General features: G+C 56.0%; 53 protein-coding genes and 5 pseudogenes (1 of these 58 cut by a window edge). 18 read left to right on the top strand and 40 right to left on the bottom strand.

What is annotated here, in order from left to right; all coding sequences use genetic code 11:
• The 9 genes from ACK8OE_RS18130 to ACK8OE_RS18090 all read right to left on the bottom strand — a co-directional run.
• Positions 1–298: the 5' end (the start) of a glycosyl hydrolase gene (locus ACK8OE_RS18130; RefSeq protein WP_410273733.1), read on the bottom strand. The gene continues 2,312 nt to the left of window position 1, outside the view; only the first 298 of its 2,610 coding nucleotides appear in the window; its start codon is at positions 296–298; its stop codon lies off the left edge, out of view.
• Positions 299–458: 160 nt separating this feature from the next.
• Positions 459–1,013 carry an IS6 family transposase gene (locus ACK8OE_RS18125; RefSeq protein ID WP_410273732.1) on the bottom strand — a complete coding sequence of 185 codons (555 nt, stop codon included), beginning with the start codon at positions 1,011–1,013 and terminating at the stop codon, positions 459–461.
• Positions 1,014–1,123: 110 nt separating this feature from the next.
• Positions 1,124–2,767 (bottom strand): IS1634 family transposase, encoded by a 1,644-nt coding sequence (locus tag ACK8OE_RS18120; protein WP_410271822.1) that lies wholly within the window; start codon positions 2,765–2,767, stop codon positions 1,124–1,126.
• Positions 2,768–3,152: 385 nt separating this feature from the next.
• Positions 3,153–4,433 carry a glycoside hydrolase family 28 protein gene (locus ACK8OE_RS18115; protein ID WP_410273731.1) on the bottom strand — a complete coding sequence of 427 codons (1,281 nt, stop codon included), beginning with the start codon at positions 4,431–4,433 and terminating at the stop codon, positions 3,153–3,155.
• 161 nt (positions 4,434–4,594) lie between these two features.
• Entirely contained in the window at positions 4,595–5,539 is a 945-nt protein-coding gene (locus ACK8OE_RS18110) for a polysaccharide deacetylase family protein (RefSeq protein ID WP_410273730.1), read from the bottom strand.
• Complete coding sequence (locus ACK8OE_RS18105; protein WP_410273729.1) at positions 5,536–6,444, bottom strand: rhamnogalacturonan acetylesterase; 909 nt, start codon at positions 6,442–6,444, stop codon at positions 5,536–5,538. The genes ACK8OE_RS18110 and ACK8OE_RS18105 overlap by 4 nt, the downstream gene beginning before the upstream one ends.
• 158 nt (positions 6,445–6,602) lie before the next feature.
• Entirely contained in the window at positions 6,603–10,484 is a 3,882-nt protein-coding gene (locus ACK8OE_RS18100) for a TonB-dependent receptor (RefSeq protein ID WP_410273728.1), read from the bottom strand.
• A 98-nt stretch (positions 10,485–10,582) separates the two neighbouring features.
• The gene (locus tag ACK8OE_RS18095; RefSeq protein ID WP_410273727.1) at positions 10,583–11,590 is read right to left on the bottom strand and encodes a FecR family protein; all 1,008 of its coding nucleotides are present in this window, start codon (positions 11,588–11,590) and stop codon (positions 10,583–10,585) included.
• On the bottom strand, positions 11,550–12,158 hold the full coding sequence (locus ACK8OE_RS18090; RefSeq protein ID WP_410273726.1) for an RNA polymerase sigma factor: 609 nt from the start codon (positions 12,156–12,158) through the stop codon (positions 11,550–11,552). Before ACK8OE_RS18090 ends, ACK8OE_RS18095 begins: the two co-directional genes overlap by 41 nt.
• Before the next feature lie 181 nt (positions 12,159–12,339).
• Here ACK8OE_RS18090 and ACK8OE_RS18085 point away from each other — a divergent pair, with 181 nt between their 5' ends.
• Positions 12,340–12,468, top strand: coding sequence for a hypothetical protein (locus ACK8OE_RS18085; protein WP_410273725.1), 129 nt, complete (start codon positions 12,340–12,342; stop codon positions 12,466–12,468).
• A 176-nt stretch (positions 12,469–12,644) separates the two neighbouring features.
• On the opposite strand, the gene ACK8OE_RS18080 is transcribed toward ACK8OE_RS18085, so the two are convergent.
• Positions 12,645–14,012 (bottom strand): hypothetical protein, encoded by a 1,368-nt coding sequence (locus ACK8OE_RS18080; protein ID WP_410273724.1) that lies wholly within the window; start codon positions 14,010–14,012, stop codon positions 12,645–12,647.
• Positions 14,013–14,105: 93 nt separating this feature from the next.
• Positions 14,106–14,198 carry a helix-turn-helix domain-containing protein gene (locus ACK8OE_RS18075; RefSeq protein ID WP_410273723.1) on the bottom strand — a complete coding sequence of 31 codons (93 nt, stop codon included), beginning with the start codon at positions 14,196–14,198 and terminating at the stop codon, positions 14,106–14,108.
• Here ACK8OE_RS18075 and ACK8OE_RS18070 point away from each other — a divergent pair.
• Positions 14,193–14,336: pseudogene (locus ACK8OE_RS18070) on the top strand (Tn3 family transposase); the annotation flags it as partial. The gene ACK8OE_RS18075 and the pseudogene ACK8OE_RS18070 overlap by 6 nt on opposite strands.
• A 277-nt stretch (positions 14,337–14,613) precedes the next feature.
• Here ACK8OE_RS18070 and ACK8OE_RS18065 read toward each other — a convergent pair.
• Together ACK8OE_RS18065 and ACK8OE_RS18060 are read right to left on the bottom strand one after the other, a co-directional pair.
• On the bottom strand, positions 14,614–15,750 hold the full coding sequence (locus ACK8OE_RS18065; protein ID WP_410273722.1) for a PepSY-associated TM helix domain-containing protein: 1,137 nt from the start codon (positions 15,748–15,750) through the stop codon (positions 14,614–14,616).
• Between the two features lie 47 nt (positions 15,751–15,797).
• Entirely contained in the window at positions 15,798–17,894 is a 2,097-nt protein-coding gene (locus ACK8OE_RS18060) for a TonB-dependent siderophore receptor (protein WP_410273721.1), read from the bottom strand.
• Between the two features lie 180 nt (positions 17,895–18,074).
• Between ACK8OE_RS18060 and ACK8OE_RS18055 the strand changes: the two genes are divergently transcribed.
• Together ACK8OE_RS18055 and ACK8OE_RS18050 are read left to right on the top strand one after the other, a co-directional pair.
• Positions 18,075–18,746: a group II intron maturase-specific domain-containing protein gene (locus ACK8OE_RS18055; protein ID WP_410273744.1), complete on the top strand. Its 672-nt coding sequence runs from the start codon at positions 18,075–18,077 to the stop codon at positions 18,744–18,746.
• Positions 18,747–18,841: 95 nt separating this feature from the next.
• Complete coding sequence (locus tag ACK8OE_RS18050; protein ID WP_410273746.1) at positions 18,842–19,150, top strand: hypothetical protein; 309 nt, start codon at positions 18,842–18,844, stop codon at positions 19,148–19,150.
• Here the strand turns inward: ACK8OE_RS18050 and ACK8OE_RS18045 are convergent.
• Positions 19,118–19,318: pseudogene (locus ACK8OE_RS18045) on the bottom strand (IS5/IS1182 family transposase); the annotation flags it as partial. The gene ACK8OE_RS18050 and the pseudogene ACK8OE_RS18045 overlap by 33 nt on opposite strands.
• On the opposite strand from ACK8OE_RS18045, the gene ACK8OE_RS18040 reads away from it, so the two are divergent.
• On the top strand, positions 19,314–20,597 hold the full coding sequence (locus tag ACK8OE_RS18040; protein ID WP_410273720.1) for an ISNCY family transposase: 1,284 nt from the start codon (positions 19,314–19,316) through the stop codon (positions 20,595–20,597). The pseudogene ACK8OE_RS18045 and the gene ACK8OE_RS18040 overlap by 5 nt on opposite strands.
• Positions 20,598–21,063: 466 nt before the next feature.
• Here the strand turns inward: ACK8OE_RS18040 and ACK8OE_RS18035 are convergent.
• The 4 genes and pseudogenes from ACK8OE_RS18035 to ACK8OE_RS18020 form a co-directional block, all read right to left on the bottom strand.
• A pseudogene (locus ACK8OE_RS18035) lies at positions 21,064–21,681 on the bottom strand (Tn3 family transposase); the annotation flags it as partial.
• On the bottom strand, positions 21,569–21,973 hold the full coding sequence (locus ACK8OE_RS18030) for a DUF4158 domain-containing protein (RefSeq protein WP_410273719.1): 405 nt from the start codon (positions 21,971–21,973) through the stop codon (positions 21,569–21,571). The pseudogene ACK8OE_RS18035 and the gene ACK8OE_RS18030, both read right to left, overlap by 113 nt.
• Positions 21,974–22,121: 148 nt before the next feature.
• On the bottom strand, positions 22,122–24,281 hold the full coding sequence (locus ACK8OE_RS18025; protein WP_410273718.1) for a TonB-dependent receptor domain-containing protein: 2,160 nt from the start codon (positions 24,279–24,281) through the stop codon (positions 22,122–22,124).
• Between the two features lie 182 nt (positions 24,282–24,463).
• The gene (locus tag ACK8OE_RS18020) at positions 24,464–25,051 is read right to left on the bottom strand and encodes a recombinase family protein (RefSeq protein ID WP_410273717.1); all 588 of its coding nucleotides are present in this window, start codon (positions 25,049–25,051) and stop codon (positions 24,464–24,466) included.
• A gap of 230 nt (positions 25,052–25,281) precedes the next feature.
• Here ACK8OE_RS18020 and ACK8OE_RS18015 point away from each other — a divergent pair, with 230 nt between their 5' ends.
• The 6 genes from ACK8OE_RS18015 to ACK8OE_RS17990 all read left to right on the top strand — a co-directional run bounded on the left by ACK8OE_RS18015 (position 25,282) and on the right by ACK8OE_RS17990 (position 28,501).
• Entirely contained in the window at positions 25,282–25,527 is a 246-nt protein-coding gene (locus tag ACK8OE_RS18015; protein WP_410273716.1) for a FitA-like ribbon-helix-helix domain-containing protein, read from the top strand.
• Complete coding sequence (locus tag ACK8OE_RS18010; RefSeq protein ID WP_410273715.1) at positions 25,524–25,943, top strand: type II toxin-antitoxin system VapC family toxin; 420 nt, start codon at positions 25,524–25,526, stop codon at positions 25,941–25,943. Before ACK8OE_RS18015 ends, ACK8OE_RS18010 begins: the two co-directional genes overlap by 4 nt.
• 130 nt (positions 25,944–26,073) lie before the next feature.
• Positions 26,074–26,352, top strand: coding sequence for a DUF1778 domain-containing protein (locus tag ACK8OE_RS18005; protein WP_409648420.1), 279 nt, complete (start codon positions 26,074–26,076; stop codon positions 26,350–26,352).
• 966 nt (positions 26,353–27,318) lie between these two features.
• Positions 27,319–27,462, top strand: coding sequence for a hypothetical protein (locus ACK8OE_RS18000; RefSeq protein WP_410273714.1), 144 nt, complete (start codon positions 27,319–27,321; stop codon positions 27,460–27,462).
• Positions 27,404–27,832, top strand: coding sequence for a recombinase family protein (locus ACK8OE_RS17995; RefSeq protein ID WP_410273743.1), 429 nt, complete (start codon positions 27,404–27,406; stop codon positions 27,830–27,832). Before ACK8OE_RS18000 ends, ACK8OE_RS17995 begins: the two co-directional genes overlap by 59 nt.
• A gap of 3 nt (positions 27,833–27,835) precedes the next feature.
• Positions 27,836–28,501 (top strand): hypothetical protein, encoded by a 666-nt coding sequence (locus ACK8OE_RS17990; RefSeq protein WP_410273713.1) that lies wholly within the window; start codon positions 27,836–27,838, stop codon positions 28,499–28,501.
• A gap of 204 nt (positions 28,502–28,705) precedes the next feature.
• Here ACK8OE_RS17990 and ACK8OE_RS17985 read toward each other — a convergent pair whose 3' ends face one another.
• On the bottom strand, positions 28,706–29,407 hold the full coding sequence (locus tag ACK8OE_RS17985) for an IS6 family transposase (protein ID WP_410273712.1): 702 nt from the start codon (positions 29,405–29,407) through the stop codon (positions 28,706–28,708).
• A 534-nt stretch (positions 29,408–29,941) separates the two neighbouring features.
• On the opposite strand from ACK8OE_RS17985, the gene ACK8OE_RS17980 reads away from it, so the two are divergent.
• From ACK8OE_RS17980 to ACK8OE_RS17970, 3 genes are read left to right on the top strand one after another with little or no spacing between them, the layout of a single operon-like run.
• Entirely contained in the window at positions 29,942–30,442 is a 501-nt protein-coding gene (locus ACK8OE_RS17980) for a carboxymuconolactone decarboxylase family protein (protein WP_410273711.1), read from the top strand.
• A 1-nt stretch (position 30,443) separates the two neighbouring features.
• Positions 30,444–31,334, top strand: coding sequence for a sigma-70 family RNA polymerase sigma factor (locus ACK8OE_RS17975; RefSeq protein WP_410273710.1), 891 nt, complete (start codon positions 30,444–30,446; stop codon positions 31,332–31,334).
• Positions 31,331–32,770: an MFS transporter gene (locus ACK8OE_RS17970; RefSeq protein WP_410273709.1), complete on the top strand. Its 1,440-nt coding sequence runs from the start codon at positions 31,331–31,333 to the stop codon at positions 32,768–32,770. Before ACK8OE_RS17975 ends, ACK8OE_RS17970 begins: the two co-directional genes overlap by 4 nt.
• 54 nt (positions 32,771–32,824) lie before the next feature.
• Here the strand turns inward: ACK8OE_RS17970 and ACK8OE_RS17965 are convergent, their stop codons facing one another.
• Entirely contained in the window at positions 32,825–33,019 is a 195-nt protein-coding gene (locus ACK8OE_RS17965) for a WGR domain-containing protein (RefSeq protein ID WP_410273708.1), read from the bottom strand.
• Between the two features lie 448 nt (positions 33,020–33,467).
• On the opposite strand from ACK8OE_RS17965, the gene ACK8OE_RS17960 reads away from it, so the two are divergent.
• Complete coding sequence (locus tag ACK8OE_RS17960) at positions 33,468–34,037, top strand: YecA family protein (protein ID WP_410273707.1); 570 nt, start codon at positions 33,468–33,470, stop codon at positions 34,035–34,037.
• An 8-nt stretch (positions 34,038–34,045) separates the two neighbouring features.
• On the opposite strand, the gene ACK8OE_RS17955 is transcribed toward ACK8OE_RS17960, so the two are convergent.
• From ACK8OE_RS17955 to ACK8OE_RS17870, 18 genes are all read right to left on the bottom strand, one after another.
• Positions 34,046–34,201, bottom strand: a complete 156-nt coding sequence (locus ACK8OE_RS17955; RefSeq protein WP_410273745.1) for a hypothetical protein — start codon at positions 34,199–34,201, stop codon at positions 34,046–34,048.
• A 303-nt stretch (positions 34,202–34,504) separates the two neighbouring features.
• Positions 34,505–34,975, bottom strand: coding sequence for a hypothetical protein (locus ACK8OE_RS17950; protein ID WP_410273706.1), 471 nt, complete (start codon positions 34,973–34,975; stop codon positions 34,505–34,507).
• Entirely contained in the window at positions 34,969–37,323 is a 2,355-nt protein-coding gene (locus ACK8OE_RS17945) for an RHS repeat domain-containing protein (protein ID WP_410273705.1), read from the bottom strand. Before ACK8OE_RS17945 ends, ACK8OE_RS17950 begins: the two co-directional genes overlap by 7 nt.
• A gap of 9 nt (positions 37,324–37,332) precedes the next feature.
• Positions 37,333–39,441, bottom strand: coding sequence for a hypothetical protein (locus ACK8OE_RS17940; protein ID WP_410273704.1), 2,109 nt, complete (start codon positions 39,439–39,441; stop codon positions 37,333–37,335).
• A gap of 138 nt (positions 39,442–39,579) precedes the next feature.
• Positions 39,580–39,876, bottom strand: coding sequence for a hypothetical protein (locus ACK8OE_RS17935; protein WP_410273703.1), 297 nt, complete (start codon positions 39,874–39,876; stop codon positions 39,580–39,582).
• A gap of 968 nt (positions 39,877–40,844) precedes the next feature.
• A complete protein-coding gene (locus ACK8OE_RS17930; protein ID WP_410273702.1) occupies positions 40,845–41,141 on the bottom strand; it encodes a hypothetical protein in 297 nt (98 codons plus the stop codon).
• A 303-nt stretch (positions 41,142–41,444) separates the two neighbouring features.
• The gene (locus ACK8OE_RS17925) at positions 41,445–42,617 is read right to left on the bottom strand and encodes a type II secretion system F family protein (RefSeq protein ID WP_410273701.1); all 1,173 of its coding nucleotides are present in this window, start codon (positions 42,615–42,617) and stop codon (positions 41,445–41,447) included.
• Positions 42,618–42,636: 19 nt separating this feature from the next.
• On the bottom strand, positions 42,637–44,325 hold the full coding sequence (locus ACK8OE_RS17920; RefSeq protein ID WP_410273700.1) for a GspE/PulE family protein: 1,689 nt from the start codon (positions 44,323–44,325) through the stop codon (positions 42,637–42,639).
• A 4-nt stretch (positions 44,326–44,329) separates the two neighbouring features.
• The gene (locus ACK8OE_RS17915; RefSeq protein ID WP_410273699.1) at positions 44,330–45,391 is read right to left on the bottom strand and encodes an RHS repeat domain-containing protein; all 1,062 of its coding nucleotides are present in this window, start codon (positions 45,389–45,391) and stop codon (positions 44,330–44,332) included.
• Positions 45,392–45,428: 37 nt separating this feature from the next.
• Positions 45,429–46,226, bottom strand: a complete 798-nt coding sequence (locus tag ACK8OE_RS17910; protein WP_410273698.1) for a prepilin peptidase — start codon at positions 46,224–46,226, stop codon at positions 45,429–45,431.
• 18 nt (positions 46,227–46,244) lie between these two features.
• Entirely contained in the window at positions 46,245–46,673 is a 429-nt protein-coding gene (gene gspG / locus ACK8OE_RS17905; protein WP_410273697.1) for a type II secretion system major pseudopilin GspG, read from the bottom strand.
• A complete protein-coding gene (locus ACK8OE_RS17900; protein WP_410273696.1) occupies positions 46,661–47,275 on the bottom strand; it encodes a hypothetical protein in 615 nt (204 codons plus the stop codon). The genes gspG and ACK8OE_RS17900 overlap by 13 nt, the downstream gene beginning before the upstream one ends.
• 16 nt (positions 47,276–47,291) lie before the next feature.
• Positions 47,292–49,172, bottom strand: a complete 1,881-nt coding sequence (gspD, locus tag ACK8OE_RS17895) for a type II secretion system secretin GspD (protein ID WP_410273695.1) — start codon at positions 49,170–49,172, stop codon at positions 47,292–47,294.
• Positions 49,172–49,630, bottom strand: coding sequence for a hypothetical protein (locus ACK8OE_RS17890; RefSeq protein ID WP_410273694.1), 459 nt, complete (start codon positions 49,628–49,630; stop codon positions 49,172–49,174). The genes gspD and ACK8OE_RS17890 overlap by 1 nt, the downstream gene beginning before the upstream one ends.
• On the bottom strand, positions 49,621–50,139 hold the full coding sequence (locus tag ACK8OE_RS17885; protein WP_410273693.1) for a GspMb/PilO family protein: 519 nt from the start codon (positions 50,137–50,139) through the stop codon (positions 49,621–49,623). Before ACK8OE_RS17885 ends, ACK8OE_RS17890 begins: the two co-directional genes overlap by 10 nt.
• Positions 50,136–50,912, bottom strand: coding sequence for a hypothetical protein (locus ACK8OE_RS17880; protein WP_410273692.1), 777 nt, complete (start codon positions 50,910–50,912; stop codon positions 50,136–50,138). Before ACK8OE_RS17880 ends, ACK8OE_RS17885 begins: the two co-directional genes overlap by 4 nt.
• Complete coding sequence (locus ACK8OE_RS17875) at positions 50,909–51,463, bottom strand: type II secretion system protein (protein ID WP_410273691.1); 555 nt, start codon at positions 51,461–51,463, stop codon at positions 50,909–50,911. The genes ACK8OE_RS17880 and ACK8OE_RS17875 overlap by 4 nt, the downstream gene beginning before the upstream one ends.
• The gene (locus tag ACK8OE_RS17870) at positions 51,460–51,786 is read right to left on the bottom strand and encodes a hypothetical protein (protein ID WP_410273690.1); all 327 of its coding nucleotides are present in this window, start codon (positions 51,784–51,786) and stop codon (positions 51,460–51,462) included. Before ACK8OE_RS17870 ends, ACK8OE_RS17875 begins: the two co-directional genes overlap by 4 nt.
• A 108-nt stretch (positions 51,787–51,894) precedes the next feature.
• Here ACK8OE_RS17870 and ACK8OE_RS17865 point away from each other — a divergent pair, with 108 nt between their 5' ends.
• From ACK8OE_RS17865 to ACK8OE_RS17855, 3 genes and pseudogenes are all read left to right on the top strand, one after another.
• Positions 51,895–52,602, top strand: a complete 708-nt coding sequence (locus ACK8OE_RS17865; protein WP_410273689.1) for a hypothetical protein — start codon at positions 51,895–51,897, stop codon at positions 52,600–52,602.
• 41 nt (positions 52,603–52,643) lie between these two features.
• Positions 52,644–52,916 (top strand): annotated as a pseudogene (locus tag ACK8OE_RS17860) (nucleotidyltransferase); the annotation flags it as partial.
• Positions 52,917–53,071: 155 nt separating this feature from the next.
• The gene (locus ACK8OE_RS17855) at positions 53,072–54,151 is read left to right on the top strand and encodes an IS5 family transposase (protein WP_410273688.1); all 1,080 of its coding nucleotides are present in this window, start codon (positions 53,072–53,074) and stop codon (positions 54,149–54,151) included.
• Between the two features lie 628 nt (positions 54,152–54,779).
• Here ACK8OE_RS17855 and ACK8OE_RS17850 read toward each other — a convergent pair.
• Both ACK8OE_RS17850 and ACK8OE_RS17845 read right to left on the bottom strand, forming a co-directional pair.
• Positions 54,780–55,868: an IS110 family transposase gene (locus ACK8OE_RS17850; protein ID WP_410273687.1), complete on the bottom strand. Its 1,089-nt coding sequence runs from the start codon at positions 55,866–55,868 to the stop codon at positions 54,780–54,782.
• Between the two features lie 488 nt (positions 55,869–56,356).
• Positions 56,357–56,974: pseudogene (locus ACK8OE_RS17845) on the bottom strand (hypothetical protein); the annotation flags it as partial.

Below are 56,974 nucleotides of genomic sequence, written 5' to 3'. Positions count from 1 at the left end.
CTTCGGCACGGCCCGTCTCATTGGCCAGTTTCAGCGCGCCCAAATGCGCGTCGGAGAGATAGGGCTGATTGCCATCGACCACCAGCGGATAGAGCGCCGCCAGCTCGAACCCGCCGAAGCCGCCCTGCTTCATCGCCTTGATTTCGCGCACGATCTCCGCGTCGCTGACCCTGGGGCCGAACCACCACCAGCGCACCATTGGCCGCGCTTCGGCCGGCGGCGCGGCAAACCCCTCGGCTATTGTCTCGGCCTGAGCTGGCCCCCACAGGGCCGCGACGACCAGAGATGTGGTCAGCAAAGACCTCATTAAAAATGGGCGCAAAGCTCTCGCGGCAGGTCGTGGCATCTGGGATTCCTCTTTTTATATTGGCGTATCGCTAACTTGATGTCGCTCTCATTGGGTATTGTTTTGTCGCAAACCCTGGCGTGTGTTAGCTTTGGTGAATTCACATCGTGAACTAGGCTGCGAGACTATCGAACTGACCGGCGAAAGAGAGAGTCCCGCTGTCGATTGGCTCCAATTGCCGCTTTCGGATCAGATGCACAAGCTTGATCCCGCTTAGGATAAAACCGGCACCGTTTTCCGATTTGAAACCAAGCATCGGACCCACAAGACGCTTGATCCTGCGATGATCCTGCTCGATGCTGTTGTTTAGGTATTTGCTGGTGCGGATCTGGATTGGTTCGCAGGCGATGTCCGTCTCTGATGTTTTCAACTTTGCTACAAGGTCGGCTTCGAAGATAGCTGTCCGGTTGGGTTGAGAACCGTCGATGGAGAACTGGACCCGTCTCTGGTACCGACCCAAGGCCTTACGAATAAACCGTTTCGCTGCGGCAACATCTCGGGTTCTACGGAAGAAAAATTCCACCGTGGCGCCCGGGTTGTCGATAGCTTGGTAGCGATATGGCCATTCGGCGCAAATTTTGATGTAGGTTTCGCCAAGATGCCACTTAGCGAGAAGGCCGCGCTTTCGGCGATTGAACACCTCAATAGGTTGGGGCGTGAAGTGCACCACCCATCCCCTACTTAAACACCGTTTTTGGGAAAGATTTGTATAAACAATGGGATATTGGCACTGATTTCGGTGTTTGCACTACATTTTAAGGGTTTGCGGAGGCTGTGTCAGGCGGCCTCAGATTTCAGGTTCGGGGGCAGTGCAATGCCGGCCGCCTGGAAGATGGTTCCGACCTGGCCCCGAACGCTGGTGCGGCCGGTGATACGCTTGCCATCCTTTTCGATGGTGGCCTCCTGAAGGCGATCAAGATCGCGTAGCAGGTCCTGCCATTCGAGCTTCACGCCCTTTGCGGCGCAGAGGTCCGCCAGTTCCTTCTGCAGCAGCAGAGCCAGGAAGGAACAGAAGATGTGCCCGCGGATAGCTTCGTCGGATGAGTGATAGATCGGCCGGGTTTTCATGACCGCCTTGGCGCGGCGGAACAGTTCCTCGACCTTCAGAAGGTCACGATAGCGCAGGACGGCCAGCAGCGGATTAATCTTGGTATTGGTGCGCAGGACGAAGATGCCGTCATAACGGGCCTCCTCTGCAAGCTTGCCGGCATCGATCTCGAAGGCCGGCTTATCATCGCCGCGGTCAGTGACCTTCAGGTATCGGCGATAGCCCTTGTTGCCGACCAGGGCCTTGTCCCCGCGCTTCAACTGGGTCTGCAGGCCCTCGACGATCGCTTGGCGATCCATCCGGTCCTTCTCGGCTTCAGCCTCATTGCGACAGACGATGTAGCGCTCGCCTTCAGCCATGACCTCCTTGATAAACAGTTGTGTCTCGCCCTGAGTGCGTTCGATCAGCAGGGGGACAAAGGGCTGGGTGTCGTCCATCACCGTATCGCGCACGATCTTGCTTGAGCGCTCGCGCGCCCCCAGGATATATTCGAGCTTGCGCGCCTCCAGGGCGGCAATGGTCGCCTTCGAGATCATGCCGCGATCGGCTACCACACAGACACGTCCAATGCCGAAGCGCTTTTGCAACCGGTCGACGATCGGAAGGAGCACGGTGCTGTCGGCGGTATTGCCAGGCATCATCTCCGAACAGATCGGACGGCCAGTGCCATCGATGACCACGGCCAGAACCACCTGCTTCAGATCGGGGCGATAATCCTTGGAATGGCCATGCGCGCCGAGGCTGTCGCCGCCTTCGCCATAGAAGGACAGGGTCGTCGTATCCATGAAGACCAGGGACAGATCTGTAAACAGATCGCGGCGTCGATCGAACAGGGTCTCCTCGATCACGTCCTTCACACAGCGTGGTGCCAGGGCTCCCTCCGCCTTTTCCTCGATCTCTTCCCCCAACCACGCCACCGCACGATAGAGGTGATGCAGTTGCAGGCCGTCTATGCCGTCGATCTTGTAGTCGCTCATCCACTTCTCGCAGGACCGATCCGAACCGGAGACGAACAGGCGGTGCAGAACACTGACGAACACGGCACGTTCAACGGCGAACTCAAAGGCGCGTTTGGCCAGTTGGTCGCGAAGGACGTCGCCAATGCCCAGGCGCTCCCACAACCGGCCGAATAACAATGGGCCGCCGATGCGCGTCGAAGCCAACTCACCGTTATCGATCTCGGATAAGACAAGGTTACGGTCCGAATGTTGAGCCATGGACGCGATCAGGCGATCGAGATCGCCTGACAGCAGTAACTGGTCTTTGCGTCCAAGGGGGCGAATTAGACGCTGACGCACCTTGCCATTCTCGCGGTAGGTCTCCGCGAGATAGAGATATCGATGCCCGCGGGCGACCTTTTCAACGACAAACATGATTCCGTTGTCACCTGAGAATCGCCGGAAATCAATACAAATAAGGGCATTGATGAAAATATGTTTTCACTACACATTATGACGGGGCCAAAACGCGGCTCAATAAATACAACCACTTACGCGAAATGTTCACCGCATGTTCCGCCTGCGCTGTTTAAGTAGGGCCATCGATCGATCGTCGAATGATCCAGCCCGATGTAAGGTTTGAGGATCATCTCTGCGAGGTTCCAAAGCTAAGACCGTTCGCCGTTTACCAGCGAACGCACAACAGAATTACCGAACGGTCAAAATGGCGACCTTTGAACATGGGCTTTTGCCTCTTCACAACCCATCAGGCAAAGGTCTTCCTAGGCGTAAAGTTTTTGCGACAGAGCCGTGCAAGCTACTACCTATGGTGAACGAAGTTCTGAACATTTTTTGTTGTAAGCGGCACTCCGGTAACAGTAGCAACCCTCACGTTCGTTAGCTCCACTTGCCTCACCGGCATTTCCACTTCAGCCTTAAGATAAGCAATGCTCTTCGCTTCACGCACATCAATGTCCGACACGTGCAGACCTTCTATAGGCGTCAGCTTGCGCACGTAGGTCGGCATCAGGGTTCGCCACTGATAAAGGACGTCGGTTTCGACCGCCAGCACACTGCCTTTGATCGAGGTGGCACTGACATTCGACATGTGGATGTTCTTCACATAGCCGCCGCGGCGTTCATTGGTCTTGACGAAGAGCAGGTTCATGATCGGCACGGCGTGGCCGTCTGCCCCCTTGCCGTCGCCGATGAAGTGGCAATTGTCGACGAAGACGTTCTCGATCCCGCCCGACAGTTCGCTGCCGACAGCCATAAGCTGGTGGCCGTTCTTTATCTGACAGTTGCGCATGACGACATTCTTCGTCGGGGTGTTGAGCCGCCATGCGTCCATATCGCGGCCCGACTTGACCGAGATGGCGTCGTCCCCCTGATCGAAAACGCAGTCCTCGATCAGCACGTTCTGGCTCATTTCCGGATCGACGCCGTCATTATTATGGCCGTGCGCGCGGACCTTGACGCGGCGGATAACGACATCGCGGCATAGCAAAGGATGGATGCACCAGAAGGGGCTGTCTTCAAGCGAAAAGTCCTCAAGCAAGACGTTTTGGCAGCGGTTGAACTGCACGAAATGCGGGCGCAGGTGGTTTTCGCCGGCGACCATCTGACGCTCGGCTACCGGCACGTTCTTATAGGCCATATTATAGAGCGCGACCAGGGCGTCCATGTGGGGCTTCGGCCGGGCATACCACAGCTTCCACACATCGAGTTTGGCCTTGAGTTTCCCCTCGCCGGTGATCGCCACGTTTTCGCATTCGAAGGCATAGACCAGTGGGGAATAGTTGAAACATTCGATACCTTCCCACGAGGTCTGGACCGGCGGCAGATAGTCTTCGGGCTTTTCAGAAAATAACAGAATTGCGCCCTTCGACAGGTGCAGGTTGACGTGGCTTTTGAGGTGCACCTTACCGGTCGGCCATGTCCCTTCCGGCACGACGACGATGCCCTGCCCGGCCGTATGGGCCGCGTCGATGGCCCGGGCGATGGCCGCCGAGGTCGCCGCCTGATCGCCCTGTGATGCCCCGAAATCAGTGATCAGGAAACGCTTGGCCGAGGTAAAATCAGGCACCCTGATCGACGGCATGTCAAATGGCGCCTCGGCTGTTATTTGTTTTTGCCAACTTAAACGCGGCAAGGAAATTGCCGAACAACCACTCAGAAGCGGTACGGTGAAACCGGCAAACAGGATAGAGCGGCGCGAGTACTGAGACATGGAGTTAGGGCCTTTGATTTACATGGCTGCCGTCAGCGGCAAAGCGCACTGAGATTGGATGTGGAGGACAAGGTTGGTAAACCGGTTAGGTCGAGTCCACGACGTTTGGCGATCCGCTCCATCATCTGACCATTGCCGACATCATCGCCGGGCTCATGATAGGCTTTGTCGGCCTGTGCCTGCGCCAAGGGCACATAGGTCGCGCCCGCTGTGTCCAGTCGCTTCATGACCAGGGGCAGCATATGGGCTGACCAGCCGCTTAGATGGGTCAGCAGGACTTGTGGGATAATGCGCCCATACAAGGCCTGCGACAGGGCCTTTGTCCGCAAAATACCCTCATCGACCTGACGGAGATATTGCTGCTCCATGGCCATGATCGTTTCGCCGTCGCCTTTTAAGCGGCAGCGATCATAGGCTTCCGCATAAGCCCAGTCGTGGAAGCTCATCGTCACTTCGGCGACCTGATATTTGTGAGCTGTCAGCCAGGCAATGGCACCGTCGTGACGCTCGCTTTTGCCCCCGGCGGACAGGTTCGGAAAGCGCAAAACCCGCCAGTTCTGCCCCGTCATGCGCGACTCTATGTAAGGCTCGTTTGCCTTCATATCCGCCACCCAGGCGTCCAGTGATTCCGCCCGCTCTAAGTTCATGTGAGTGAAGCCATGATTGCCCAGGGGATAGCCAGCTTCACGCCAAAAGTCGAGCACAGCGGCACCGTCAGGCGCTTGTTCAAGTTTGCCGGCGTTGACGAACCCGTAGGCCTCGGTGACGCCGTGAGCCTTGAGAGTCTCCAGATAGGCCGCCGCAATGTCCAGTCGCGAAGGACCGGAAGCATAAGGGCCCTGCAACGGTAGATCATCCACCGTTATGGCCACATCAAACCGCTTTTCTGCGTTCACTGGGTTGATGCACGCGATCCAAATGATGAGGACACCAGGCCCGACTTTCATAATATCCCACAGAGAACGTACGATATTCACGGCAACACCTGTTTCTTCAATTCCGGCACCAACCCAACCAGCGCCAGTGCCACCTGTCGAGCAAACAGTTCCGCCCCCTGTCCGCCAAGATGCGTGTAGTCAAAAACATTGGCCTGTTGGCTTTGGGGCGTGACGGCAATTTCATTCGTAACGGGCTTCTGGGCCCCAATGGTCGTACCGGTTTTGGCTGCGGCAATGACTTCAGCCGACGGGCGTTTAGAGGAGAGAAACAAGCTGGCCTCGGGGCCCATCGCCTGAACCGCATCGACAGACAAGGCGTGCAGGTCGATCACCGGAACACCCAGTTCGCGCCCAACGGTGACAATGGCTTTTGCCCATGGCGACAAGGTGTCCTGCAACGAGCCCGCAACAAATGAACGGCGGGTTAAAGGCGTTAAGAGTACCGGAATGGCGCCCACCCCGCGCGCGTCGATCACAAATTGACGGAGGTTTTGCGGGAATTCCGTATCGAGGTCGGTGGAGTGTCCAGGCTTACCGGGTTCATCGTTATGACCGAACTGGATCAGAATATAGACCTGTTCGTATCCGGGCGTGCGCGCCTCGTTCAGCGCGTAATCCCAGGAGCCTTCCTGACGATAGCTGAGCGTCGATCGCCCCCCTCGCCCCATGTTCACGCAGGTCACATACGTCGTCACATGACGGGCGCAGAAAGCGCCACCCCAGCCGCTATTCACCTGAACGGTCGAGTCTCCAACCAGAATTATTTTACGCAACTTGATTTCAGGTATTTTTCGCCGCGCTATCGAATCTTTGACGGCCACAGACACTTCCATATGACCTTGAGGAATATATGTAGGTTTAAAGGTTTCCCCAGCGCCGGCAAGTCCAGGCGAAGTAAGCGAGATCGCGGACAGCACGCGTGCCCACAATTCAAATTTCTGCATCAGATAACCTGTCGTCCTTGGATGAAAACCACGCTACGCTTTAGACAATTTGTAGATTACGCCACCACTAAATCGAAAAAGGGACCCGCGAGCGACGCTCAGCGGGTCCAAGTATACCTCATCCAACCACGGGGAGTGAAGGTCTGAGGATTGCGAAATCAGTTTAACTTATAGGTTACGCCGACCGAGAAGCGACGGCCTCCATAGCTAGCAGACCACTGATTGTCCTGCTCCGAAAATCCACGCGTCCCCTCAAGGATCGTCGCTTGCTTGGTCAAATTGCGACCCTCCCAATAGAGTTCGACACTTTTATTCACCTTGTGCGTAATCTTCGCGTCAACGAAGGTATAAGCAGCGGTGTAATATGGCTCGCCGGGATTGTAAGGTGTGGCGACTCGATTTCTCGGATTTTGGTTCGGGAAGATCCCCAGACCCGCGATATCGTTGCCGCAGCCTGAAACGCAGCGGAAAACGCGATCGCGACTTTGGAAAGCTAAGCGAGCATTTGTCTTTCCATCGTCGTACCAAAGACCAAGGTTAGCGAAATAGCTGGATCGATTTGGCGCACCCAGACTTTCACCGGTAATCGGGTCGATATACCCCGCCTGTCCTTTTGTGTCGTTGGTCGACACATTGAAATCAACGCCAGTGTAGCGCAAACGCCAAGGCAAAAATGTTAAAGCCGTCTTAGTTGCAAACTCCCAGCCCGACTGCGTGCTGCCGGGTCCGTTGCGGTACGTCGTATAGCGGAATTCAAAATCTGAAAACGACCTTCCAGTTACAGGGTCAATATCGTCTGTACCGGAGAACAATGGCGCGGTCGTCGTAAACGCTTCCGGTGCACCAATTTTCACTTTTTGCCTGTAGTAGGCCAGCGACACATTTGTATCTTTATTCGGATACCATTCCAAAGACGTGTTATTCTTCGTAGCCGTATAAGGTTTCAGTTGCGGGTTGCCGATGGTGCTGGAGCAGGTCATGTCGAGGTCTTCGTCACCCTCGTCGATACGATCTTCAGTTCGCTCATCAATCGTACAGGTCCCCGTGGGCCACAGGCGACCGATCGGCGGACGAGCAATTGCGCGGGACCACGAATAGCGAAGAACAAGCTTATCATCCAGCATTCGCAATGAAGCATTGTAGCTGGGCAACCAGTCGCGGGTTTGGCGCTGGAAGTTCACGGGTTTACTGATGGTCGTTGTTGTAACCCGGCCATTGCCCTCGTTTTCGTTCCAGTCATTGGCAGGATTACCATCGTCTGTGAAATTTTTACGTATGGAGGCCAGTGACATCTGTCCCAGCGCAGATACTTTTGCCTCGACCATACGCAAGCCAAAATTTCCGTTGAACTCTATACCCCATGGGAGGTTTTGCTCGAACTCAACCATGTAATAGGCGGCGGTAATTTCTTCGCTGGATGTGCTGACAGGCTGTGTATACACAATCCCATCAGTACCCTTGCAGACCTTCATACAATCGAAGTTATAGTTCGCCGCCCCAGTCATCTGAGCATAGGCTGCGTCCACATCGATAGTGTCCCACAACTTAAGGCCTTCGATGCCCTCGTACCCCGGCATGAAATCGCCGCGGAAGACCTCCACGCTGTTTTCGAGTATGGAGACAAGCTGCGCGCGTGTGACTGTTTCGGTGCCATATAGAGTATTGCGACCCGTGCCAGGCACGTATCCGTAAGCACAGACATTCGCAGATGTAGTGGTCGGCAAATTTTCGCAAGCCCGTATACTACCACGCAACGTATTAGTTGGAACCTCAACACCGGATTTTGGCGTAAATCCGCCTCCGCCCCACCTTGCACTGTCCGACTTTCGATAGCTTACACCCGATTTAAAAGAGGTGAAGAAAGGAATTTTGCGAAGCCTGTATGTGACATCGAGTTTGGCCGCGTCTTCAGTCCCTTCGGTCATGGCTGGAGAGAGTTGAAGGTTTATGCTATTAGAATATGAGGGAAGGCCCACAGCAGTCGCTGCCGCCATAGTTACGGAGTTAGACATCACGTTTGGATCGTAGCCAGCAGGCAGCTGAATGTCCCACAGACCGCTTTCCGTGACCTCCATTCGGCCATTTCCGTAAAAGGCGCCGCGAGACATACGACGATCGTATCGGCTGTACGACGACTCGCTGTGACTGGCCTGGAAAGTTGCACGCAAATAACCGTCTTTGTATTCGCCGCCGACTAAAATATAGTTGTTCTTCCAGTTCTGCTGGTTTCGAATATTGTCGTAGGAAATACGAGCGTTCGAAATATCGGCCGCCGTTACATGGTGATTTTCATCGACTACAACCGTGTCAGGATTCACGTTAACGGCAATTCCATACACGGGGAAAGCCATCTGCACATTCGAGCCAGCCAGAGTCCTATCGAGGTTGCGCGCGCTGGTCGGCAATCCCGCATTATAGATGTGGTAGCCTTGCCCAGGCACAAGGATAAGATTGTTGATGCTGCCAAACGGTATGTTCGTATTGTTCGTCAAGGACTGTGTTAGGAATTGTGCATCGGTCGTGGTTGTAATCCCCCCACGCGTACGGTTGCGGCGGATGTCATCTTGCAGACGATCTGCAACCTGATACTTCGCGTAAACCGTGAGGTTATTATTTACCCGATAGTCGAACCGAATATCGTAAGCAAGGCGATCCTCATACTGCGTCAGGTTAACATCGCGAATCGAGGCCGGTGAGTAGTCATTCCACTGATTTAGGCAGCTAATCTGCGAGTTGATTTGGGTCGCTTGAACCAAGGCTCGATCTGCATTGTTTGTGCCCGGCGCCATGGTATTAAGCTGCGCTTCGGTGTAGAGCGGAAACGCAGCTAAACAATCCGCTTTTGTCTTTGCGTTGGCCGAACGAGTTACAATCTCTACGGGAGAGAGTGTTTGGAAACGGCCCGTGCCGTTCACCAGCGCGAAGTCGCGGACGGGTGTGTTTGCGGTTTCTCCCGTTACAAGAGATGGATCATACTCAAATGTCTTTTCGAGTGACTTATCGAAATCGTAATCGCGCGCATATCCTTGGGAATTACTCGATCCTGCCCCGTTTATCTGGTGGCTGTCATTTAGGCGTTTGGTCGCGGTGAGATTAAAAATTACGCCCAATCGGTTGTCGAAGAATTTCTTAGACGCAACGACACCGATATCGGGTGACCACCTCTGGCTTAGCGAGTTTCGTTGTGCGCCGACGCGCAAAGATACGTAGGGCTTTTTGAAGTCAAGGCCCGACCGCGTCTGGATTTGCACTGTTCCGCCCAGACCACCTTCGGTCATATCCGGCGTTTGGCCTTTAATGACATCCACGCTTTTGATCAAGTCAGCAGGAATCTCCCGCATGTCGACCCCGCGTCCCCCGCCATTTGCTCCGTCAATAGCCAACCCAGCTCCTGAACTGTTAACAGACATCCCATCCATTTCCACGCGTGTCAGGTCGGCCTCGTTACCCCGTACATTGACCCCCTCCCCTTCGCCTGTCTCATTTCGGGGCATCTGCATTCCCGGAATGCGCGAAAGAGCCTCTGAAAGGTTCCGATCAGGAAATGAGCCGATGTCGTCGGCGACGATTGAATCCACCGCTGTTTTCGCATTTCTCTTGCGATCGATAGACCCCTGCTGCGACGCACGAACCCCCACCACGATCACTTCAGTCAAATCAGATGAAGACGGAGACACCGGTGTCATAGTTGGGCGAGAAGCGTCTTCGTTCGCTTTGGGAGAATTGCCAGAACCTTTCACGCGTAATGAAATAACGGAGCCGGTATCCGACGCAATTTCCAGGTTCGTGCCGGTCAGTAATCTGGCGAGGGCCACTCTTACATCCATTTCACCCCTAACGGCTGGGGTCTTAATCCCCCTCAAACCGCTGGAGGGCGCAACAATCTGTATGCCGGCCTGACTTGCGAATTCCGGTATGGCTTTGACGGCTAGTTCGGCAGGTACGTCGAACGACCGTACTTGAGCATTAGCGCTGGATGCAAAAAGGCAAGCAGCCATTGCAACACTCGCAAACAGATAACCCCTTTTTTTCGTATGCATTTTTTTCCTCCTCTGTGCCCGCTTGATTATTTATTTCAGGCCTTATGAAGGTGGAGACGCGCCAACTGTGAACTTTCCTCTATGCGGCGGGAGATTTTTTATCTGGCGAGCACGATTATGTTTTCCCCAACCGTCACCTTCAGATTGAAGCTCGTAGCAACGGCCCTTGCAAAGCCCTCCGGATCTCGGACATTGAACAGACCTGTAATTTCCTCACGTTCAAGATCAGTCGTCGCGAGTAGAATTTTGACGGTATTATATCGTCGAAACTCTTGAACGGCATCACCAAGCGGCTGCCCCTCGAACGCGATCTGCCCGTCTATCCAGGCGGTTGATCGTTTGACCTCGTCAGGGGTTACAGTTGACACCTCTACTGTTTCGGGGAGCGTTTGATTTGCTTCTGAATTCACTTTCGCGCGCTTATTCGTCGACAATAATACCGGCAGGACGGCACCAGGCGATTTTATCTGGACTTCGCCGTCATTGACGAGAACGTCAACAGGTCTGGATTTTAAATGGCTTATAGAAAATTTAGCGGCGCTACCAATAACTTCTATTCTGTCAGCCTGAACCTTGAAAGGGCGTCTCGCATCTGACGCAACGTCAAAGAAAACTTCTCCCTTTTCGAGGCTGAAGCTCCGATCCCTCGCCGTAAAAGTAACCCTCACGCGCGAATCGGTGTTGAGGCTAATAACCGAGCCATCGTCTAATGGAACAACCCGGAATTCACCCGTAAGGGTCGTGTACGTCTTGCTGTGCGCTGAAACCGCGTACCCAGCCATAGAAACCACTGCAAGACCTGCGGCAGCCGTTCCACCCCACGTTAGACTGCGTCGAGAAAGCGATTGATGGCCGCTAGTAGGCAATTCTCTTTCGACAAATCTGTCAGGTTCATAGCCAAACCCTAATGCCACTGCTCTCTCAGTCTGAACTGCAATAGCGCGCGCTCGTCCAAATGCTCCAAGATGACGAGGGTCTTCGCTCAACCACCCTTCAAGCTCGCTATTCTCTGCATCTGTCAGCGCTCCGCGGTCTATCCTAGCTGCCCAGTCGGCAGCGTGGCGGTCAATCTCCTGAGCGGTTTTTCTTCGCGTTACTTCGGACACTATCTTTCATTTTCTTAACACCCCATGCTTTAGACGCACGAGCTGGGCCTTTTCCGCCATCGGACAACCGCTGAACCAGCAATAAAAAACCACGGCTCATATGCTTCTCTACGGTGCTCTCCGACAGCCCAAGTTTACGGGCGACGTCACGCTGTGACAACCCATTCACTCGCCTCAACACAAAAACGTCCCTTATCTTTCCGGGAAGTTCGGCCAAAGCTATCCCTACATGCCGAAGTTCATCCCGGCCAATCGTTTGATCTTCAGGCGAAACTTCATCAGCTAGTATACTTAGATCCTCTAAATCACTTACCGTCTGAAAAGATACAATCTTCGAGCGGCGCACATGACTAGCCAGAATGGAAAAAGCCGCTTGAAAAAGGTATTTACGCACATCGCTTATATTGTCGACGGACTCTAATTCGATCAGGCGGGCATATGTTTCCTGAACAATATCGTCTACCTCCAGCCCCCTGACTTGGCGCTTTTTTAACCATGACCTTAATACATGTTCGTGGGGTAACACATAGCGAGATAACCATAACGCGCGCTGGTCAGACAGACCCATTTCGAATTTCCCTGCAGCTTGAGATGTGAAATCAAGCGAGGTTTCTCGCGACTTTCACGTGTCTCGTTTTTAATTTTTTGCTTTTATAACACCTCTTAAACAGCCGTTCAATTATCATATAAAACATAAACACCTCGGCGCTGATCTCGGCCCGGAACGAACTGTCGCCAAAATCGCGATCATGACATTCCTGCACGATGGCATCCGCCGCGACCCGATCGCCTTCCTTCGGAACGATAAGGTCGCCCCGCGCTACATTCCGGCCCGCAATGCGCACCTGTCAAGGGCGGCGCAAAATCAGGCCAGTTGAGGCGCGCGTATGGAAGCGCCTGGAGGGCGTAGCCCGAAAGGTGCTCCCATACGCGGGCGGCCTGTTTTTGGGGGTGATTAGGGAGTAGGACTGGCCTTGCGGGCGCAGCTATGGGGTCACGACGTAAGCAGGAGTCAAAAACCACGCTAAGGAGACAAAGCGAGAACGAGCGGCTCTTATTTTCTTAACGCTTCGACACCGAGCTCCTTCCACATCCACTGAAAGCTGTAGGTCGTCATTGGGTCTGAGGGGTCCGGGTGCCGGGCTGTCTGATTTTCAAGATATTTCAACCAATCAACGACCTGCTGTTTCCCTTTCGACGTTTTCACAGCTTCCCGCGGTGTTTTGTTTCCAAGCATCCCGACTGGATGGTCGAGCGTTTCTCTATATCGGGTGTCCAGGAATTGATGGACGATCTGCTCGGCAATCTCAGGGGGGATCTCGGGAGCAGTGTTGGCGTGCTGCGTATGGCTTCGCTCTGCCATCATTTGCTCCATAGTGCGTATCTCGGTGAGGGGTGAACGCACAAGTTCCCCGAGGACTTCAGAAAGAAACCGTCTTCCCTTGTCGGCACGGGCAGCGGAATTCACCGATAAATGTACGAAACGGCCTTTCAATTCCACATTTCCAAGCACGCGGTTGCCGCTTCCGTCCATAGTTGTGTCAATGGACAGTCCGCCGGCCCCCTTGCTGATGGTCTTAGTCGGTGCCGGGTCGATCTGCAGCCAGTTCCAGAATTTGTTAGTTTCCTGGCTGAGTTCGGGAAGGTCGTTGAACCGGGCAGCGATATCCTTTTGAGTCGCGCCACTGGCTAATGGAAAGCGAATGTCGTGGAAGAGTATGTCGTCTCCTTCGAAGTTCTGCATAGACCGGGTAGTGTCGTTCGCGATCCGCCCTAAGGTCTCTGTCACCCAGACTATCGTAAACAGGAAGGCGGCTTCCCGCAGAACATCATCAGCTAAGCTTGGCAGGGATTTTCCTTTCTCCGTACCATCAAGGCGCTTTAACCCATCGAGTAACAGGTCCTGCATTTCGTTGGAAAACGCCAGAAGGCCTCCCGCAAAAACGGACTTTCCAAGAACCGGGACAATTCGTGCGGCAATCTTATCCCACTGTTTCAGGCTTTTGGTTGCCGTGCCTTCGCTGACCCGTACGGGCTCCCCACCGCGGATCAGATCGCGCGCCATCAACGATTCTCCAGGGACAATATTCGTCACTTCGTAGAGGCTCATGACGGAGGTGCGCAGGGCCTTGATATAGGCCTTCGCTCCAGTGCTCTCCGTCCAGCCACGCCGCCTCAGGTACTCATCGACAATGTTCACTTCATCAACTTCGAACTCCTGAGTAAGAAAGTCCTCGAAGGCGCATCCCCAAAGCGTCATCGTCAGATCGCCACCGATTAGAGCTTCAAGGTCATCGAATTCCATATCGCCTGCATCCAGGATGGGGCCCAGATGATCGTCTAAAACCTCGGCAAAGCACTCTCTCCAGGGTTCGCGACTGAGAAACTTCATCAGGCCGCTGAGGTCATGGCTGGTGGGCATTAAATTTCTCCTAGTGGCCGTCACGGTTTGGTTTTGCCAATTTATAGGGGTCGGCGTTCACCGCTTCTTGAGTTAACACCTGAAAACCATTTCTCATAACGGCGTCCGGGCTCTTTTGACGATACCCGCCACGGTATTTTTACTAAGGCCAAGGTGCCTGGCAATGCGCCTATAGCTCTCACCCACCTGCGCAGCGGCGTGCTGCCCGACCAACGCGTTCTCCTTTCTGCCATCCTCGCCGACGCCACCAACCTCGGGTTCACCCGCATGGCTGAAGCTTGCAGTGCCGTCACGTATAAACAACTGGTTTGGGCTGGCGCCTGGCAACACATCAACCTGACCGGTGACTATCTCTGGGGCGAAATCCGCAACAATCCTCAAAATTGGAAGCCGTTGCGCCAGAAAATCGATCTTCTCGCTGCCGCGTGAACCGCAAAACAGGAAACGTTCTTGTTATGTCCGCTTAGCGAGGTTTTTGACTCCCGGTTACGGCGTGGCCCCAGTCTTACTGGAATGTCTCGGTCACCGAACACACGCATGTCTCACCGTTGCCGTTCTTCCTAAATGTGCTCGCGGGTTTCGAATCACAAATCTGCCGCAGTTATCGATATCGCAATGTGACCCGGCGCCTCGCCGACATCTTCCGCCACCAGATGACGACACCGGTGACCGACAAAGCGGCCACCAGGATGCCGATGATCGAGATGGCGATCCGCCCGGGCAGGCCAGCGATCCGGCCATTGTGAAGCGGGAGCTGCGCCTGCATGAACACGTCGCCAGCGGTGCCCTTGCCCATGAGCTGCCGGTCCCTGAGCGACCCGGTGATATCGTCGATATAGTACCACGACGGGCCCAGTCCATTTCTGGGGTCGCCTTTGGAGCGGGCGACGGCAAACCCGTAAACGCCGGCGTCAGCGACGTGGCAGGCGTATACAATCACGGGGTCGGGCATATGCGATCGTGCCGCCGCGACCGCTATGGCCGCAGCCTTACCATAGCCGATCGATGCCGGGCCGCGGTTGCCAGGGAGGGGTTGGTCGAACACGCCCGGCGTCAGGGGACTGAACAGCCTGACGACGGGTGTGAAGAGTTCCTGGCGGAGATTCAGCGACACCCCCGTCATGGCCAGTATGATCAGGACCGGCCAGGGCCACAGGCCCAATATCCGGTGCCAGTCAAAGATCACCCGGAAACCCAGCGCACCCGATTTGATGGTCAGGGTGCGCAGCCAGGCCTTGCGGCCGGTCTGGCCTTTCGGCCAAGCGAGAACAAGGCCCGTGAAACTGTCGAAAAGCCACAGGAGCGCGACGCCACCCATCAACAGCGTCCCGGCCCGGTCCGGCAGAAACAGGCTCATGTGAACCTGATACAGGAACGGGACGAGATTTTCGGACTGAAGGCAGCAGGTCCCCCATTTCCGCTCTCCGCGGATAACCCCTGAGCCAGGATCGACGAACACCTGGTCGAAGGCAAGTGGACGCCCTGCGTCGCGCGCCTTCACCCGTATGATGACGTTGTCGGAACGCTTAAGCGGCAGCAGGGCCGAGGTGACCGCGATGCCGGGATTGGCGCTTTCAACGCGGCGAATAAGGGCCTCAAGCGGAAGCGCAGGTTGGGATAGCGGCGCCTGTGCCTTGAACAGGCGGGGATTCAGCGCCGCATCGAGTTCGGGCTCGAAGGCAATGACGGCGCCGGTCAGTCCGGCGATCACCAGGAAGCCGGCGATCGACAGACCCATATATCTGTGCAGGACGGTAAGGACCTGGCGCCAGTTGAAACGCCGACTCAGAAGCGCGCGCGTATATTGACTTTCCACGTTCTGGGCGCTCCCGGCCATACTTCGAAAAGGCTGTACGCGTGCGTGTAGTAGCGCTGATCAAGCGCGTTTTCGATGCTCGCGCCAACGCTGACGGTCTCGGTCAACGGGTAGTCGGCGTTCAGGTCGACCCGCCAGTAGTCCGGCAGTTCAAAGCTGTCTTCCAGGTCGCCGGCGCGTTCGCCGGTATAGGTCCCAATAGCGCCAAGCGTCAGGCCGCGCGCGGCATTGGACTGGAACTGATAGCTGCCGCGCAGGACAAGGCTGTGGCGCGGCACGTTGCGCATGCGCTTGCCGACCAGGGCGTCGTTCGTGTCCTCGGTCGTTTTGGCGTCGACCAGGGCGTAGCCGCCATAGAGGCGAAGGCCGGTGACCGGCGTCGCCGACACGGAGATTTCCACGCCTTCGGACACCTGCTCGCCGATCGAGATCAGCGCCGACGGGTTGTCGCGGTCGGACACGGCGACGTCGCCGCGCTTCAGGTGGAACAGGGCGCCGGTCAGGACGACGCGGTTGCCGTAAAACGACGTCCGGGTGCCGATCTCATACTGCACGCCGGTTTCGGGATCGAGCGAAAGACCTTCGGCCGTAATGCCGGACACCGGCAGGAAGGAGGTCGTCCGGTTGGCGAACAGATTGACCCGGTCGCTGGGGCTATAGAGAACGCCCAGCTGGCTGGTCCACGCCGTCTGGTCCTGGCTGTCCTCGACGATCCCGCCGGTCCCTTGCACGGTTGAGGTTTCTTGCCTGAACTGCGACCAGCGGACGCCGCCGACCAGGCGGAGCGTGTCGGTCAGGACGAGGCGGTCCTGCACGAAGACGCCGGTGTCGCGGTTGCGCTCGGCCGAGCGGCTGCCGAAATCCGGGAGCGGGAAGGTGTCCGGCTTCTGGTTGAATTCGTACTGCGGGGCGTAGAGATCGAGGCTGGGCGCAAGCCCGACCTCGCTGAGGTTGTCGCGGTCGAATGCCGTATGGTCGGCGCCGAACATCAGCTCATGCCGCACGCTGCCCGTCTGGAACTGCGCGGCAATGTCACCGTAGGCAGTCACGGCGTCGCCCTTGGAGCGCGACGACAGGACCGCGCGCGTCAGCGTCCGGTACGGGTTGTCCCAGCCGAGCAAACCGAATACACCGTCTTCGTCGGTCAGTTCGTGCGTCCAGGACGCCCCCAGCCGCGCCCGCAGGGTTTCATTGAAGCGGTGTTCGAGCCTGACGGTGACTTCGGTGTTTTCGCGGATGGACGGATCAAAGGTCGGGTCCGTCAGGCCAAGGGACGGGGACAGGCGGCCATTGGGGTTTGCAAGGACCGTGCCTTCGGCCGGAAGGCCGTTCAGAAAGCCGTCGAGTTCATTGCGCATGAAAAGCGCTTCGACGGCCAAGGTCGTCCGGTCGCCCAGGTCCGCGACCACGGTTGGTGCGATGACGAAGTGGTTGCGGTGCCAGAAGTCGATCTGGCTGTCGGCGGAATCGACCGCGCCGGTGACCCGGAAGCGCAGCGCGCCGCCTGCCGTAAGCGGCCCGGTGACGTCGGCGGTGGCGCGCCAGTCATTGAAACGCGCCCCCTCAACGGTAAGCTCGGACGCGAATTCGCGCCTGGGCTGCTTAGTTACCACGTTAATGACGGCGCCAGGCTGAAGCTGGCCGTACAGCACCGATGCCGGGCCTTTCAGCACTTCGACGCGTTCGATGGAGACCGTGTCCCGCGCCTGCCTCAGCGCATTGGATGTCATGCCGTTGACCGTCTGGTTGGCCGGGAAACCGCGCACCAGGTAGCTGTCGCCAAATACGTCGAAGACCGAGCCGTCCCGCGACGCGCCGGGAACGAGCCGGATCGCGTCACCGACAGTTTCGCTGCGGCTGTCCTGGAGCGCCTTGTTCGAGATGACTTCGACCGACTGGGGAACCTTCACGGCGCGTTCGGACGACAACCGGCCGTAAACGACGACCTCCAGTTCAGCCGCGTTTTCCTCTGCAGGAGAAACGAGGCGTTTGTCGGCGTCCTGGGCATATGCCGGCACGGCAAGCATGCCTGCGCACAGGGAAAGCGTGAGAAGTCTCGATGTCATGATATGCTCCATTGATTATGGCGGGTGTCATATCGGGGTTGCAATTGAGTTGCAATGACTCAAGAGCAGATTGCGCGCAATTGGGCTTTGCTCTACATTGAGCGCTGGCTGACGGCGCCGATGCAGCTTGAGGATGGTACGCTTGTCCAACGGACACGCGGCACCCCTTAAGGCGGGGTCATCAGCCCGGTCCTGGCAAATCTCTTTCTGCACTACGCGTTCGACGTATGGATGACGCGGGAGCACCCTCACCTGCCGTGGTGCCGGTATGCAGATGACGGTCTGATACACTGCCACACTGAGGCCGAGGCGCCTGCCCTGAAGGCGGCGTTCCAGGTCCGGCTGGCGGAATGTCGGCTAGAAATGCACCCCGACAAGATCAAGATCGCTTATTGCAAGGACAGCAACCGCAAGGAAGATTACGCCAACAAGAAGTTCAACTTCCTTGGCTATACGTTCCGCCCCACACTGGCGATAAACCCCAAGCAAAACAAAGTGTTTGTGGCGTTCCTGCCCCGAGTGAGCACGACGGCGCTCAAATCCATGCGGCAAGCTGTACATGACCTCGGCGTCCTGCGCCGAACCCAACACGAACTGGCGGACATCGCCCGGCACCTCAACCCGCTCCTAACAGGATGGTTGAACTATTACGGACGATACACTCCGTCAACCATGGACAGGTTCTGGCGCTGGATCAACGCCCAGCTCATGGCGTGGATCATGCGCAAATACAAGCGCTACACGCGGCGCAAAATAAAGGTGAGCCGACTGCTGACCCTCATTGCCAGCAGAAACCATCGCATGTTCGTACACGGGCACCGAACAGCTGTCGGGGCCTACGCGTTTGCCTGATGGGAGCCGGATGATGCGAGAGTATCACGTCCGGTTCTGCGAGAGGCCGTGGGCGCAATCCCAGCGGCCTACTCACCTTATCATATAACATCAATATGTTTGAATTAATCTCTCATCGCCGAGGAACCGTCATTCCTGTATCAGGCGCTGATGAATTTTTCTCAAAGCTCCGAGACGCCATCGATGCGATGGAGCGCACTCAAACCGTTAACCCGACAAGTGTTGAGCTCGTTGCAGCCAGTGCAAAGCGTTTGCTATCCCGTCCCGACGGCAAAATTAGGTTGGACGATATAATCGGGAGTCAAGGTCAGAAACTGGCGGAGGCCGTAGAGGGAGACAGATTCAAAGTAGTCGTCCGTGAAGAACCGGATTTAGGCGGCGTGGAGGGTTGGTTTGCGCCTTAACGATGAGATGAAGGTTGGGAGTACGAAGGCGAAGAAAAGCCTGATCCACTTGATGAGCAGGGTGAAGTTGTATCCGGCAGCGGCGAGGACGGCGTTGATGGCGTCGCCTCTGCGGTGTGCGAGGTAGTTTCGGCCCATGCGATGGCCGGCTTTGAGATGGCCGATGAGCGACTTAGAGCTAGACAAGCTGGAGATCATACGCGACGTCGATCTTGATCGGATGCCGGCGCGTGCCGCGGCTGTCGTGCTTGGAATAAGCGAGCGACAGGTTTGGCGATTGTTGAAGCGTTACAGACTGCAAGGCGCTGGCGGTTTGATTTCACTGAAGCGCGGCCAGCCCAGCAATCGCAAGACGCCACACGATGTACGGGTGGCTGTCATGGCTGTTGTCAGGTCCAACTATGCAGATTTTGGGCCGACATTCGCAGCTGAGAAGTTACATGAACTGCACGATCTGAGCGTGTCGCGTGAGACGTTGCGGGCCTGGATGATCGAGGATGGCCTTTGGCAGACGCGTAAGAAGCGTCGTGGACGTGTGCATCAGCCACGGTATCGTCGTGACTGCGTAGGCGAACTGATCCAGATCGATGGCTCGGATCACCGCTGGTTCGAGGCCCGCGGGCCTAAGTGCACCCTACTCGTCTTTATCGACGACGCCACCAGCCGGCTGATACATCTGCAGTTCGTTCAGACGGAATCGACCTTCGCTTATTACAAGGCGACCCGCACATATTTGGAGACCTTCGGCAAACCGATCGCGTTCTACAGTGACAAGCACGCCGTGTTCCGCGTCAACAAGCCAGGCGGCGCCAATACCGACGGCCTGACGCAGTTTGGCCGCGCTCTAAGCGATCTGAACATTGAGATTATTTGCGCCAACTCGAGTCAAGCCAAGGGCCGTGTCGAGCGCGCCAACAAGACGCTGCAAGACCGTCTGGTCAAGGAGTTGAGGCTCGCTGGCGTCAGTTCAATGGCCGACGGCAATGCGTTTCTTCCTGGTTTCGTCGCTGACTACAACGCCCGCTTTGCCAAGCTTCCCGCCAACCCAAAGGACCTGCACCGAGCCATGACCGACCGCGATAATCTCGACGACATCTTCACCTGGCGTGTGGAGCGCACGCTATCTCAGGCGCTGACCCTGCAATACGAGAAAGTGCTTTTCATCCTGGAGCCTACAGAAGCGGCTCAATCGGCCATCGGCAAGCGGGTCACCGTCTACGACTATCCTGATGGGCGACTGGTAATACGCTACGAAGGCCAGGACCTACCCTATCGAACCTTCGATAAAATACGTCAGGTCAAACAAACTTCGGTCGTTGAAAACAAACGTCTGGGAGCCCTTCTCGACCTAATCAAACAGAGCCAGGAAGCGAACCCGACAACTTACCGAACCCGCAAAGGCCCCAAGCGCCGAGACCAATCGGGCCACATGTTCAACATCGGCTAAGCGGCGGAAGTCCAATAGCAAGTTGCTCCGCGGCCTGTATAGCGGCCATCTTGGTGTGAAACGGCCCAATGTTATGCTCTACTGAATCGGGCAACCATTCCGGTAAAAACGACCAGCCTCCAGGCAAATAGCTTTGGCTGCTTCTTATCGAGCCAATACCTGGAGCGATGAACCAGCCCGGATCTACTCCATCTCGTTCCCACATCACCGCGGATTGAGTCATAAGCGCCTCACTTGCTACTGAAAGCCAGGCGACAGTACACGAATATCGCCATGAGTTAAACGGGCAGGTCGGCGCTGCGCTGGCTTGAGAAGCTGCGCGCCGCCCTCGCCCGACTGACATTTCTATCTGGCACAATCCGCGACATTTCTATCCGGCCTAGAAATTTCAGCGAGCCGTTCCCGATGGGCGCCAATGCGCCGCCGCACGACCTGCGGTCAGGCAAGTTTGTTGGTGTTTTATGCGTCATGCGGCAAGCCTCCGGTCAAAATCGATGCGCTGCTCCAGGTCGAGTTCGAACTGGCCATATGGGTTCACGTGAAGGTAAATCAGCGGCGTCAGACCCCGCCAGTCTTCCTCGGTCATGCGACGTGACCAAGCCGGTTCCTGTAGCACCTTTTGCAGCATCAGGGTGTTCACGTACACCAAGCTGTTCTGGAGCAACTGTAGCGCCAAAACGGACAGCTCCTGATCTTCCATGCGGTTGGAGCTGATCTCGCCCCCCTTCCCGAAATAGATGAAGCCGTTAGCGCTATTCCAGTTCTCGACCACGTTGAGGCCGCCATTGATCTCGCGCCGGTATGGCTCTTCCGCAAGATAGCGACACAGGAAGATCGTCTTGATGGCCTTTCCGAGTTCAGCCAGCGCACGGTATGTCGGGTGCTGAACATTGGCACGCGTAAAACGGCGCAACAGGGCCTCAGGCTCGGCCGTGCGATGGCGCAGGGCTGCGGTATATTTGACGATCTCGTCATACTGCTGGCGGATCAGGTCCCAATCGATCGCGCGGGTCAGTATGGGCGTCAGGGTACCGAGCGTATCCTTGTAAGCCACGTCCGGTAGGTACAACCGCTGCCGGGAAAGCCTCGCGTGCCTCTGGTGACAACCGCGGCGTATCCGCCAATTTCAGAATCTCATCGCGATGGCGGCGGCCGCTCCTGCCCTCCCAGTCATAGCCCAGAACATCAGTTATTGGTCTACCAAGAACGGCTGCAAGGATCTCTATGGTTTCGACCGGGTCCTCTCGCGCCGTCTCGAAGAATCGGCCATGCTGGCGATACATTCTGAGTTGGATGGCAAATCCCAGTCTCTGTACGGCTGGCTTCGCCCTTACCAACTCCAACTCTTCAAGCGACAAATTCCACGCAGATGACATAGACGCCTCCGGAGGACCAGGATCAATTCTGACGATACACTGCGCCCATATTGTGCAACCGTCAACAGCAACAGATTTGTTCGCTAAAAGTTCTTCGAGTTGGCCAAAATCCCAGCGACGTTGTCATTGGGCCCATATGTTCGGGAGCCTAGAACTCCGTCGTCACCGACAGCCAAAGGCGACGCGGCTCCTGATTGTTGGAATAGATGTTCGTGTAAGACACCGCGTTCGTCGCGGTGTTGCTGACGTACGGCCCGTATTCGACAAAGTCCTTGTCGAACAGGTTGTACACGGCGGCATTGATCGAGACCTTCTCGTTGACCTTGTACGAGCCACCGAGATGGAACACGCCATAGGCCTTATAGTCGCCATAGGTGGCCTTGGCGCGACTGGTGGCCGTATCTTCCGAACGGTAGCGCGACGAGCGGTATTCCCCACGCAGCCACAGGTTCAGCGCGTCCGAATGCTGGTAACGCACCGAACCGTTGACCATGTGCGCCGGCGTGTCGTTCAGCGGACGGCCCAGTTTGGCGCCCGAAGTCTGCTCCGTGTCCGTGTAGGTGTAGTTGCCGCTCAGCGACCAGCCGTCGCCCAGAAGGTAACGGAAGGCGCCTTCGATACCGCGCGTTTCGGCCTCATCGACATTGATCGACTGTGCAAAGGTATCGACCAGCGGCCAGCTACCGTAATTGACGCAGCCCGGACGGTTAGGCGAGGTGGCGAACGAACAGTTCAGCAGCGGCGCGCCCGTGGCGATCTTGTCTTCGAACTGGTTGAAGAACAGGGTCACATTGGCGCGGAAGTCGCGGCGATTGTCGTAGAAGACCGCGAATTCGGTCGAGGTCGAGGTTTCCGGCTTGAGCGTCGGCGTGCCGATGGTCGGGCGGGTGCCCTGACCGGTGAAGCCGGTGATGCCGGGGGTGATCTGCTCCAGACGCGGGGTCTTGAAGCCCTGGCTGACGCCGCCTTTCAGCGTCCAGTTCGGCGTGGCGTTCCACACCAGATAGGCGCGCGGCGAGGTGTGTTGACCGAAGACGCTGTGGTCGTCGAAGCGCGCACCCAGCGTCAGGGCCAGATTGTCGATGAAACGCCATTCGTCTTCGGCGAACAGCGCCCATTGCTGGTGCTCGTACGGAGCCGGGGCCACGCCATCGACCATTTCGGCGTCCCAGTACTGGCCGCCGACGGTGAAGGTGTGGTTGCGCCACTGCGAGAAGAACTTGGTGTCGAAAATGGTGTTGGTGGCCTTCAACGTGCGCGGATCGCCCGCCTTGCCGCCGCCCGGAACGTCCGAGGGCAGGATGCGGCCGATGGTTTCACGCTCGCCGCGCGACAGGGTCGATTGCAGTTCGCCGAAGCCCAGACGCCAGTTGTGGGCCAGCACGAGTTCTTCGTTATTGAACTTCTGCTCGGTGGCGTAGCCTTGCGTGCCAATGGTGCCGAGTTGTGCCTTGGAGTTGTCGTACCACTGCTTATTGATGCTGTAGTCGAGATAGAGGTCGTGGTTTTCCGACGGCGTGAAGCTCAGACGCGCGCCCAGAGCCCAGATTTCGTTTTCGACGGGCGAGGGGCCACGCGTCGAAACGACCGTGGTGCCGCCCGTGGCGTTTTCATAGCTCAGCGACGATTCTTCGCGCGTCTGATAGCTGCCGCGCAGGGCCAGACCCAGCAGGTCCTTCACCAGCGGCCCGTTGGCGTAGATGTTGCCGCCATAGATATTGCCGAAGCTGTCGTCTTCCTGAACCGTGGCGTTGGCCGAAACCGAGCCGCTCCATTCGGTGCCGACCTTGCGGGTGATGATGTTGATGACGCCGCCCATGGCGTCCGAGCCGTAAAGGGTCGACACCGGACCGCGCACGACTTCGATGCGCTCGATGGCCGACATCGGCGGGATGAAGCTGGAGGCCGTTTCACCGAAACCGTTCGGCGTCACCGAACCGGCGGCGTTCTGACGGCGGCCATCGACCAGCACCAGCGTGTAGTCGCTGCCCATGCCGCGGATCGAGATGTTCAGACCGCCGGTCTTGCCCGCCGTTGCGCCGACATCGACGCCTTCGACATTGGCCAGCGCTTCGGCGAGGCTCTGGTGACGCTCGCTCTCCAACTGCTCGCGCGACAAGACGCTGATCGAGGCCGGGGCCTGCTCAACCTTCTGACGGAAGCCGGAAGCGGTGACGACGACTTCGGTCACCTCTTCACCGGCGCCGGGAACGGCCTGATCGGCCGAGGCGACGGTGGCTGCGCTGGCCAGCAGAATGGTCGAGGTGAGTAGAAGCGTCCGGTTCCGGCGCGCGCGAAGCTGAATCATCAAAGCCCTCCGATAAAAAATGCGAGTGCCTCTCAATCACATAAATTTATGCCTTGCAAGTTATAATGATAGTAATTCTCATTGTGTGGTGAATATAGAACATGCAAAGGATTGCATCGGCGCTGCATTTGATTTTGGCCTAATGACAACGTCGGTGTGATTTTGGCCAGCTCGAAGAACGGTTAGTGAACATTGATGCGTTCCACGCTGTTGCGGCGTCGGGCTTTTGCGGCCAGTCGGCTGATGGTTGCTCTGTGAACGCGGAACAAACGAGCCAGGTCGGCGGCCGAGCGTCCGGCATTCAGCATGTCCAAAATCTCTTGCTGCTGGGCGGGGGAGAGCTTAGATGGCTGGCCTCCGCCATTGCCCCTGGCGCGTGCGGCTTCTTGGCCCTCGGCTGTTCGACTGCGAAGCTTTGCGCGTTCAAAGTTGCCAATGGACTGCACCATTTGCATCAGCTTACGACCAGAATCCCCCGATGTGTCAGTACCTTCTTTCAGTGACCGGAAGTAAGCCCCGCAGTTGTCGATTTTGTCGAGAATACCAAACAGATCTCCGAGTGAACTCGCGATCCGATCCAGCGCCGTGACGACAACGACGTCTTCAGGGCGCAGTTCGACGAACATCTGCTTGAGCTGCGGGCGGTCCCAACGGCCACCGGTCGAGGTTTCATTGAAGATTTTTTCACACCCGGCGGCGTTCAGGGCGTCGATCTGCTCGACAGCGTCCTGGACCTCGGATTTAAAGACGCGTGCGTAACCTATCAACATGCACAACCCTGTTGCATAACCTGCTCATTGCGCAACAGGGTTCCGCACCCGGCCAATAGTTCGGACGTCCGCCCATGACTTTTTAGGAAAAATCTCGTAACATACTGATATAGTTTATTATATTTCCCGCAACCTTTAATCTGCGCAGTCCATCGACGCTCACATGCAGACCGAAGGTTGACGCGTTTGATATCAATGATTAATATCCCAGCATTGATGGAGGTGTCGGCATGGCCAGCATGACTATTCGAAATCTCGATGATGGACTAAAGGCTCGCTTAAGAATTCGGGCTGCGGAACACAACCGATCTATGGAAGACGAAGCGCGTGATATTCTGCGCGTCGCCTTATCGGTATCCACTCCTAAGTCTCCTAGCCTCGCCAGTGCAATTCGCGCGCGGTTGGCAATCAGTGAGGGGGTGGAGTTGAACATTCCGCCTAGAGATGCCATTCGACCAGCGCCCGATTTTCTATGATAATCTTAGACACAAATGTGATTTCGGAGCTTTTACGCCCAACACCAGATCAAGGCGTGGTGGCCTGGATTGAGGCTCGCCCCAGAGGTCAATTTTTTACTACCGCAGTCAGCGAGGCGGAAATCAGATATGGTATCGCTCGGCTCGAAGACGGTCGACGACGACAGGCTCTGACAATAGCGATTGAGGGAATATTCACTGAGGACTTCGCTGGCCGCATCCTAGCATTCGATAGTGGAGCAGCAGTAACATATGCTGCAATTGTCAGCGCTAGGGATCGGATCGGTCGCCCCATTAGCCAGTTTGACGCTCAGATCTCGGCGATAGCACTTGCGCATGGAGCCGCAATTGCCACTCGAAATGCAAAGGATTTTGAGTGCATTGGAGTTGAAATTATCAATCCATGGCCGATTTGACAGCCTTTCAGAATAGTGGCCTAAATTTCTCATAATGTTTATTATGCGTCGTGCGCATTCATGGCGTACAATTTGACATTTTCCCGCCTACATATACAATGAGTTAAAATGCCTTTGTGTGGAGCTTCCGATGCCAAGCGTAGCCATTGATGACAATAAGCGAATGCACTTGAGGGTGTCGCCAGAAGCAAAAGCCAAGCTGATCCGGGCCGCGGCGATTCAAAATACGGACCTCACCAACTTCATCATGCAGACAGCGTTGAAAGAAGCAGATTCAGTGATTGAAGCCGCTGAAGCCGTCGTCCTTTCTAGGCGGGACTTCGCTCGGGTTCTTGAGCTGCTCGAAAACCCGCCTAAGCCAAATGCAAAACTGCGGGCCGCTATTGCAGCTTTGCCGTCCGCACTATGATCCTCCCGGACTGGCACGAAGCACCAATTGCCAAGTCGCATGATCGAAAATCATTCAACTGTGGCGACACCCAGATGAACGAATTTCTGCAGCGATTTGCTCGGCAGAGTCATGAGCAAAACGCGTCGAAAACCTTTTGCGCTATCGAGAACGCTAAATCACAACGGATTCTTGGCTTCTACACGGTAACGCCGTCCGCAGTATCGCACGATCAGGTTCCCGCACATCTCGCAAAAGGATTGGCGAGGCACGAGATCGCGGGCTTCAAGTTGGCACGGATAGCGACGGACCTCTCCGTCGCAGGGTTAGGGCTGGGTGGGCAGCTACTAGCGGCCGCAGCCCTTAGATGCTTACGAACTTCAGAACAGGTTGGGGGAACGTTGCTCATCATAGACGCAAAAAACGTGCGTGCTGCGAGTTGGTATGCTGCATACGGAGCCGAACCGCTCAAAAATCTCCCCCTGACGTTAGTAATGCCATTGGCCACCTTTTCCCCTAGCTTTCAAGATAGAGGTTTCTTATAAGCCCCGAGTTGAGGACTATGTTGAATATCGCGGGTCCACCCCTCCCCGCACTTGTCCCAACTTAAAATTTATTTCCCAGCATTTTTATTGTGCGCACCAAAGCGCGCTTGTCGGGACGGCCCATAGGCCTTCGCCGAAAGATACGCTATACTCGCCGGAATAAAGCACGATGCCGTAGAAGGGTTTCTCTCCAGCCATATTCGCCTTGAACCACTTCAGATTGTGGATCGGCGTCCACCCCGGGACGTCCTCATCCTGTTTTACCCGCCTGATTTGCAACAGTAAACTCTGGAATGACCGGGTCCCTATCGGCACCGATCGGGATCCGGTCATTCCAAATAAATCATTCGAAGTCAGATAATTATTGAAGTTATTGTGGTCCCACTTTTGACGCCCATCTACACTGACTAGCGGCCGGTGGAACCGCACGGAACTCAAGCGAGTGCTCGACGAACTGCGCCCTGAAGATGGCGTTGTCGTATCGGCATTGGATCGATTAGCGAGCTCACTTTCCAATCTTTTTTGGAATTCTCGACACGATCGACAAAAGCGGTGCTTACTTCCGGTCTCTAACAGAAAGCATTGACACATCTGGAAATTCTGGCCGTGCGCTGATGCGAATGGTGCTATCCATTCGTTACTTTGAACGCATGCAGCTTCGTGCTCGAACAGTCGAGGGCCAAGAAGCCGCACGTGCCAAGGGCTGGCGGATTCCAGCCGCCCAAGCTCTCTCCCACTCAGCAGCGAGAAATATTGGACATGCTGAATGCCGGACGCTCCGCCGCCGACTTGGCCAGATTGTTCCGCGTTCATGTTGCACTCACTCCCTCACCTCAACCAAGCTGCCGCAGTTTGAGGCCACGCCCTTTGACGGTCGACATCAGCTCGCGGGATGGCTGCGTCCTGACGGTGGCTGCCGATCTGAACGGCTGGTGGAGCGAGGGCTCTTCCCATGACCGGTGCAGGAAGGCGTTGGCGCAACGCTGACCTCGGCCCAGTTGGCGATGCTGATCGACGGCATGGATTGGCAGCAGGGTCATGTCCTAATAGTCCCTGATTGTGTGCGCGCAAGTGGAGAAAGTGGCTGGACAAGCGTGTTTGTCATGGCACATTCGTGGCAGAAATCCTACGCTGTGGAGGCCGTGGTGAAGATTGGCACCTTTTGTATCCTGGCTGCGTGTGTCGCTGGACCGGCCAATGCACAGACCGTCTGCGAGGCGGTGAAATCGGCGTCGCTACATAGCGCTACTGGCTTCACAGCTCTCCGCGGCGCCCAAGATAAAAGCGAGTTGTGGTATACAAGCACTTTTAGCGTTCCAGGCCTTGATACTTGCACAATTGAAGCCTTTGAAGACGATGCAGAACTGACATGTTCCCGCAACTTCACGACGTTTTCGGCGGCAGCGGCTCATGCTGACGTTATCGAAGGTCTAGTCCGTTACTGCTTGATGCAGGAAAAGATGAACGAGGAGATCTGGGATCTGCGCCCTAAGAGAAAGACAAATGGCCGCACTTTTTCGCGGCGGGCTACTGGCTATCCGGAAATCACTGTAACGCGTTCTGAGCTTCCCAAAAATGCCGGCAGAGTAGACCTGACTTTTGCGCCCCCACTCGAAGCGGAGTAAGGCCTATGCGTCCGAACGCCTCACTCAGCACCGATGGCGCCCTAGCTAATGCCGGATTTCAATAACCTAATCTGGCGCGCCGTGTCGGCCCAATGACAACGTCGATGCGATTTTGGCCAACTCAAAGAATGTTTAGCGAACATCAACAGCTGGTTTTGTCGCAAACCTTGGCATGTGTTAGCCATTGTTCATTGACATTGTGAATTACGCCGCAAGGCTATCGAACTGATAGGCTAAGGTGATAGTCCCGCTGTCGATCAGCTCCAATTGTCGCTTTCGGATCATATGCACGAGCTCGATGCCGCTTAGGATGATGTCGGCGCAGCTTGCCGATTTGAAGCCAAGCATGGGCCCGACGCGGCGCTTGATCCGGCGATGATCCTGCTCGATACGGTTGTTCATATACTTGCTGTTGCGGATCTTGGTTGGGACTTCGGCGATGTCTGCCACTGTGACCTTCAGCCTCGCTTCGACGTCGGCTTCCAGGATTGCCGTTCGGTTAGTCTGAGATCCGTCGATAGTGACCTGAGCGGGCCTTTCGTGTCGGCTCAAGGCCTTACGCATAAAGCGTTTGGCCGCAGAAAGATCCCGGGTTTTGCTGAAGTGAAATTCCACCGTGGCGCCGGCCTTGTCGATAGCACGATAAAGATACAGCCATTCGCCACGGACCTTGATATAGGTCTCATCCATATGCCACTTGCCAAGGACGCTTCGTTTCCGGTGATTGAACGCCTCGAGGAGCTGTGGTGTGAAGTGCATCACCCAACGATGGATGGTCGAATGATCGAGCCGGATGCCGCGTTCGAGGATCATCTCTTCTAGGTTTCGAAGGCTGAGGCCGTAGGCCAGATACCAGCGAACGCATAGCAGAATGACCGAACGGTCGAAATGGCGACCTTTGAACATGGCATTTACCCACCCTCACAAACCAAAGGCGCGAAAATCTCCCAAATCCGTAAAATTTTTGCGACAGAACCCAGTTGCGGCGTCGTTTGACAATCATGGGAGAGCGGCGGACATTCAGTGGGGAAAGGTGTCGATCGGCGTCCAAAGTGGGACCCCAGTTGATTTCAGTAACCAATTGATCTTGATAGAGGCATGTAAAATGGCTGGGCCTCGTCCGGCGCTTATCGGGACCCCGGGCGTCGAGAGTTGACCTTTATAAATCAAAGGGTTGAAGCTGGATTGGAAGGCCTCGGCTTGGACGCCGATCTACAGCCATTTGGTTATGTATTGCTGATGGGGGTGGGGCGATGCAGGCGGGAATGGACCTGCTAGTCGACGCGTTCAAAAGCCAAGATGTTCTTAACAACCATTGGAAATACAGAGTGTTTTCTAATGAAAGACACTCAACAGTCTACCACCCTGCCGCTGTGATGGCTATCCGAGAGCTGTTCCCTAGCCCAAAAGACAAGCCCCTCGGGTCTTATTGATTTTTTTGTGAAGGGAAACACGTCACAACTCAACTGGCTGGATCGTCATGTGGATGCAACCTTAGAAGTGGAGCCTGCAGTGACGACCAATCCCGTAGATTACTACAAAAATGTACCCAATGTCTTCGCCAGCTTGGAGAAAGTTCATGGTGCGATCGACGAGCATGACCTCGACAGGATGTTGCACCATCTGGTGCAATTGCGCGCCTCCCAGATCAACGCGTGTGCCTATTGCGTGAAGATGCACACCAAGGAAGCACGCGATGATGGAGAAACCAATGAGCGGCTCGATCGCTTGGCGGTGTGGGAGCATGTCAACGACTTTTCGGCGAAGGAACGCGCGGCACTGGGCTGGACCGAAGCGCTCACGCAACTCGATCGCAAAACAGACTATGGCGCCCTGCGCGCCGAACTGCGTCAGCACTTCAGCGATGCAGAGATCAGCGCGCTGACCGCCACTATTGCGATGATCAACCTCTGGAACCGCATTCAGGTGTCAACGCACTGACATGGCCAGGCCCGCGACAGATTTGTTTGAAGAACGCCGCCCGTTTCTGACTGGCTTGGCCTACCGCATACTCGGTTCATTGGCCGAGGCGGAGGATGCGGTTCAGGATACCTACCTGAAATGGCAGGGCTGCGAACACGGGAGCATTTCCAACCCTGTGGGTTGGCTAACTGCGACCTGTACGCGCCGCTGCATCGACATGCTGAAATCGGCGCGCCGGTCGCGGGTGGACTATGTCGGTGCATGGCTTCCTGAGCCGATCCAGACAATGACTGAAGATACACCGGAGCGTGCGGCGGAGCTGTCATCTACGCTCTCACTCGCCTTCATGCTCATGCTGGAACGGCTCGCACCCAAGGAAAGGGCCGCCTATCTCCTGCGCGAAATATTCGACCAGCCGTACGCAGATGTTGCTGCGGCCTTGAACGTGACCGAGACGACTTGTCGTAAACTCGTCTCTCGGGCCCGAAGTCGTATCGGTCGTGAGGCGCCTGGCTCTATCGTTCCGAAGGAACGCCAGGATGAACTGCTGGAGGCTTTCCAGCAGGCAATCGCGACTGGAAACACGCTGCGGCTTGCAAACCTCATGCGAGAAGACATTGAACTTCGCACCGACGGGGGAGGCAAGGCGCTGGCGCTTTTAGATCCTCTATCGGGCAAGGCCGACGTCCTCGCCTTTGTTGGTGGAACGCTCAACCAGTTTTGGGCCGGTTACAAATGGCAGCGCATCGACATGAACGGGACAGGTGGTGCCATAGTGTTCGATGGCCCCAACATCGTTGCGTCCATCAGTTTGGCCTGTGACGGGCACGGCAGCCTCTCGGGCATCTACATTATGCGCAACCCTGACAAGCTCGGTCGCCTCGCCGATGTCGAAAGGATGATCCAATGACGGACACGCACACAGTCTCGACATCGCCCGGGTGGGGCGAGTTGCTTTCTGGCGGCAATCTTATCCGCTCGATCGCGCTGAGTGGTGGTGTCGCCCTACATGCCGTCAATCTATACATTTCGACCACGATCCTGCCATCCGTGGTGCGCGAGATCGGTGGGATGGACTATTATGCATGGAACATGACCCTTTTCGTGGTCGCCTCAATCCTTGGTGCGGCGCTGTCTTCTCCTGTCCTCGCGCATGTAGGGCCGCGGGGCGGTTATGGCATAGCCGGTCTCATCTTCATCATTGGTACCCTGGTCTGCACGATGGCGAACGACATGCCGATCATGCTTGTCGGCAGGCTGGTACAGGGTTTCGGCGGCGGTATTTTGCTGGCCTTGGCCTATGCCATGGTTCGTCGTGTCTATGTCGAGCAACTTTGGCCGCGTGCACTCGCACTCCTATCGAGCATGTGGGGTATTGCCACGCTACTGGGGCCCGCAGTTGGCGGCGTGTTCGCCGAGCTCGGTCTGTGGCGTGGCGCCTTCTTGGTTCTAGTGCCTTTTGCTGCGCTTGTCGTTCTGGCGGCAGTGTTCGTGTTGCCTCAGCGCGAGCCCGGCAGGAGCCCGGGAGAGCCATTGCCCCTCACCCAGCTACTGCTTTTGACGCTTGCGGTTTTCGCCGCTTCATGGGGCGGGGTCGGAAAGGACCTGTCGTCGATCGCCATTGGAATGGCTGCTGCCCTTGTTCTGATTGTCCTGCTTGTCTTGGTGGAGCGGCGTTCAAATTGCAAGCTGCTCCCCCGAAATACGTTTAGGCTTCCGGCAGCTCTTGGAAGTCTCTATTCGACGTCGGCGCTACTGGCCGGAACCGTTACCTGCACGGAGATTTTCCTACCGCTCTTCCTTCAGGAGCTCCACGGACGGTCACCGCTCCAGGCTGGTTATATCGCAGCAGTCATGTCGGCTGGCTGGACTGCGGCAGCAATATCTGCTTCGGGGTTCCAAGCTAGGAGGCGCGTTATTGCCGTGCATGCGGGACCGGTTCTATCGGTTGGTGCTATGGTCATTCTTGCGGCCGCCTTGCCCTGGGCGGGACAGATCGGCGATTGGCTTCCGCTGACTCTCATCTGTGGTGCTTTGGTGGTCGGCGGGGCCGGCGTCGGCCTGGCTTATCCACATCTATCCGCAATGGTTCTCCGTGTGGCGCCGCCCGACGAAGCCGACAACGCTGCGTCCTCTATCATGACGGTGCAGCTCTGTGCCACGGCCTTCGGCGCTGCCCTGGCAGGCCTGGCCGTCAATCTGGCCGGAGGGAGCACGTCGTCTGGAGGCATAGATGTGGCGAATGCGGCGCGATGGCTTTTCATCACAGTAGCGGTGGCTCCGGCGTTCTGCCTCCTCATCATGAATAGCGCCTCGTTCACGCAGGCAAGCGAGAGGTATCGGTAGTGTCCACTAAGAAAGGAGTGCATCGATACTCAGACTGAAATCAACCCTAATCCGTCATATTGAGTCCGAGGCTTTCTGGGCGCCGGTCTCGTCCTCGAACCAGTATTCCCTCGATTGCCCGCACTGACCAATTCGACCCCAGGGCCGCATGACGGAGACGTCGCCGAAGAGACCTGGCTGGACGTCGATCTCGTAGAACCGCGACATGTTTCGTGATGGGTCTATCCGGAGGAGTTTTCTTGGCGACATCGAACTCTCGGTGCTATGTTGAGAGTGATATTTTATAACGAAATCAATGGGATGTTAATGTCTAGGCCGATTAGAAATGTCGCGGTTTGTGCAGAATAGAGATGTCAGTCGGGCGGGGGAGGCGCGTAGCTTTTCAAGCCAGCGCAGCGCCGACCCGCCCGTCGCTACAGCCAGAAAAACTGTCGTGGTTTCAGGACCGGATGGTCTGGATGTCGATCGGCGTCCAAAGTGGGACCCCAGTTGATTTCAGTAACCAATTGATCTTGATAGAGGCATGTAAAATGGCTGGGCCTCGTCCGGCGCTTATCGGGACCCCGGGCGTCGAAAGTTGACCTTTATAAATCAAAGGGTTGAAGCTGGATTGGAAGGCCTCGGCTTGGACGCCGATCTACAGATCAGACCTTCCAAAGCGAAACCCAAGGTCATCCAGGCCCCGCCGGAACGGACCATGGAGGACGAAGAGTTTGCTCAGTGGCTGAGCCAGCGGCCTTCGGCCTGGGGCAAAAACCTGTCGATCATCGATGGCTTTATTACGTCCGTCGTTGTGGGGCCCGTATCTATGGATCCCTTGAAATGGATATGCCCCTTGCTTGGGATCGAACCCGCCGCTTTCAATACAGGGGGGACGCCGGAGTTTGCGGCCATTAAGGCAATCATGCGCTGGCACAACAGGATCAGCGATACTCTGCGCGACGACCAGGGTCTAAAGCCCGTGTTTAGGACGGACGCGAAGGCGCAGATAACGGCCCACGACTGGTGTGCGGGCTTCATGCTTGCTGTCGATATGAACCCTCGACTGTGGAACGATGTCCTTAAGACCAACAGTCCACACCGCTACCTCATGATGCCGATCCTGATGCATCTGCCCGTCAGACTGAAGGGGAAAATGGTCACGATCGACGAGCCCAGCATCCTTGATGACTGCCGGGCAGATATCCCGGGAAACGCGGCGCGGCTTCGAGAAATCTTCCAGTTTAAGCGGTTCGGAACGCCCCACCCAAACGCGCCTCGCCCATAGCGCAGCCCTTACGCGCGCGAGCTTAACCCGCCAAAATCAACTATCCAAGGTGCGGCGCTCGCAACAGTTACGTCTGAACTGATACGTCCGCCATCAAAGGCAGCCGTGATTTTCTTGCGGGAAACGCTTGGCAAATCGAATGGAAGATCGGTATCCTGGTCCATGGCGGGTGTGGCTCCGCGTGTCTTGGGTTTAGGTCAGGTGTGGTAACCAGAATCTATTCCAAAACAACGCTTTACGCTACACCCGCTGCACTTTTTTGCCCCCGCCGTGAATAGGATGGGTTAGGCAATAGTCAATGCGGTCCACACCGGATGCTTACCCTGCAATTACAGTCATCGACAAAATGCACGATCTCTCCACTCCCAATCCCCCGTAATACTGTTGGTGGCGCGAAAATATTGTCGCTCTACAAGTAAGGTTTGCTTTATCGTGCAAATCAGCACGTCACTGGGCGCAGAGGGGAGTCACCCCTTACACTGGCTCAGAAATCCTCGACCTGCTTTTAATTTAAACACATATTTTGCTACCGGCCCCTCGTAATAAGAAAACCGCACCACTCCTCGCTTTGGTGTCAACAGATATTCGTAGATGAGTTCGCCAGCTCTATAGACTTCAATCAAGTTGGGTGAGCCGTAACGCCTCTTAAATACTAGGTCTTCAATTTCGAAATCGCCAATGGATTTCCATCTGGCAAAATCGTATTCTAAGAATTGGTTTCGGCAGGAGGCTCCTGAATCCTCAACTTTGATGTTAGGCTCTTCATCACTTAGCATGCCGTTGATGGCACTTCGACTCAGCCCGGTAGGCACCTGAATGGCTTGTTGCGTTTCCCACCTCACCGCAACTGTAGTACCGTTGGATTCGTAAATCGCCAATTCGTTTGCGTGCGCTTGCGTTGCCATAAAGGCAATGAAAAAGGCAAATTTATTCAACATGAACCCACTCCAAGATGGCATTTTGCGGCGGCATTGTATGCTGAATTGTGGTCATCCGGCCATATAAGTGGAAAGTATGCTTTGCGCTCTGACGTGGATGCATGAATTCCTTCGTGTGCGACCGCAATGAGCATATATTCGGTCGAACCGCCCAACATTCCAGATCCAGCATATGTAGTGTCACGCCCACTGACACCGGTCACGCCCCCACTTGTGGGATTGCCCTTTTTATCTTTGAATTGAACATAATTCTGAGGATCGGCAACCATACGCCGCTTGATCAGTTCATCTGCATTTTCTTTTGCTGTTATTGTGAAAGTCTTGCCGCCGGCAGTGATTTTAGCCACTCTATCGGGGTTTCTATACATTTCATTGACGGCATTCGTGTAGGCTTTATTGAAGTTTTTGTATGTTTTCTGATCTGCTTCCGTCGCAGCACGCTGGACGACCTTCCCATCTTTATCCTTCTCTAAGACGAAGTCGATCCGACATTCGAATGGTGTTTGTGGGTTTCCCGTTGGCTCACATTTTAGGCCTGTCGGGTCGACATTATTGATGGGGTCACCTTTTACATATGCGTAGAGGTTCAGATCGTCTTTTGATCCGATAGGGTCGGTCTGTAGAAAGCGCCCATATTTTGGGTCGTAGACACGGGCTTTATAATAGTAGAGTTCGACGCCCGGGAGAACAATTTGCCCCGTGTATCGGAATCGAGTGCCTCCTGAGAAGGTAGTAACGCCGACTGAGTTTTTTGGTTCACCGTAAGGACCATATTTGAATGATTCCGTCACGGTGCCGTTGACACCATCGGTTAGAGCAAAGATTGAGCCCTGGTAATTCGGGTGGAGGTATTGCGTCGTTGCGGGGCCGACGTCTGAGCCCGTGCTCTGTGCCCAAGGATCGTCGGTTCCGATGCCATGGAGATAGCGCTTTTGCATGATGCCGCTACTGTCGTACTCGGCTATCAGATCTACGCCATCGTACAGGAAGGTCGTGGTCGCGTTATTAAGCGTGTAACTGGCCAGACGCCCTTCAGGGTCATAAGTCATTTGCAAATTGACCCCGGCAGGTGTCGCGACACTTAGCAAACGATTATAGAGGTCGTAGCTCATCGACCTGCCGTCATTGGTCATGTTGCCGCGAGCGTCGTAGCCGTTGGGCAAAGCGGCTATAGTTGCATCGCGGTTCAGACCGTCGAATGTCCGGTTATCGATATTAGACTGTGTTTCACGATATTCATACTGCTCGGTGTTGCCCGAAGTCAGCGAAACGATCTGAGACGCCGCGTTGTGGGCGTAGCCCCAGTAGACATTCTTTGAATTATCCGGGAAGTGGTAATTAAGGGCCGTAAGGCGGCCAAGGTTGTCGTAGCTAAAGCCGGTCTGAGTGTTATTGGCTCTCTCGTGGCTAGCGACGCGACCGAGATCATCATACCTCTGCCACAAAGCGATGCCACTGGAGCTGACATCGGTATAAGTCATTCGGTTCAGCGCATCATAACCGTAATATTGGTTCTTGCCATCCGGGAAGACCATACCATTGCGAGCTGAGGATTGATTATAGCCATAGGTCAATGTGCGGCCATGCATGTCTGTGACCGTCTTTGTGCGGCCAAGACCATCGTACGTGTAGGTTACACCTGGCCCATCCCAACCGTGGAAGCGCTTCTTGAGGACCTGACCGTTAGCGTCGTAGGTTGTGTAAAGATTCGGGATCAGATCAGTGTTAACGTCGTAACTTATGATTTCACGATTCAAATTGTCGTAGTCGTAGTGAATGACTTCGCCGCTGCGTCGACGCCAATCCGTGCGATTGTCGTTCAAGTCATACGTATAAGTCTCATAATCTGAAGATGTTGCAGCCGCTCCCGCAGTCGCCAGCGCGGTAGCCTGATTTGAGGGGTTAAAGCTTGAAGGACGCAAGGTGGAGGGGTAACTCAGCTTTGTCAGGCGGTCGTAGGCGTCATATTCCAGCAACGATCGGTTGCCGTTCGCGTCAACCGAATCCAATACTTTGCCGTTACCGGAATAGCTAAAGGTGGAATAGACCCGTTGCTCAGTCGTCCCAACTCCCTGCACCACCTGAATGGTTTGGCCTGCCGCATCAAGGACAGTCTTGGTAATCCGATCTGGTCCGTGTGCCCCTTGCGCGCCTAACGCACACGCACTGGTTGGCAGGCCGGATGCGAACTGGCTCTGATTCATGCGGACGGCCGAACACTCAGGCCGACCGGCTGCGTCATAACTTATCTGCGTTACAGATACGATCGTCTCTGCAAACGCCATCGATGAAAAACTTGCTACAATGCCTGCGAACGAAGCGGACGACAAAGCGAGGCGCGTTTTCATGTTTACCTCCTAGGGCACAACAACTTCGGTTTTGGTCAGTTGTCCTTCGCTATCGAAGTACATGTTTTTTGCGGTAAGCCATGTAAAGTCAGATCCGTCTATGGAATTTCCGACGCCTGTCTCTGTTCTCGTCTCTTGATTATCATCGTTATAGTAGTGTTTTACCACCTGACGCTTTAAGCATCCTTGACCATTGCTCTGGCAGGATCCATCGGGATCAGCCGATATATCAAAAATGGGCCGCCCCACGGAATCATAAGTAGTATAACTTATGTCATCAACGTCGGTTCGCGGGCCATTTGTGCTGGTCACTAGACCACGATCATCATAGCCATAGATGGTAGTTGCCGAATCACTTCCAGCACCATCAGTGATGGTAACCACTTGAGGTAGGAAGGTTTTTTGCCAATAAGTCGTCAGTGTCACTTGAGTAGACGGTTGACTTGGGCATGCGGAGAGTGTCAATTGCGCCGAGTTAAGTCCACAAACCTCGGTGCGAATTTTGCGGTATATAATGCCGTCGCCAGTATCGAAAGCTTCGTAAAAGCTGTATATTCTAAGATATAAGCCATTTTGATTGGCAGGAGCCGTCACAGTCTTGACGCCTCCATGTTCCGAGTAATATGTATAGTCGGTTTGCAATCCTTTGGCATCGCGAATCCAATTTGGATTATTGCAGGTTAAAGGGTGGCTGCAAATGGCATCATACCCTAGTTCCATGTGCAGGTTTTCAGAAGCTGACTTGGTCTTTCTGTAAACTCCAGTAATGTTGTTTCGACCGTCATGGACATACCTATATCCGTTGTTCTCCGGTAAAGTTAGAGATGAGGGAGACATACTAACCATGTTGTAGCCGACCGCGGTTTGCCGGTTAATCTCATCAATGACATACAACGTGTATGTTGGGACATTTGGCTGAAAGCAACCTGTACCCGGTCCAGGCATAACAATAGCTTCGCTTAATGATCCTGTGGTCTTCTTCCCTCCTAAGGGATCCGTGACGGTAAGTCCTGCGCGGTTTGGATCTTGCCGAGTGTAGTTCCATGTTCGGCCGCCCTTGCTAACCGAAGTTACCTCCCACATAGCTGACATCGCATTCATCACAGGATTATAAGTGATATTTATAATTCTGTTCGCTGGTGTGGTGACTTTATTCACCATAGTATGGGAAGCGGGAAACCCTCCTGGAGAGCACAAAGTAACCGACTTTGTTTCGAAATTCAGGCCAAACGAACGGCCAATATGATCGGTAGTTTGAGCCGATACCATTTGGGAGTTTTGTTTAGTCCTGACCGTTTTAATGCTGCCTAAAGCTCCATTTGGCCCGAGGTATGTCAGTTTTAGATCGGGGTCGTCGCCGACATAGTTTCTGAGCCAGAGTGACCCCGGCACCGTTGAATATGGCGAGCCCGCTGGCCACGCGTAGGCGAACTTTATCGCATAACCAAGATTGCTGCGAACCTTTACGGAAAGCCTGTTAGTCTCATCCCATTCTTGGAAAGCGGTCGGTTCGTACGTCAGCTTTTCTCCGTTTGGAAATTTTACCTCCGAAGCAAATGCATAAGCGTTGTACCAAGCCGCATTGCAGTCGGAACTGGCGTCGTAGCACGGAGGTAAGGGTGAATATGCTGGCGTAAAAAATGATACGATTGTACCGTCTTTATCCCTAAGTTGATATGAATCGTCGCCATACGGTGATGCAGTCGAATTGCGCATAGTGAGGCGGGTTAGAATGACGCCGTCATTAAAATTTGTCTGTGTGCAGGCACCCACGCCCACACAACTATAAAAACGTGCCTTGCCATTGTAGACGACAGTAATGTCCCGCGTGGTGTGGTCCTGCCCAAAATAAACGAATGTTTCATCGCTCAAATGGGCGATCAGGTTATTCGTAAGCTTCCGGCTATTAAAGGAAGGGGTAAGTTGCAAGCGGCTGCTTGCCGGGGAACCAAGAGAAAATGGAAATTTGGACGTATAACCTCCAGAATTCGCATCTACACCTTGATAATCAGGTGCCAATTCGATTACGGGTATTTGACCTAAAGACACTTGCGCATTTGCAATGCCGAAGGCCAGAGCAGATGTCGAGCTAATCAACCAAAATGCAAAAGTTTTCATAAAAACCCTTCGTATATTTAGGATCTATTGCTGAGAAATAGATCACCTGCAATCTCATCCATTGCGACACATGTCGAATTATCTTTTATAGCTAGTACTGTCCGGGCCCATTCACCGTTACGGACTGCCCATTATTCTTTATACTTTCACCGGCTGCACCGCCGCTTCCCCCGCCATATGCGCCGCCGGAAGCTTCACCGTCTTGGCCGACGTCGCCACCGCGACCACCCACAGTCCAACCAAACCACCAGTCATCCCCCATACCACCATCACCACCTCCGGAGAGTGAACCGGCGTTTCCATTGTACGGTGTTCCTCCGGTACCCGCGCCATTGGGGGCGCCGCCGCCGCCGCCGCCGCCGCAGTACCAATAGATGCCGTCTTGAACGGCGTTTGCCCCCCCGCCGCCTCCGCCGCCGCCAGCGACAGTTCCATTTACCGTGATGGTTATAGGCGCGGACACATTGATTCCGTGGCCGCCAGAACCGGCATTCTGAACCATCTGTGATCCGTAGCAACTGCCGGCGCTGCCATCTCCGCCACCGCCGTAGACATTGCCGTTCACAACCAAGGTCAGATTCACCCCTGCCGGCCAGTTCCCGGTTTCAATGGCTGTCCCACCGCTATTCGCGGCGTACATGGATGTGTATAGGCCGGAAGGCCCCGTTATGGTGACTCCGGCAGGAACGACGAACTGGTAACTCACACCGCTTACGCCCGAATACCCGGATGCATTCGCCAAGGCACGAAGATTAGCTGCGCTCGTGACATTTATTGTCACAACGCCCCCTGTCGGAGGGGTAAACCGGTTAACTTGAATTCGGTTACCCGCCTTATCGTACTGATACACGGTAGACGATCCATCTCCGTGTACGATTTGCGTCACGCGTCCCAACGAGTCGTATTGAAAGATGACGTCGCCAGCCCAAGCCGTGGTAACACTTGCAATCAGCACCGACGTTAAGCCGAAGCGTCGAAGCAATCTCTTAGTGGGCAAAAATAATTTGCACATCTCCGTAACTTGGTTGAGTAGAAGTCCAGTTTCTACTTTTTCCTGCCTTTTCATACCCGCCCCTGTGGTTGGCACAACAGATAAACTCATGGAACAATACCCGAGGCAATGGCGCCCTCAGGAAACGCTTACAGTTGCAGCAAAGCCAACGCTTACACTTGAAGTTGGCCGGCTCGTTTCCCCAACGAGGTAGGTATATTCTTCTCGGCAATTTCCCCACTCCACGGGTCGATTTACCAAAAACGGTTACATGTTACCTCTATATGCCACAAATACTACCGTCCTCAGGATCGGAGACTGTTTTTGTTGGGATGTTTAATTTTTCCCCGCGGGGATAGAGAGGTTTTGAATGTAGAACTCGAGTTGGAGTCTTGATTTATAAAATCGAGCGCTAGCTCCCTGCCCTGGGAAGAACTTTCGATTCCCCACTGGCAGTCACCTTTGTGCGTGACTTCGCGAATGAAGCCAGTTCCGCCCGCGTCAAAAAGCCGTTCTTATCCGCATCAACTACATCAAAAAGTTCCGGCTTCCCTTTAAATTCAGCTTTGCTGACAACGCCGTCCTTATTGGTATCAACCTGATTGAAGCGGGCAGAAAAAGAGACACCCGGTTTTGGCTTTTTCGCTGAAACCACAGCGTTAGCGTCCTGTGCAAGCGTCGATGTCGTCCAGCCAAAGGCCAGAACCATAACACTCACAACGATCGGAAAGGCAGCTCTCGATCGCACAGATTTTAACTTAGTCGGGCTATTTGGAGTTCCCCCTGCGAATAACATATCGCCCCCTGTAATTCTTCCTTACCGAGCAATATGTATCAGATCGGAGAAAATGCAATCCGATTTTTCCATTCATCCGGGAATTTTACACACGATCACCCTGCGACCGCGAAATTCTGAGCACTATTGAAAGATATCTCTCAAAAATTTCTGCGTATAATAAAGACCGCGCTTCACAAGGTGAATTGAGGTTTAAAGAGTCAAAGAGAAACCTCACTAAGCGCCCGCCACACTCCCTATCTGAGTGAGTGCCGTCAGCACGCCGCCCATCAGTGCACCGATCATCAGACCCAGACCAAGGATAAGCACCGGCCCCAGGATTTTGGAGAGTTTGGATATTTGGGATAAGGCTTCTGTTTCGCTACGCTCACCGGCGCGAGCCAGCATGGGCCCCAGCTGACCAGAGGTTTCGCCAACCTCGCAGAGTTTGAGAACGCCTTTCGGAAACCCCGGCACCTGTCGCAGAGCCTCACTCAGCCGGCGGCCCTGACGGACAGCCTGAACGACAGCGTCAATCCGCTGTCGGGCGACCTCAGAGCCCACGCTTCGCTGGCTGAGCCGAATGGCTTCGGTTATCGCGGCCCCGCCTGACAGTGCGTCGCCCAAGCCCCGTGCAAAGCCGCCATAGACGAGCCCTCGGACGATGGTCCCCATTGGCCCATCCAGCCACCACTGATCCGCTAAGCGTTTTAGCCCCCCGTAACGGTAGGCCAGAAGGGTGCCAAGGCAGAGGAGAAGCAGGGTTATAGACAGATACCCCCAGCCCCATTGCAAGGCCTCGCTCAGCCAGACGATTATCTGAAAATACACCGGTACGGACTGTCCGGTCTCATCAAGAAGCGGCGCAATGGCCGGCACTACAACAAGCAGAATAACGGTCAGAGCGGCCACCGCTGTGACAAAAACAAAGGCCGGGTAACTCAGCGCTTCAATCAGTTGTTGCCGTATGAGGCGCCGGGCCGCCAATACCTTTGCGGCGGCCTCCAGGCCTGAGGGCAAATCTCCCCTCGCCTCGCCCGCCGCGATCAATGCGCCGAGATGTGCCTGCCCTGCCGGGAATAAAGGGGTAAGGGCCGCATCAATCGTCGATCCGCTGAGAATCTTGCCCGCAGCAGCCTTCAGCCCCTTGCCTTCGTCATCCAGAATGCCCAGAGCGGTGCGGATATCCGCCCCTGCGCGCAGGAGCACGCTGAGGTTGGTCAGCAGTGCTTCCAGATCAGCGGGGTTATTGCGGAAGAGCGAGAGAAACCCGCTGCCTGTCAATGACTTTGCCGCCGCGTGAGGTGCGAGTTTCAGGGGCTGAAGGTGCTGCGCCCGTAATCTGGCAAACGCATCGGCTTCATCGCGGGCGTCGATCATGCCCTTCTCGACGCGCCCAGAGAGGTTCATAGCCCTGTAGCGATACCGGCTAGTCATCTGTCACCGTCAGCACGTCTTCAAGCGTCGTTTCACCCTGACAGATCAGATCAAACCCTTCATCCGTCATGGTGCGCAGGCCAAGCGTCCGCCCGTAGGTTTTCAGGACATCCAGGCTGGCACCTTCGCCCACCCGGGCGAGGAAGGGATCATCGGCCCAGATACCTTCAGCCAAGACCAAACGCCCGCTGTACCCCTGTCCCCGGCAACGCGGGCAGCCGACAGGCCGGAATACCTGCTCCGGGACTTGCCGTCCCAGACGTTCGGCATAGGCAAGGAGGGCCTCAGACGGCTCGTCTTCCGTTTTGCAGGCCGGACACAATCGGCGCACCAGGCGCTGCGCCATTACGCCTTTTAACGAGGCGGCGAGTTGATAGGGCTCGACCCCCATATCATTCAAACGCGGGGCAACGGCCAGTGCCGTATTGGCGTGCACGGAAGCCAGCACCAGGTGCCCCGTCATGGCCGCCTGAACCGCCACGGCCGCGGTTTCCGCGTCACGGATTTCACCCACAAGGATGACGTCCGGATCGTGGCGGAGGAAAGACCGGAGGCACGCGGCGAAGGTCAGACCGATCTGGCTCTGAACCTGGGTTTGCGAGACATGTTCAAAATGGCGCTCGACGGGGTCTTCGACGCTGAGGATTTTCTTTCCGGAACCCTTGAGGGCGTCCAGAAGAGCATAAAGCGTCGTCGTCTTACCCGAACCCGTAGGACCGGTGACCAGAAACAGCCCATGCGGGGTTCGTACGGCGCGTTCAAGAAGCGCCGTGACAGTTTCTGGCAGGGCAAGGGAGGTAATATCCTGAGGCGCCTGCGCCCGGTCCAGAAGGCGCAAAACGGCGGCTTCACCAAACACGGTGGGCGCGGTCGCAACCCGCACATCTACCGCACGGCCGGCATTGACGAAAGAAGCCCGTCCGTCCTGAGGCAGACGCCGCTCACCCACATTGAGGTTCGAAAGCACCTTGATGCGCGAGACGACCGGCGCAGAGAGGTCGCTGGAAGCGGTCATCAGATCAATCAGATGGCCATCGACACGCAGACGTATCAACAGGTCATGCCTCCGCGGCTCAAAATGGATGTCCGAGGCCCCGCGATCGACAGCGGCCGCAAAGGCCGTATTTACGAGTTCTACAGCCTGGCCTTCGACACTGGCGTCTTCCACCAAGGCCAGATCGCGTTCTATACGACGTTCATCGAACTCTGGTGACGGCGCTTCCGCCCGCACATCAAAAGCGGTTCGCCAGTCCATCACCCGCGCGATCAGAAAGCGCAGTTCCCTTCCGGTGGCAAACCCCAATCCCGCGCGCATCTCAGCGTCAAATGGGTCACAAACCGCGCAGACGAGAACATCTTCCTCAAGGCGAAGAGGCACAGCCTTGACCTTGCGCAGAAACTCAGGCCCGAGGCCGAGTGTTTCGGGTTCTACCTCGGCCGGTTGCGTTTGTGCGTCCCAGACCCGATACCCCGTGACCGCCGAATAGGCCTCGGCAAGATCGTCGTCCGACAACTGACCGAGTTGGTTGAGCACAAGCTCGACCGGCTGGCCAGATCGGCTTGCAACCGCCCCCGCCCGCGCTACGGCTTCGTCAGAAAGCTTGCCCGCATTGATCAGGAAATCAATTACGTCATCTCTCAGGAAGGTATCAATGGCTGATGCATCAATGAAAGAATTCATAAGGTTACTTCAACCCAACTTTATCAACCCGAACATGAGCATAACCATAAAACCACGTCCGAAACTCGAACTGATGTCCAGCACGAGATAGCGGCACGTTAAAAGGCAACCCGAAATATTCATAGTTCCAGACACTTTGCCACGCGGTACGAAAGAGCGTTACCTGGGTTATGATCTCGCCCGCCGTAGCGTCATAAACTTCCAACTTAACGATACCTCGATTATTTGCCGCATTATTGTCTATCGACATGCGCCACACAGCGGTTCTCGCGCCTTCCTGAAGCACAAGATAAGGTCCGTACGTCATATGGCCGGGGGTGGTGTAGATGTTAGCTGCCCAGCTTTGAACATCCGCAAATCCTGTCGCGTGCGGTAAATTCTCCGCTTCATTGGTATTGATCCATCCGGATGCCAGTTCCTCTCCAGTCACCACTGAAGTCGCCAGACCCAATCTGTCTACCCGCAGATGGGCTTTCGCTTTGTGGGCGGTGCGTATCTCTATGGCATGCCCCGCTCTTGTTTGGTCCAGAAAGAAGGGGAGGTAGAAATCCTGATATGTCCAGTTGGATACGAACTCTTTTCGCGTGATGCTGCGAGACGCCAACCATTCGGATGTGGTGGCGTCATAGACGTCAAGGTACGCTACCTCCAGATTATCGGCACTGTTGTTATCTATCATCATTCGCCAAACGGCGACCTGCTTGCCTGTCGGGATATCCGTCGCATAGGGACCATAGGTCATAAAGGTTTGGGCGGTATTTATATTGGCTCCCCAGCCATCATCGTCAGAAAATCCAACGACATGTGGAAGGTCTTCAGCCTCCCAGGCTCTGAGAAACTGATCTACCCGGAAAACCTTCTTCATAACTCTGTTGCCCGCAGCGTCGTAGGCATATTCCGCATAGCTGCCATTTGTTTGCCGAACGGATACCAGACGTCCTAGTGCGTCGTATTCATATTCGCTTCGAGACTGCGCAAAAGCCCCGCCGAACGATCCGATAATTATGGAAAGGAAAAACCCTACAAGAACAACCCCTTGGCTTCTCGTGATCTTAAATATTGACATATAGCCCCCCAGAAAATCAGCCTAAAAATAACAGAAATCACCAAATCAGAATGTCCGCCACGTAGGGCAGCATATCGTGTACTTGCGGACTTTCCACGCACATACCCATCATAAAACCCGCACCACAGAGATAGGGACCGAAGGCGATGCGCCCACGCTGCCGGGTTAGCAACATAACAGCTAAAGCCGTCGCGGAAGCCAAAAGCAGGATGTACACAATCCCTAGTCCCGTCCATAGGGCGAGTGCTGAGCACAGTTTAATATCACCACCACCAAGTACGCGCTGCGCCAGACGCCGGTGAAGTATGATCTGCACGCAGGTTAGCAGGCCCCAAACGACGAGGGCCGATATGCTGCCCACAATGGCTCTACCGTTAAAGAAGGCCAGCATCGCGCAAAAAACTGCCACGGTGAACACAATTGAGTTCGGCAGCCGGAACGTCTGGATATCGATAAGGCTGAGCGCGAGTAACACAAATCCCAAAACCGCGACCGCAAGCGCCTGGGGAAGTGGCAAGAGAGATGCAGTTGAACTCAGCACAACGGCGCCCGCTAGCTCGCCCCAAAGGTGGATCGGTTCAATCTGAGCCCTGCACGTCCGGCAGCGTCCGCCCTGACTCAGAAACGACACCAAGGGGATGGTTTGGTTCCAACGAAGCGGTGTGCGACAGTGGTCGCAGACGGACCGCCCGAACAGATTCGTCTCACCGCGCGTTGAACGAACGGCTGTATTCGTCACGAACGAGCCGATAACGAGGCCCACGAGCGCACCCATCGCCGCAAGACATGGCGCCGGGATATCGGGGAGGACGTGGTTTGGCGAGAAGGCGCTCATGTGAGGGTCTGCCCTTCGTCAACGGACTGTGCCAATGATATCCTGATCGACGCCCTTGCCACCCTCTTTTCCATCAGCCCCAAGAGACGTGACCGTAGCAACGCCGTCGGCGTTCAACGCGTACACGAGCGGTCGCCCCCACGGATCATTGAGAGATTTCTTGTCCTTCAGATAAGGCCCCAGCCACGCCCCTTCGGCTGGCGCTGAGACGAGTGCCGTCAAACCCTCGGACGACGACGGATATTGCCCCATGTCCTCACGGTAGTTTTCCAGGGCAGCCGTCGTCGTATCGATCTGAAGCGCCGCCGTCTTGGCGCGAGAGCGAGACAACTGGCCAAGCAATGAAGGCGTCAGGACCGCCGCGATCAACGAGATAATGAGAATGACCACCAGCATTTCAGTCAGGGTGTAGCCGGCGTCGGCTTCCGTATCTCTTACAGGACGCATGACGGCATCTCCCTTAAGGTGTAGGTGTCATTGAGTATGACCGCAAAAGGCCTCCCAGGGTCACCGGTAAAACGGATGAGTTGCTCACGGACCTGCTGACCCAAAACGGCCCGCAGGCGCCAGATCTGACCGTCTTTGGCGGCATTCGCAAAGCCACTGACGCGACTGGGTCGGTCCTTGTCTGTCGGGCCAAAGCCAAAGGGAGACGCCAGTTGACGGAAGCAGTCATTGACCGGCCATCGAAACCGAGGCTCGGTTCGCCCGTCCTTTACGGTCTTGAGGTCGTTCGAAGTCACCGCCTTGGTGCTATGCGCCAGCGTCACCTCTGAGACGTCAGACACCTTATCCAATGGCCACTTGTAGGCTTCGTTCTCAGCGACTACCTGAACCGCACGTCCACCCAGCGTGTAATCACGAGATAGCGCATACTCACCCTCTGACGCTATCACCTCCGCAGCGGCGCGGGTAAGGGCTTCATCCATGGCGATGTCTATTTCGACGCGAACCAGTTCGCGTTCGGCTCGCTTACGATCCTGTTGCGCCAGGGCGAGTATCGCCGCACATATGACACTTAAGGCCGCGCACAAAATAAGGGCTGTCATGGCGGCGTAGCCCCCCTCACTGGACCGGTGCAAGGCGTCGCCCCGCCAGATCACGAATATCCGCACCGAAATCCTCCCACTGACGGTTAAACGCAGAGGGATCACGGAGAATGGTGACCTGAATAAGTACGATCAGTTCGGTCCGGTCCTTGTTACGGGCCCTCTGCTTGAAGAGGTTGCCGAGACCCGGAATGTCTTTCAGAAGCGGCGCTCCGCCCTCGCTATCGCTTTCCGACGAACTGATCAGGCCGCCCAGCGCCACGACGGTGCCTTCGGGGATAATGAGACTGCTCTCCAACTTGCGTTGCTTGATCGTAGGTGAGTCGATGCCGGACGTCTGGGTACGGGCCACGGAACTGACCTCTTGCGTGACATCCATAGCCACCCGGTTGTCGTTCAGAACCCGCGGGGTCACCTTCAGCGTAACGCCCGTGTCCCTGTAATCGATAGTCGAGACGATGGGGGCATTGCCGCCATTGGTCGATTGGGAGTTCTGTTTGACGATCGGCACCTGATCACCGATCTGAAGCGAGGCGGTGGCGTTTTCACGCGCCGTCATCTTGGGCGCGGAGACAATGCGGACCTTGGATTTTGAACTCAGCGCGTTCAGAGCCGCCTTGATATCGCTCCTCAGATAGTTGACAGAAAATCCGGGTGCCTGCGGGGCAAGGCTCGTGGAGTCGGTCGTGTAGTTCGAGATACTGAGCGCGCCATTGATGGTTTGCCAGTCCACCCCGAAGCTAAACTCGTTGTTCAGCGTCACTTCGACAATGGAGGCTTCGATCGTCACCTGCGCTGGCTCGCGATCCACTTCGTTGAGCACGCTCTGAATGCGGACCCGCTCCGCTTCCGGGGCGCTGACAATCACCGTATTGGTTTCCTTGTCAGCGACGATACGAATACTGCTGTCCGTATTGGTGTTTGTTGCCTCTGACGCGGTGGCGGTCGTCGCGCTTTCTCCTGCCGGTGTTTCCCGGCTGGTTGAGGTTTCGCGGCTGGCCACACTGCTGAGGCCCAGAAGCTGATTGAGAGTGCGAGCCAGGGCTTCGGCCGACACCCCTCTCGGGCGATAAACCAGAAAACTCAGAGCCTGATCGGTCGAGGGCACATCAAGACGGGTCACCCAGCCGCTCAGTTCATCGAGGACCTCTTTGGACCGCGAAAATGCGAAGATCCCGTTGAGACGTTTCATCGGCGCGATCGTTACGGAACCCGTCCCTGAGGCCTTGAGCATCTTTTCAAGATCGCCTGCCACCGTGGTCGCGCTGGCATTGCGTAGCGAAAAGAAGCGGATGCGCGCTTCAGACAGGGTACTCTGGTCAAAAAGCCGGATCGAGGACATGGCGCTTTCGATCTCATCCGCCGTGCCGCCCAAAAGAATGAGCGATAGCTTGTCCGAACTGAACAGGACGAGCTTCTCGCGCGACAGGCTTTCCAGCACCTTGGCCACTTCTGAAGCGGCGGCGTACTGAATCGGGACCGCCCGCACCTGATAGCCTACACGGCTCAGACGGCTCGACCCATCATTGATGGCCGCGCCCACAGAGGCGTTGGCAATGGGTCTGACCACCAGCGTCTCACCTTCGCGCACGATCGCCATATCATAGGCATTGAGTGCCCCTTCGAAGGCTGCAAGCAACTGCGGCTTTGTCAAGCGCTGGTCGATCCGGAAGCTCATCTTGCCCGTGACGCCCGGATCAATGCGGTAATTGACGCCAAGGCCGTTGCCGAGAATCTCCTCAGCGACCTGCGCAATATCGGCATCCTTGAAGTTATAGCTAAAAGCCGCAGGGCGAGGTTGCGCGGCGTTTTGCGCCATGACCGGTGAGACGATCACCCCCGACGTCATTGCCAGACAGACGGCGAGGCCCGTCGCTTTCATCCAATTCAATTGCATTATCCTGCCCCGCCCGCTGCGGGCTCATTGATACTGATCGTGCGCGCACCCACAGGGGTGTCAAAACGCACGGCATTGGACCCGACCTCAATCAGAACCAGTTCATCCTGGGTTTCCCCGATACCCATCCACACGGCGGGCTGGCCGTCCACGGAGACGAGGGCGGCTTTACGACCCGGTGAGATAGAGATTCCGATCAGTTTGACCGTCTTTTCCTTGTAGGCATTCGCCCCGGTAGACATAACAAAGATGGGTTGCTGAGCGAGTAACGATACATCCGAGAGGGTGGCACCGGCGGCAATGGGCCCCGCCTTTGGCAAGGCCTTCATCTGCGTCTGAATAAGCTCAAGACGCGCATTTACAGGTCGGGCGGGATCAGCCACGAACACCACAACCGCGCCAAGGCTCGCGGCAATAGCGGCCCCTATGCCTACCTTTTCCCAATCGGCTACCGGCAAAAGACACGCCCCTTGAGCTCGAGTTCAACCGCGTCGGTTTTATTGCGTACCGAGACTGAGTCCAGAAACAGTGTCGGCCGGAACTTAGACAGTCCATTGAGCCCATTGACCATCGCCTCGTACGGTCCGCTGGCTTTGATCGACACCGCATAAGCCTGAAGAATTGTGCCGGTATCTGTCGCTTGCGGCGGGGCAATATCCAGAGCCGTCACCTCCAAGCCACCGCCGCCCAGAGCCAGACCCAGTTGGTCCTTATACCCCGCAAAGAGCTTGCCGCCGCAGACACTCCCCGCCGGGAAGGCCTGAACATCCCCCGGCGCCCGTGCTGAGGCCTGAAGCGACTTTAGCTGCGCCTCCATGGTCGCCAGCTTCCCTTCGGTTTCGCCGGGAACGCTAAGCACATAAAGGCTCAAAGAGACGACAAGCATCCCCACGGCGGCCAGCCCGCCTGGCCAGACGTCGCTCAGTGAAAAAGCAGGGCCTTTGGGTTTCGAGGTCAGGCTGATCATGGCACCCGCTCCGTAGATGCGGGCGTGGTCGCACGCGGCTGGCTATAGACCCAAAGCGAAACACCCCGCCGCGCGGGTTTTGGGGCCTTTTGCAGGTCCACAGAGCCCGCCTTCAAAGGCACAGCATTACCCCGCACCTCCAGTGCCCAGTCCCCACGGTCCCAGTGGAACGCCTCAATCCGTGCCGACGGGTCGCGGGAGATCGTCACGGTGCGCAACGCGTTCACCGCGCCCTGAACATCGCGGCCCTGAAGGTCCAGTTCAGAAAGCGCCTGTGCATTCTGGCGGGTCTTGACCAGCCCCGCGCTCAGCTTCGTCATCCGCTCGATCTGCGGCTGGAGTTGCGCCAGCCGGTCCTCGACCTCCGCCCGGCGTTTCAGGACAAGCCCTATCTGGAGCACCAGAGACAGTAGAACAACGACGGCTGTGCCCACAAGCCACGCCCGCTGGCGCAATTGAGCCGCCTGTGTTGTCTTTGAGGCAATCTCCACCTTTACCGGCTGGCCCTGCACATCGACCGTAAACGAAAGGCCCTGAGGTGGAACATTGCCTTTTAGATAAACCGCCGCAAAACGCCCTGACTCTCTTGGGCGCCAGGGCTTCAGCCGCTTGACCACAATCGTCAGGCCGCCCCCGCTAATCCCCGCCATAGGCGAGGTATGACGCGCGTCAAGCTGAGCGACTTTTTCCTGATCCCACGGGAGGGCCGACGGCGTCGTAATCACGCGCGTAAACGGCTTGATCTCACCCGGCTGTGTATTGAGCGCGTTCAAGGCCCCTCCCCCGCGGACTGCGATGCTTGCGCTTCCCCACCTTGCGGCCTGCGGCACGCCCGGGAGATCATGTCGAATTGACAGTCTGGGGGGTGATCCACTTTAAGCTCGATCGCACCTGCCACCCTGCCTTCTTTGTCGAGTACAATCAAGGCGTTTAATCGCTCTTTGGTGGCATATCCCACGGTTTCATCCGAAGTGGCAGACAAGGGCCACTGTGGTGTTTCCTGACCCGCCACCACATAGCGAAACTGATACCCCTTGGGAGGCTTTATCGCGCACGGCTTCGGCGCAACGGGAAGGCAACCTAACCCCTGCGGCGTCGCTGAAAACTGATCGGCGTAGAGGGGTTCTACGGCGTTTAACTCCATCTGAAGGCGTTGCAAACCGTCCCGGTGCGCTTTGGCCTCGACAACCTGTTCGACCGTTCGTTTCTGGTCTCTGGCTGAAAGTCTCGCCAGTTGCAGGACGCCGGCAAGGGAGAGACTTATGACCAGCAGGGCGATAACCGCCTCGGTCAGCGTAAAGCCGTCGTCTTTGCCTGACCTCATGGCAAAGCCCCCTCACAGGGACGCAGACCGCTCAGGCGGTAACTGCGTTTAAACCGCACATACTTTAGCGACAGGGTCACACGGCAAGAGGTTAAAATCCCGACCGGTTCTTTGGATATATCCGCCTGATAACGAAACCCCGCCACGTCTCCCCTTTGCGTGCCTGGCACTTTAGGAACCGTCGCCATCAGGTAGGAAAACGCAGTAGCCGCTGCCCGATCCGTCTCGGCTCTCTGGCGATAGCTGCGCGACAGGCCAAGGGTGGTCAGTACGACAGCCGCTGTGAGGGCGATAATCATCACGCCCGTCACCGCGTCGATCATGATAAACCCGTTGTCGTCTGATCTCTTCGGCAACACCCTACCCCACCTTATACCCGAACTATAACTCAGGGCTTTTGCCCGCTCAACAAATTGGTGTATTCAGTCATCATGTCTGAGGGTGGCTCATCACGGGTAAAGAATGGTCAAAAGGCATTCGGCCTGCTGCTGGCCGTATGCCTGCATCTCGGTCTGCTCTATGTGTTCGCCGTCTCATCCTCAAAGGGCCTGCCACTAGACAGCATGGACGGTAGCGAAGGCGATCTGATGCAGGGCTCAGAGATCGCCATGGATGTCTCCCTGATGGAGGCAACAACCCCCATGCTATCGCCGGACACGCCTAACCTCACACCTGCGGTGGAGAAATTCATGGCGATGTCAGAGGCAACGCCTGCCGAGACCGCCGTCGCCTTGACGGTGTCCCAACCCAAGGCCTCTTCATTGGCACAAGCCCTGGGAGAAGAGGTGTTCACCCCTAAGAGCGCGGAAACCGCCACTGGGCTCAAGACCGACGCGGCCACCTCAATGGTCAAGGTCGAGGGCCGGGACCGCAAAACGCCTAACGACCTTTGGAAAGCTATTGAGCCGTGCTGGCGGAGGATTGCTGACAAGGACACTCAGCCTGTGACGCTGGAAGTGACATTCTCGCCGCTGGGCAATCTGGCAAAACCTCCGGCAATCAAACGCGACCCAACTATCCCACTAACCGACAAGGCATTGAGATCAGAATCTCAAGCGATCACAGCGCTGTCTCAGTGTGGCCCTTACCTGATGGCGTATGGGCAGTCGGGGATTGAAGTAAATTTCCCCAAGCTTTAGACATCGAGACCTTACAGATTTGAAAGTCAGTTGCGCTGGCCCCACAGAGCCCCAAGAGCCACCGCATCACCCTGCTGCGCTCTCAGGCCGAGGCGCTGGACGACCGCCTCGAGGGCATCTGGCCCGCCGAGACCAAACTGCACCGTCAGGCCTTCGACCGCCTGCGCCGCGCCTATGTCGAGGCCCGATACTCTGCCGACTACACCGTCACCGATGAAGAACTCGACTGGCTCACCGAGCGCGTAAAGCTCTTGCAGGACGCCGTCGCCGCCGTCGCCACAGAGCGCTTAAATCCCGCAAACCTCACAAATTAGCCATACAGTACAACGGGATACCGGGTTCGCGCCTCACCACATGCAGCGCGCACCTCTCGTCAGACCCGCATAACCATCTGGACACCCGCAAAAACCATTGGCGTTTGGCGGGGTAGGATGATTCACTGGGTTTCTAGCGTCACCGGAGCGACGTCATGGACCCGAAGTCTCTGTTCAGCCTGAACGATCACCTTGAAGCCCTGAGCAAGGATGGCGACCCGCTTGTGGTTTTGCAGAAGGCGGTGGACTTCGAGTATTTCCGCGGGTGGCTGGTCGAGGGTCTTGGCTACGGTGATGGCAGCAAGGGCGGACGTCCGCCGTTCGATGCCGTCATGATGTTCAAGGCCCTGATCCTTCAGGCCCAACATAACCTCTCGGACGCGCGGATGGAGTTCATGATCCGGGACCGGCTCAGTTGGATGCGGTTCCTGGGCCTGTCGCTGGGTGATCGCACCCCAGATGAGAACACGATCCGGCATTTCCGTAATCGCATGACCGAGACGGGCACTCTTCAGCGGGTGATGAAAGCCTTCGATTGGCAACTGCATAAGAAGGGCTACATCCCGATGTCGGGCCAGATTGTCGATGCCTCACTGGTGCCGGCACCGAAGCAGCGCAACACCGAAAGTGAGCGGGACGCGATCAAATCTGGAAAGAGCGCGCAGGAGATCTGGCCGGATGAGCCGAACAAGGCCGCGCAAAAGGACACAGACGCGCGCTGGACGCTCAAGGTGGGTGGTAAGGTCCGCTACCGGGAGGACGGCACGCCCCTGCCGATGATTGCGGTGCCCGTCTTCGGCTATAAGTCGCATATCAGCATCGACCGGCGTTTTGGCTTTATCCGGTCAATGGCCGTGACGTCGGCCACAGAGGCGGACGGACGTCTGCTGAAGCGTGTGGTCACGACCGACAATACCAGTGGCGACGTCTGGGCCGACAGCGCGTACCGGTCACGCAGCAACGAGAAGTGGCTGTCGGACAAAATGCTGACGAGCCGTATCCACCGGCGCAAGCCTAAAGGCAAAGTCATGCCAAAGGCGATAGCACGGGCCAATGCGGCCAAGTCCTCGGTCCGCGCCCATGTCGAACATGTCTTTGCGCATCAGAAGAACCGGTTTGGCCTGTTTATCCGCACCATCGGCCTCAAGCGCGCTGAGGCCAAACTCACCCTGGCCAATCTGGCCTATAACTTCAACCGGCTGATCTTCCATGAACGCAGGCGAGCCATGGGATGAGTCTGCCCGGTTTCAGGGACAAATGGCCAAAACACGGCCCAAAACACCAATAAAAGCGCCAAAGACGCGCATCTTGACCCACTGAAACACCGCCGCATCCGAACAGCGTGTTATGCAGCCATCAATTCATGAGGTTTTTGCGGGTGTCCATCTGTAAAATACAGACTATCGCACAGAACCAAGCCCCAGAGCCTCTCCGCCTTTTTATCCTGCCTGTGTAATCGGCGTGATTGAGTCAAGGACAGAATTCGGCAATGGTCTTCGCAATCGCATGTTGATCTCCTGTGGGTTCATTGGGCAGTTTTCGACGGTTTGAGATTTGCGGCTGAAGGGGATTGATACGGGATGCGCCGTGCATGTGTCCGCGCTCGTTGACGGTTATGAGGGCCCCGGCCTCGGCGTTTATGCGGGCGGGGATGCGTCCGTCACGGCGCACCTTTAGGTCGGGTTCACGGGGTATCATTACGAGCATAAGAGCGTGGTCCGGCGGTCTTTCGATCGGGTTGGCCACAGGCAAGATAGCGTACGTTCCGTGTCCAGGGTCTGCATCCGTATCCTCCGCCGGGGCGGCGGATCTCTATGTCAAAAAGGGCTCCATAGCTAACTGTGGTGGGAGTGAGGCGTCGGGTTAAGCCAGGCTTCCGAGCAGGCGTTTGCGTTTCCCGGAGGCTTTCGCGGCGCGATCGCTTTCGCTGGCGCTGGTATCTCCGACATAGCAGGTGCCATCGGTCCACATGGCGTGCATGATGACGGCCAGCTTGCGCGCGACGGCGACGGCGGCTTTGTTGTGGCAGCCGCGTTTGGCGATCTCCTGCCCCCAGGATTTGACTTTGTCCTTGCCTTTGAAGCGGGTGAGCATGGCGGAGGCGGCTTCGTAGAGCGCGCGCCGGACATCCGCATCCCCGGCCTTGGAGATACGCCCCTGGATATCTATGGAGGAACCCGATTGCCAGCGTTTCGAGGTCAGTCCGAAGTAGGCCGCGACATCGCGCGAGCGTTTGAAGCGCGAGGGATCGTCGATCGCGGTCATGAAGGTCATGGCGGCGACGGGGCCGACGCCGGGGATTTCCATGAAGCGTGAGCAGACTTCGTTCTGAGCGACGAAGCGCACGACCAGGGCATGAAGCTTGGTATACTGGGTCCACAGTGCGGCACGGGCCGTCAGCATAGCGTCCATTAGCGTGGCGGTCAGCTCATCATCAGCGACAGCGCGGCGCACCGCATTGTCGAAGCTGGCCCGGCCGACAGCACCGAGACGGATACCGAAGGCCTTAAGCGAATGCCGGATGGTGTTTTCGATATCGAGGAACTTGCGTTTGAGGTTTCGGCGCTGGGTCAGCAGCAACTTCAGACGATAGCCGTTTTCTGACTTGATGTGTGCGGACCTGTACCACCCGGTCCGCACGATATGGGCCAGACCCAGGGCATCGGTGGCGTCGGTTTTGTTACGCTGAGCCTTCAGGGCGTTGCGCACGTGGTGCGTCTCCAGACAGACCGCCGGCAGTCCCTTGGCCAGCAACTCCGGATGCAGCCAGGGCGACAACGACCCGGCCTCGTGACCCACGCGTTTGAGTTTACGCAGGTAGGGTTTGAGGCATCGGTAAATGGCTTCTGGGTCTGTGGCTATCGAGGCCTGGCACACTACCGTACCTTCGGTGTCCACGACGCACAGAGCCGTCGTTTCTGTCGCAATATCCAGTCCGCAGAAATAGTCCATGGCGCGTCTCCTTCCGGGGTTGACGCTTCCCACCTTACTCGATTTCGCCATCTCGGGCTCCCGCGCGGTCATCCCCGCCGATTACCCCAGCACTATTAATTGGCGGTATAATGCCACCTTCACGCATCCAAGTGACTCGCTGCCGTGCTTCAGCTTCAGCGGTCTCGGCGGAATCATATATTCTACAGTCAGGTCTTGGAGGCCCCCACTTCGGAACCTCGCTTTTCGAGGCATTTTGGCCGTCTCGGGTTCATTTTCCCGTCTTTCCAAACTTCTTAAATAGCAAAACTATCAAAAAAATGGCAACCCAAGTTAACGTAACTTGGGCCAAGTCTATTAAAAATCTTATTAAAAAGCCATTCGTATATATAGAACCAAATCCATTTCCATATATATAAAGAAATATTGAATATATGAAATACAGTAACAAAATTATTGTTACCGTTTTCATGCCAATCAACGTTTTGAAAATCATTTCTGACCCCAAGTTAACAATTATTCTTGTCTGCCGAGCACTTAGTTGTTCGGTTAGCACCCTCATTCACTGCGTTTCTTGCAGCCGTGCGACCCGCCGCCGTCAGCGCGCCATCATCAGCTTTCCCTGGTATAATCGCCCCGAAGAAAGCTCCTACGGCAGCGCCTCCTGCTTCCACGTCACTGCCTCCTTGACCTTTTACTGCACCCACTGCGCCAACAACTTGCCCGGCAACGTTGGCTAACTTCCCCCAGACGCCACCAACCGCGCCCCCGGTCTCGGAACTACCAGTAACGGCAGCGCCCTTAACCGTGTCCACAGCGACTTTTCCAGGGTCAATCGGCTGCCCCTTTCTAACCTGATCCGCTGCTGAACCAATTCCCGATATCGCAGCAGCAGAGCCGCATGAAACTTTGGCAGCGAGACATCCAGCGGGCGCAGTTACCACGGCCGCATAAGCGACCATTGCCTTGTTCGTTTCTGGCGCAACTTTTGTATCGACGTAGTTTTTAAACTCTTGTTGCTTTCTACGAGTTTCGTCGGTGGCCTCCGAAACGTTTCCCCAAGGGTTACTTGCAAGTCCTGTCGGATCCGTTGCGTTGATTGGGTCCCCTTTGACGTACCCATATAA

It is taken from the genome of Asticcacaulis sp. W401b (assembly GCF_046503825.1).
In the GTDB taxonomy this organism is placed as follows: domain Bacteria; phylum Pseudomonadota; class Alphaproteobacteria; order Caulobacterales; family Caulobacteraceae; genus Asticcacaulis.
The sequence above is the reverse complement of the archived record's forward strand: the minus strand, read 5'-3'. Positions and strand labels throughout refer to the sequence as shown.

What these genes read in the sequence shown, in the direction of transcription:
- ACK8OE_RS17960 (WP_410273707.1), top strand. Translation starts at nt 33,468, where the DNA reads ATGGAGGACGAAGAGTTTGCTCAGTGGCTGAGCCAGCGGCCTTCGGCC.
- ACK8OE_RS17950 (WP_410273706.1), bottom strand. Translation starts at nt 34,975, where the DNA reads ATGTTGAATAAATTTGCCTTTTTCATTGCCTTTATGGCAACGCAAGCG.
- ACK8OE_RS17935 (WP_410273703.1), bottom strand. Translation starts at nt 39,876, where the DNA reads ATGGAACTGTCGCTGGCGGCGGCGGAGGCGGCGGGGGGGCAAACGCCG.
- ACK8OE_RS18090 (WP_410273726.1), bottom strand. Translation starts at nt 12,158, where the DNA reads ATGGGTCTGTCTGACCAGCGCGCGTTATGGTTATCTCGCTATGTGTTA.
- ACK8OE_RS17855 (WP_410273688.1), top strand. Translation starts at nt 53,072, where the DNA reads ATGGACCCGAAGTCTCTGTTCAGCCTGAACGATCACCTTGAAGCCCTG.
- ACK8OE_RS18100 (WP_410273728.1), bottom strand. Translation starts at nt 10,484, where the DNA reads ATGCATACGAAAAAAAGGGGTTATCTGTTTGCGAGTGTTGCAATGGCT.
- ACK8OE_RS17940 (WP_410273704.1), bottom strand. Translation starts at nt 39,441, where the DNA reads ATGAAAACTTTTGCATTTTGGTTGATTAGCTCGACATCTGCTCTGGCC.
- gspG (WP_410273697.1), bottom strand. Translation starts at nt 46,673, where the DNA reads ATGCGTCCTGTAAGAGATACGGAAGCCGACGCCGGCTACACCCTGACT.
- ACK8OE_RS17865 (WP_410273689.1), top strand. Translation starts at nt 51,895, where the DNA reads ATGTCTGAGGGTGGCTCATCACGGGTAAAGAATGGTCAAAAGGCATTC.
- ACK8OE_RS17985 (WP_410273712.1), bottom strand. Translation starts at nt 29,407, where the DNA reads ATGTTCAAAGGTCGCCATTTCGACCGTTCGGTCATTCTGCTATGCGTT.
- gspD (WP_410273695.1), bottom strand. Translation starts at nt 49,172, where the DNA reads ATGCAATTGAATTGGATGAAAGCGACGGGCCTCGCCGTCTGTCTGGCA.
- ACK8OE_RS17970 (WP_410273709.1), top strand. Translation starts at nt 31,331, where the DNA reads ATGACGGACACGCACACAGTCTCGACATCGCCCGGGTGGGGCGAGTTG.
- ACK8OE_RS18015 (WP_410273716.1), top strand. Translation starts at nt 25,282, where the DNA reads ATGGCCAGCATGACTATTCGAAATCTCGATGATGGACTAAAGGCTCGC.
- ACK8OE_RS18040 (WP_410273720.1), top strand. Translation starts at nt 19,314, where the DNA reads ATGAGCGACTTAGAGCTAGACAAGCTGGAGATCATACGCGACGTCGAT.
- ACK8OE_RS18085 (WP_410273725.1), top strand. Translation starts at nt 12,340, where the DNA reads ATGACATTCCTGCACGATGGCATCCGCCGCGACCCGATCGCCTTCCTT.
- ACK8OE_RS17945 (WP_410273705.1), bottom strand. Translation starts at nt 37,323, where the DNA reads ATGAAAACGCGCCTCGCTTTGTCGTCCGCTTCGTTCGCAGGCATTGTA.
- ACK8OE_RS18105 (WP_410273729.1), bottom strand. Translation starts at nt 6,444, where the DNA reads ATGCAGAAATTTGAATTGTGGGCACGCGTGCTGTCCGCGATCTCGCTT.
- ACK8OE_RS18030 (WP_410273719.1), bottom strand. Translation starts at nt 21,973, where the DNA reads ATGTCATCTGCGTGGAATTTGTCGCTTGAAGAGTTGGAGTTGGTAAGG.
- ACK8OE_RS18115 (WP_410273731.1), bottom strand. Translation starts at nt 4,433, where the DNA reads ATGCCGTCGATCAGGGTGCCTGATTTTACCTCGGCCAAGCGTTTCCTG.
- ACK8OE_RS17910 (WP_410273698.1), bottom strand. Translation starts at nt 46,226, where the DNA reads ATGAGCGCCTTCTCGCCAAACCACGTCCTCCCCGATATCCCGGCGCCA.
- ACK8OE_RS17885 (WP_410273693.1), bottom strand. Translation starts at nt 50,139, where the DNA reads ATGATCAGCCTGACCTCGAAACCCAAAGGCCCTGCTTTTTCACTGAGC.
- ACK8OE_RS18120 (WP_410271822.1), bottom strand. Translation starts at nt 2,767, where the DNA reads ATGTTTGTCGTTGAAAAGGTCGCCCGCGGGCATCGATATCTCTATCTC.
- ACK8OE_RS17925 (WP_410273701.1), bottom strand. Translation starts at nt 42,617, where the DNA reads ATGAACCTCTCTGGGCGCGTCGAGAAGGGCATGATCGACGCCCGCGAT.
- ACK8OE_RS17870 (WP_410273690.1), bottom strand. Translation starts at nt 51,786, where the DNA reads ATGATCGACGCGGTGACGGGCGTGATGATTATCGCCCTCACAGCGGCT.
- ACK8OE_RS18020 (WP_410273717.1), bottom strand. Translation starts at nt 25,051, where the DNA reads ATGTTGATAGGTTACGCACGCGTCTTTAAATCCGAGGTCCAGGACGCT.
- ACK8OE_RS17930 (WP_410273702.1), bottom strand. Translation starts at nt 41,141, where the DNA reads ATGGTTCTGGCCTTTGGCTGGACGACATCGACGCTTGCACAGGACGCT.
- ACK8OE_RS18025 (WP_410273718.1), bottom strand. Translation starts at nt 24,281, where the DNA reads ATGATTCAGCTTCGCGCGCGCCGGAACCGGACGCTTCTACTCACCTCG.
- ACK8OE_RS18065 (WP_410273722.1), bottom strand. Translation starts at nt 15,750, where the DNA reads ATGGGTCTGTCGATCGCCGGCTTCCTGGTGATCGCCGGACTGACCGGC.
- ACK8OE_RS17900 (WP_410273696.1), bottom strand. Translation starts at nt 47,275, where the DNA reads ATGACAGCCCTTATTTTGTGCGCGGCCTTAAGTGTCATATGTGCGGCG.
- ACK8OE_RS18010 (WP_410273715.1), top strand. Translation starts at nt 25,524, where the DNA reads ATGATAATCTTAGACACAAATGTGATTTCGGAGCTTTTACGCCCAACA.
- ACK8OE_RS17920 (WP_410273700.1), bottom strand. Translation starts at nt 44,325, where the DNA reads ATGAATTCTTTCATTGATGCATCAGCCATTGATACCTTCCTGAGAGAT.
- ACK8OE_RS17965 (WP_410273708.1), bottom strand. Translation starts at nt 33,019, where the DNA reads ATGTCGCCAAGAAAACTCCTCCGGATAGACCCATCACGAAACATGTCG.
- ACK8OE_RS17975 (WP_410273710.1), top strand. Translation starts at nt 30,444, where the DNA reads ATGGCCAGGCCCGCGACAGATTTGTTTGAAGAACGCCGCCCGTTTCTG.
- ACK8OE_RS17955 (WP_410273745.1), bottom strand. Translation starts at nt 34,201, where the DNA reads ATGGACCAGGATACCGATCTTCCATTCGATTTGCCAAGCGTTTCCCGC.
- ACK8OE_RS18080 (WP_410273724.1), bottom strand. Translation starts at nt 14,012, where the DNA reads ATGCCCACCAGCCATGACCTCAGCGGCCTGATGAAGTTTCTCAGTCGC.
- ACK8OE_RS18005 (WP_409648420.1), top strand. Translation starts at nt 26,074, where the DNA reads ATGCCAAGCGTAGCCATTGATGACAATAAGCGAATGCACTTGAGGGTG.
- ACK8OE_RS17850 (WP_410273687.1), bottom strand. Translation starts at nt 55,868, where the DNA reads ATGGACTATTTCTGCGGACTGGATATTGCGACAGAAACGACGGCTCTG.
- ACK8OE_RS18050 (WP_410273746.1), top strand. Translation starts at nt 18,842, where the DNA reads ATGTTTGAATTAATCTCTCATCGCCGAGGAACCGTCATTCCTGTATCA.
- ACK8OE_RS18060 (WP_410273721.1), bottom strand. Translation starts at nt 17,894, where the DNA reads ATGACATCGAGACTTCTCACGCTTTCCCTGTGCGCAGGCATGCTTGCC.
- ACK8OE_RS17915 (WP_410273699.1), bottom strand. Translation starts at nt 45,391, where the DNA reads ATGTCAATATTTAAGATCACGAGAAGCCAAGGGGTTGTTCTTGTAGGG.
- ACK8OE_RS17875 (WP_410273691.1), bottom strand. Translation starts at nt 51,463, where the DNA reads ATGAGGTCAGGCAAAGACGACGGCTTTACGCTGACCGAGGCGGTTATC.